At 69.0% G+C, this 57,671-nt stretch carries 48 protein-coding genes and 1 pseudogene (1 of these 49 running past the window's edge); 12 read left to right on the forward strand and 37 right to left on the reverse strand.

What is annotated here, in order from left to right; genetic code table 11:
- Nucleotides 1–246 precede the first annotated feature (246 nt).
- Complete coding sequence (locus tag AC1HFH_RS23165) at nucleotides 247–525, forward strand: type II toxin-antitoxin system VapC family toxin (RefSeq protein WP_480244893.1); 279 nt, start codon at nucleotides 247–249, stop codon at nucleotides 523–525.
- Between the two features lie 23 nt (nucleotides 526–548).
- On the opposite strand, the gene AC1HFH_RS23170 is transcribed toward AC1HFH_RS23165, so the two are convergent.
- Together AC1HFH_RS23170 and eccCa (AC1HFH_RS23175) are read right to left on the reverse strand one after the other, a co-directional pair.
- The gene (locus AC1HFH_RS23170) at nucleotides 549–1,997 is read right to left on the reverse strand and encodes a type VII secretion-associated protein (protein WP_480244894.1); all 1,449 of its coding nucleotides are present in this window, start codon (nucleotides 1,995–1,997) and stop codon (nucleotides 549–551) included.
- A complete protein-coding gene (eccCa, locus tag AC1HFH_RS23175) occupies nucleotides 1,994–6,037 on the reverse strand; it encodes a type VII secretion protein EccCa (protein WP_480244895.1) in 4,044 nt (1,347 codons plus the stop codon). The genes AC1HFH_RS23170 and eccCa (AC1HFH_RS23175) overlap by 4 nt, the downstream gene beginning before the upstream one ends.
- A gap of 177 nt (nucleotides 6,038–6,214) precedes the next feature.
- Here eccCa (AC1HFH_RS23175) and eccD (AC1HFH_RS23180) point away from each other — a divergent pair, with 177 nt between their 5' ends.
- From eccD (AC1HFH_RS23180) to AC1HFH_RS23190, 3 genes are all read left to right on the forward strand, one after another.
- Nucleotides 6,215–7,681 (forward strand): type VII secretion integral membrane protein EccD, encoded by a 1,467-nt coding sequence (eccD, locus tag AC1HFH_RS23180; protein WP_480244896.1) that lies wholly within the window; start codon nucleotides 6,215–6,217, stop codon nucleotides 7,679–7,681.
- The gene (gene mycP, locus AC1HFH_RS23185) at nucleotides 7,678–9,075 is read left to right on the forward strand and encodes a type VII secretion-associated serine protease mycosin (RefSeq protein ID WP_480244897.1); all 1,398 of its coding nucleotides are present in this window, start codon (nucleotides 7,678–7,680) and stop codon (nucleotides 9,073–9,075) included. Before eccD (AC1HFH_RS23180) ends, mycP (AC1HFH_RS23185) begins: the two co-directional genes overlap by 4 nt.
- A gap of 334 nt (nucleotides 9,076–9,409) precedes the next feature.
- Nucleotides 9,410–10,210: a potassium channel family protein gene (locus AC1HFH_RS23190; RefSeq protein WP_480244898.1), complete on the forward strand. Its 801-nt coding sequence runs from the start codon at nucleotides 9,410–9,412 to the stop codon at nucleotides 10,208–10,210.
- Between the two features lie 79 nt (nucleotides 10,211–10,289).
- On the opposite strand, the gene eccB (AC1HFH_RS23195) is transcribed toward AC1HFH_RS23190, so the two are convergent.
- Complete coding sequence (gene eccB / locus AC1HFH_RS23195) at nucleotides 10,290–11,765, reverse strand: type VII secretion protein EccB (protein ID WP_480244899.1); 1,476 nt, start codon at nucleotides 11,763–11,765, stop codon at nucleotides 10,290–10,292.
- 115 nt (nucleotides 11,766–11,880) lie between these two features.
- Between eccB (AC1HFH_RS23195) and eccE (AC1HFH_RS23200) the strand changes: the two genes are divergently transcribed.
- A complete protein-coding gene (eccE, locus tag AC1HFH_RS23200) occupies nucleotides 11,881–13,530 on the forward strand; it encodes a type VII secretion protein EccE (RefSeq protein WP_480244900.1) in 1,650 nt (549 codons plus the stop codon).
- Here the strand turns inward: eccE (AC1HFH_RS23200) and AC1HFH_RS23205 are convergent.
- A complete protein-coding gene (locus AC1HFH_RS23205; RefSeq protein WP_480244901.1) occupies nucleotides 13,518–14,126 on the reverse strand; it encodes an NADPH-dependent FMN reductase in 609 nt (202 codons plus the stop codon). The genes eccE (AC1HFH_RS23200) and AC1HFH_RS23205 overlap by 13 nt on opposite strands.
- Before the next feature lie 74 nt (nucleotides 14,127–14,200).
- On the opposite strand from AC1HFH_RS23205, the gene AC1HFH_RS23210 reads away from it, so the two are divergent.
- A complete protein-coding gene (locus AC1HFH_RS23210; protein WP_480244902.1) occupies nucleotides 14,201–15,226 on the forward strand; it encodes a GAF domain-containing protein in 1,026 nt (341 codons plus the stop codon).
- Between the two features lie 3 nt (nucleotides 15,227–15,229).
- Here the strand turns inward: AC1HFH_RS23210 and AC1HFH_RS23215 are convergent, their stop codons facing one another.
- The gene (locus AC1HFH_RS23215) at nucleotides 15,230–16,039 is read right to left on the reverse strand and encodes an S-methyl-5'-thioadenosine phosphorylase (RefSeq protein WP_480244903.1); all 810 of its coding nucleotides are present in this window, start codon (nucleotides 16,037–16,039) and stop codon (nucleotides 15,230–15,232) included.
- Nucleotides 16,040–16,136: 97 nt separating this feature from the next.
- Here AC1HFH_RS23215 and AC1HFH_RS23220 point away from each other — a divergent pair, with 97 nt between their 5' ends.
- Nucleotides 16,137–16,484, forward strand: a complete 348-nt coding sequence (locus AC1HFH_RS23220; protein ID WP_480244904.1) for a metal-sensitive transcriptional regulator — start codon at nucleotides 16,137–16,139, stop codon at nucleotides 16,482–16,484.
- A gap of 10 nt (nucleotides 16,485–16,494) precedes the next feature.
- On the opposite strand, the gene AC1HFH_RS23225 is transcribed toward AC1HFH_RS23220, so the two are convergent.
- The 11 genes from AC1HFH_RS23225 to infA form a co-directional block, all read right to left on the reverse strand.
- Nucleotides 16,495–17,442 (reverse strand): nitrilase-related carbon-nitrogen hydrolase, encoded by a 948-nt coding sequence (locus tag AC1HFH_RS23225; protein WP_480244905.1) that lies wholly within the window; start codon nucleotides 17,440–17,442, stop codon nucleotides 16,495–16,497.
- Between the two features lie 69 nt (nucleotides 17,443–17,511).
- Nucleotides 17,512–18,504, reverse strand: a complete 993-nt coding sequence (locus tag AC1HFH_RS23230) for an AraC family transcriptional regulator (protein WP_480244906.1) — start codon at nucleotides 18,502–18,504, stop codon at nucleotides 17,512–17,514.
- A gap of 139 nt (nucleotides 18,505–18,643) precedes the next feature.
- Nucleotides 18,644–19,645 carry a helix-turn-helix transcriptional regulator gene (locus AC1HFH_RS23235; protein WP_480244907.1) on the reverse strand — a complete coding sequence of 334 codons (1,002 nt, stop codon included), beginning with the start codon at nucleotides 19,643–19,645 and terminating at the stop codon, nucleotides 18,644–18,646.
- A gap of 152 nt (nucleotides 19,646–19,797) precedes the next feature.
- Nucleotides 19,798–20,661, reverse strand: a complete 864-nt coding sequence (truA, locus tag AC1HFH_RS23240; RefSeq protein ID WP_480244908.1) for a tRNA pseudouridine(38-40) synthase TruA — start codon at nucleotides 20,659–20,661, stop codon at nucleotides 19,798–19,800.
- Between the two features lie 72 nt (nucleotides 20,662–20,733).
- Nucleotides 20,734–21,240, reverse strand: a complete 507-nt coding sequence (rplQ, locus tag AC1HFH_RS23245) for a 50S ribosomal protein L17 (RefSeq protein WP_480244909.1) — start codon at nucleotides 21,238–21,240, stop codon at nucleotides 20,734–20,736.
- A 45-nt stretch (nucleotides 21,241–21,285) separates the two neighbouring features.
- Nucleotides 21,286–22,344 (reverse strand): DNA-directed RNA polymerase subunit alpha, encoded by a 1,059-nt coding sequence (locus tag AC1HFH_RS23250; RefSeq protein WP_480244910.1) that lies wholly within the window; start codon nucleotides 22,342–22,344, stop codon nucleotides 21,286–21,288.
- A 108-nt stretch (nucleotides 22,345–22,452) separates the two neighbouring features.
- Nucleotides 22,453–23,058 carry a 30S ribosomal protein S4 gene (rpsD, locus tag AC1HFH_RS23255; protein ID WP_480244911.1) on the reverse strand — a complete coding sequence of 202 codons (606 nt, stop codon included), beginning with the start codon at nucleotides 23,056–23,058 and terminating at the stop codon, nucleotides 22,453–22,455.
- 22 nt (nucleotides 23,059–23,080) lie between these two features.
- Nucleotides 23,081–23,494, reverse strand: coding sequence for a 30S ribosomal protein S11 (gene rpsK, locus AC1HFH_RS23260; RefSeq protein ID WP_480244912.1), 414 nt, complete (start codon nucleotides 23,492–23,494; stop codon nucleotides 23,081–23,083).
- Nucleotides 23,495–23,503: 9 nt separating this feature from the next.
- Nucleotides 23,504–23,875, reverse strand: coding sequence for a 30S ribosomal protein S13 (gene rpsM, locus AC1HFH_RS23265; protein WP_480244913.1), 372 nt, complete (start codon nucleotides 23,873–23,875; stop codon nucleotides 23,504–23,506).
- A gap of 212 nt (nucleotides 23,876–24,087) precedes the next feature.
- Nucleotides 24,088–24,201, reverse strand: a complete 114-nt coding sequence (rpmJ, locus tag AC1HFH_RS23270) for a 50S ribosomal protein L36 (protein ID WP_025347279.1) — start codon at nucleotides 24,199–24,201, stop codon at nucleotides 24,088–24,090.
- Nucleotides 24,202–24,352: 151 nt separating this feature from the next.
- On the reverse strand, nucleotides 24,353–24,574 hold the full coding sequence (gene infA, locus AC1HFH_RS23275; RefSeq protein WP_003418601.1) for a translation initiation factor IF-1: 222 nt from the start codon (nucleotides 24,572–24,574) through the stop codon (nucleotides 24,353–24,355).
- A gap of 3,218 nt (nucleotides 24,575–27,792) precedes the next feature.
- Between infA and AC1HFH_RS23280 the strand changes: the two are divergent.
- A pseudogene (locus tag AC1HFH_RS23280) lies at nucleotides 27,793–28,884 on the forward strand (nucleotide-binding protein); the annotation flags it as partial.
- Between the two features lie 16 nt (nucleotides 28,885–28,900).
- Here AC1HFH_RS23280 and AC1HFH_RS23285 read toward each other — a convergent pair.
- Nucleotides 28,901–29,401: a DUF4254 domain-containing protein gene (locus tag AC1HFH_RS23285; RefSeq protein WP_480244914.1), complete on the reverse strand. Its 501-nt coding sequence runs from the start codon at nucleotides 29,399–29,401 to the stop codon at nucleotides 28,901–28,903.
- A gap of 173 nt (nucleotides 29,402–29,574) precedes the next feature.
- Here AC1HFH_RS23285 and AC1HFH_RS23290 point away from each other — a divergent pair, with 173 nt between their 5' ends.
- Entirely contained in the window at nucleotides 29,575–30,384 is an 810-nt protein-coding gene (locus AC1HFH_RS23290; protein ID WP_480244915.1) for a GntR family transcriptional regulator, read from the forward strand.
- A complete protein-coding gene (locus tag AC1HFH_RS23295; RefSeq protein WP_480244916.1) occupies nucleotides 30,381–30,950 on the forward strand; it encodes a GNAT family N-acetyltransferase in 570 nt (189 codons plus the stop codon). The genes AC1HFH_RS23290 and AC1HFH_RS23295 overlap by 4 nt, the downstream gene beginning before the upstream one ends.
- Nucleotides 30,951–30,959: 9 nt before the next feature.
- Here AC1HFH_RS23295 and eccCa (AC1HFH_RS23300) read toward each other — a convergent pair whose 3' ends face one another.
- From eccCa (AC1HFH_RS23300) to eccD (AC1HFH_RS23310), 3 genes are read right to left on the reverse strand one after another with little or no spacing between them, the layout of a single operon-like run.
- A complete protein-coding gene (gene eccCa / locus AC1HFH_RS23300; protein WP_480244917.1) occupies nucleotides 30,960–35,030 on the reverse strand; it encodes a type VII secretion protein EccCa in 4,071 nt (1,356 codons plus the stop codon).
- Nucleotides 35,031–35,036: 6 nt separating this feature from the next.
- Nucleotides 35,037–36,449: a type VII secretion-associated serine protease mycosin gene (gene mycP / locus AC1HFH_RS23305; RefSeq protein ID WP_480244918.1), complete on the reverse strand. Its 1,413-nt coding sequence runs from the start codon at nucleotides 36,447–36,449 to the stop codon at nucleotides 35,037–35,039.
- The gene (gene eccD / locus AC1HFH_RS23310; protein ID WP_480244919.1) at nucleotides 36,446–38,071 is read right to left on the reverse strand and encodes a type VII secretion integral membrane protein EccD; all 1,626 of its coding nucleotides are present in this window, start codon (nucleotides 38,069–38,071) and stop codon (nucleotides 36,446–36,448) included. The genes mycP (AC1HFH_RS23305) and eccD (AC1HFH_RS23310) overlap by 4 nt, the downstream gene beginning before the upstream one ends.
- A 27-nt stretch (nucleotides 38,072–38,098) precedes the next feature.
- Between eccD (AC1HFH_RS23310) and eccA the strand changes: the two genes are divergently transcribed.
- Nucleotides 38,099–39,934 carry a type VII secretion AAA-ATPase EccA gene (gene eccA / locus AC1HFH_RS23315; RefSeq protein ID WP_480244920.1) on the forward strand — a complete coding sequence of 612 codons (1,836 nt, stop codon included), beginning with the start codon at nucleotides 38,099–38,101 and terminating at the stop codon, nucleotides 39,932–39,934.
- A 15-nt stretch (nucleotides 39,935–39,949) separates the two neighbouring features.
- Here the strand turns inward: eccA and eccB (AC1HFH_RS23320) are convergent, their stop codons facing one another.
- Complete coding sequence (gene eccB, locus AC1HFH_RS23320; protein WP_480244921.1) at nucleotides 39,950–41,404, reverse strand: type VII secretion protein EccB; 1,455 nt, start codon at nucleotides 41,402–41,404, stop codon at nucleotides 39,950–39,952.
- Nucleotides 41,405–41,572: 168 nt separating this feature from the next.
- Here eccB (AC1HFH_RS23320) and eccE (AC1HFH_RS23325) point away from each other — a divergent pair, with 168 nt between their 5' ends.
- Complete coding sequence (gene eccE, locus AC1HFH_RS23325) at nucleotides 41,573–43,309, forward strand: type VII secretion protein EccE (RefSeq protein WP_480244922.1); 1,737 nt, start codon at nucleotides 41,573–41,575, stop codon at nucleotides 43,307–43,309.
- 74 nt (nucleotides 43,310–43,383) lie between these two features.
- Here the strand turns inward: eccE (AC1HFH_RS23325) and AC1HFH_RS23330 are convergent, their stop codons facing one another.
- The 16 genes from AC1HFH_RS23330 to AC1HFH_RS23405 all read right to left on the reverse strand — a co-directional run.
- Nucleotides 43,384–43,677 carry a WXG100 family type VII secretion target gene (locus AC1HFH_RS23330; RefSeq protein WP_480244923.1) on the reverse strand — a complete coding sequence of 98 codons (294 nt, stop codon included), beginning with the start codon at nucleotides 43,675–43,677 and terminating at the stop codon, nucleotides 43,384–43,386.
- Nucleotides 43,678–43,752: 75 nt separating this feature from the next.
- The gene (locus tag AC1HFH_RS23335; protein ID WP_480244924.1) at nucleotides 43,753–44,085 is read right to left on the reverse strand and encodes a WXG100 family type VII secretion target; all 333 of its coding nucleotides are present in this window, start codon (nucleotides 44,083–44,085) and stop codon (nucleotides 43,753–43,755) included.
- 54 nt (nucleotides 44,086–44,139) lie between these two features.
- Nucleotides 44,140–44,934: an ESX secretion-associated protein EspG gene (locus tag AC1HFH_RS23340; protein ID WP_480244925.1), complete on the reverse strand. Its 795-nt coding sequence runs from the start codon at nucleotides 44,932–44,934 to the stop codon at nucleotides 44,140–44,142.
- Entirely contained in the window at nucleotides 44,931–45,911 is a 981-nt protein-coding gene (locus tag AC1HFH_RS23345) for a PPE domain-containing protein (RefSeq protein ID WP_480244926.1), read from the reverse strand. The genes AC1HFH_RS23340 and AC1HFH_RS23345 overlap by 4 nt, the downstream gene beginning before the upstream one ends.
- Complete coding sequence (locus AC1HFH_RS23350; protein ID WP_480244927.1) at nucleotides 45,908–46,228, reverse strand: PE family protein; 321 nt, start codon at nucleotides 46,226–46,228, stop codon at nucleotides 45,908–45,910. The genes AC1HFH_RS23345 and AC1HFH_RS23350 overlap by 4 nt, the downstream gene beginning before the upstream one ends.
- A gap of 23 nt (nucleotides 46,229–46,251) precedes the next feature.
- Nucleotides 46,252–47,577, reverse strand: a complete 1,326-nt coding sequence (locus tag AC1HFH_RS23355; RefSeq protein ID WP_480244928.1) for a hypothetical protein — start codon at nucleotides 47,575–47,577, stop codon at nucleotides 46,252–46,254.
- A gap of 2 nt (nucleotides 47,578–47,579) precedes the next feature.
- Complete coding sequence (locus tag AC1HFH_RS23360; RefSeq protein ID WP_480244929.1) at nucleotides 47,580–47,891, reverse strand: type VII secretion target; 312 nt, start codon at nucleotides 47,889–47,891, stop codon at nucleotides 47,580–47,582.
- A 94-nt stretch (nucleotides 47,892–47,985) separates the two neighbouring features.
- The gene (locus AC1HFH_RS23365; protein WP_480244930.1) at nucleotides 47,986–48,288 is read right to left on the reverse strand and encodes a YbaB/EbfC family nucleoid-associated protein; all 303 of its coding nucleotides are present in this window, start codon (nucleotides 48,286–48,288) and stop codon (nucleotides 47,986–47,988) included.
- 21 nt (nucleotides 48,289–48,309) lie between these two features.
- Complete coding sequence (locus AC1HFH_RS23370; RefSeq protein ID WP_480244931.1) at nucleotides 48,310–48,642, reverse strand: hypothetical protein; 333 nt, start codon at nucleotides 48,640–48,642, stop codon at nucleotides 48,310–48,312.
- 14 nt (nucleotides 48,643–48,656) lie between these two features.
- Complete coding sequence (locus AC1HFH_RS23375; protein ID WP_480244932.1) at nucleotides 48,657–49,445, reverse strand: ESX secretion-associated protein EspG; 789 nt, start codon at nucleotides 49,443–49,445, stop codon at nucleotides 48,657–48,659.
- Nucleotides 49,442–51,325, reverse strand: a complete 1,884-nt coding sequence (locus tag AC1HFH_RS23380; protein WP_480244933.1) for a hypothetical protein — start codon at nucleotides 51,323–51,325, stop codon at nucleotides 49,442–49,444. Before AC1HFH_RS23380 ends, AC1HFH_RS23375 begins: the two co-directional genes overlap by 4 nt.
- A 159-nt stretch (nucleotides 51,326–51,484) precedes the next feature.
- Nucleotides 51,485–52,711, reverse strand: coding sequence for a hypothetical protein (locus tag AC1HFH_RS23385; RefSeq protein ID WP_480244934.1), 1,227 nt, complete (start codon nucleotides 52,709–52,711; stop codon nucleotides 51,485–51,487).
- Nucleotides 52,712–52,730: 19 nt separating this feature from the next.
- Complete coding sequence (locus tag AC1HFH_RS23390; protein WP_480244935.1) at nucleotides 52,731–53,114, reverse strand: hypothetical protein; 384 nt, start codon at nucleotides 53,112–53,114, stop codon at nucleotides 52,731–52,733.
- A 65-nt stretch (nucleotides 53,115–53,179) separates the two neighbouring features.
- The gene (locus AC1HFH_RS23395; RefSeq protein ID WP_480244936.1) at nucleotides 53,180–53,599 is read right to left on the reverse strand and encodes a toxin-antitoxin system YwqK family antitoxin; all 420 of its coding nucleotides are present in this window, start codon (nucleotides 53,597–53,599) and stop codon (nucleotides 53,180–53,182) included.
- 6 nt (nucleotides 53,600–53,605) lie between these two features.
- On the reverse strand, nucleotides 53,606–53,977 hold the full coding sequence (locus AC1HFH_RS23400) for a toxin-antitoxin system YwqK family antitoxin (protein WP_480244937.1): 372 nt from the start codon (nucleotides 53,975–53,977) through the stop codon (nucleotides 53,606–53,608).
- 73 nt (nucleotides 53,978–54,050) lie between these two features.
- On the reverse strand, nucleotides 54,051–57,671 hold the 3' portion of the coding sequence (locus tag AC1HFH_RS23405; protein WP_480244938.1) for a WXG100-like domain-containing protein. Its footprint extends 6,453 nt past the window's final position; 3,621 of the gene's 10,074 nt are visible here — the last part of the coding sequence; its start codon lies beyond the right edge, outside the window; the stop codon is at nucleotides 54,051–54,053.

Consider the following 57,671-nt stretch of genomic DNA (forward strand, 5'->3'; position numbering starts at 1 on the left):
CCACTCACGTGTCCGCCGATTGCAGTACAGAGCACCGACACCAACATTGGTGTGCTTTGTCTCACAATTGGACTGACAGTGAATGACCCCCTTCCCCCGTGGTGCGGCTACCGACGACCTCGGCCCATGGTAGCAACACGACACGAGAAGCGGAACCGGCTATTCGAGGCCTGGATCCGGCCCGCGCTACTGACCGCGATTCTCTCATCTCCGTCCCCTGGCATGTCGGTCGTCAATCAGCTCGAGGTGACTATCAAGATCGACCTTACGGTGGATCCGGTGCGGGTTCGGCGCGCCGATGATCTCATCGAGAAGCTCGGTATCCGACCGAAACCCGTAACAGTCGAACGGGCCGCCGTGGCCCGGAGTGCATACCGAGACGTCGGGAAGGGCAGCGGACACCCGGCGCAGCTCAACTTCGGGGACTGCTTCGCCTATGCGTTGGCCACCACGCTCGACCAGCCGCTGTTGTACAAGGGAAACGACTTCGTGCACACCGATATACGGGCGGCCGTGCCGCTCTGAGCCAGCGCGCTGCCGATCCCCGATCAGTTCTCGACGCGAGCGCCGGCAGCGACTTCGGCGCAGATAGGCTCCAGTGCAGGCCAGTCGTCGTCGACGAACTGGCACCCGATGCTCACCTGGGTGCCGTCCTCGATGAGGACGTGCCAGCGGACGGTGGAGCCGTCGCCGGGATGTTCGTCGTAGCCGAGACCCGGGCGGCCTGCGAACACCACGTCCTGGTCCACCTCGGCGATGGTGTCGGTGCTCTGTGCGGCAAGATCCGCGGCGAGGTCGGCATAGCCGACGCCTGGCTGCAACGGTTTCTGGCTGACTACGATGCGGCGGCGGGCACCGTCGTCCGGACGCAGCTCGGCACGATCCCCGGAGCCGGTGGCCTCTGTCAGATGCCAGCCGGACGGTACCGTGAACTGGACCGGACCTACCGTTGCGGGCGTCGCCGGCGGGGCGATAGATGAACTCGGGAGCGGAGTGCTCGTGGCCGTGGTGTCGCTCGCTGTCGGGACGCTGGTGGGCGGCGCGGTCGGTTCCGGAGCTGCGGTGGCTTCCTCGGACGATCCGCCCAGGACCACGAAGGCACCGACGACGGCGGCCACCAACACCCCCGCCGCGACCACTGCACCACCCAGTAGCAGCGGCCTGCGGTCCCGGGGCTGGGTGGCGGCGGCCCGCTGACGCAGCGGCTGCATCCATTCCGCTGCCGGGGGGATCTCGGTGCGGACGGGTGCCACGGCCGGTGGTTGCATCGGGGCACGGACCAGCTCCGGGCCGGCCACCGGGCGCAGCTGGGTGTTCGCACCGCAGTTCTGTTCGACCACCGGGGTGATGGCTTCCATCGTCTCCGGAGCGGCACCGAAGACCAGGATCACCTCTACGGAGCGGCTCTCCAGCAGCCGGTCCAGCAGCTCGCCGAGCCGTTGTGCACCGGCGGCATCGAGTTCGGCCGCACACAGATTCGGATCGACCTCCACGGCCTCGACCGCGGCGCCACGATGATCGTGGACCACCGTGGACGCCGTGGTGGCGAGCTGACCGAATTCGAGCACCACCACTCGGTGACTGCGTGCCGCGACCTCGTCGGAATCAGCTGCCCGGATCGCGAATTGCTCGAACACTACGTCGGCCGCGAAACGCCGGGCGGCAGCAGCGAACACTTCCCGTCGCCGAGGCCCCCAGCCGGTCGGGCAGGTTGCCGTGATCCGTTCGCACGGAGCGGGAATGTCGAGCGTGCTCAGCACCGTACCGAGCACTGTCGACAGGGCGTCGACGGGCGCCGGCATCCCCGGCGGCAGCGCGATCCGATCGGCATCAAGGAACTGCACCAACGGAACCACATGCGTGGGCGGTGTCAGTGGCTCACCGACCACCAGCTCACCGGTGCTGCCGGGCACCACCGAGGCCGGTACATCCCAGTGGGTGTGCGGGCCGCGAGCCCAGATCCGGGTGTCGGTGATCAGCAGATCGACGGTGCTCATTCCGGCGGCGCCATCCAGCCGGTCTGCACCAGTCCCTCACTGCTGCGGGTGACCAGAGTGCCACGGCCGGGCGGCTTAGGACCGGGGCGGGTGCTGCCCATCAGCACGCCCTCGTCCTTGTTGCAGCTCATGATCAGGCCCGCCGAACCGAGGTTCTTCATTCCGCCGAGCACCTGGTCGTACATGGCGCGGCTGGCACCGCCCGAACGCCTGGCGATGATCAGGTGGAAGCCCAGATCGCGCGCATGCGGAAGATGCTCGGCCAGGGCAGACACCGGGTTACCGGCCTGAGTCGCGACGATGTCGTAGTCATCGACGATCACGAACAGTTCGGGATGGCCATCCAGCCAGGACCGATCCCGCAACTGCTGCGGAGTAATGTCCGTTCCCGGTCCACGTTGGGCCACGTACCCTGCCAGGTCCTTCATGTTCTGGGTGAACTGAGGCCCCGTCGAACCGTAACCGGCCTGATAGCCTTCCGGCACCGCGCCCAGCAGGGTCCGCCGGTAGTCGCCGACGATGAACCGCGCTTCGCTGGGCGAATTCGCCGCCGCGATCCCCTCCATGATGGACCGCAGCAGCGTCGTCTTCCCCGACTCGATATCGCCGATGACGATGAAGTGCGGGCTCTCGTTGAAGTCGAGATAGACGGGCGCGAGCTCGGATTCGTTGATGGCGATCGGAATGCGCAGGCATTTGCCGGCGCGGTCCTTGTGCTGTGCCCAGTTGCCGGCCAGGTGCAGCAGCTGTTCGCGGGGCAGCTGTTCGGGCAGCATGCGCACCGGTTGTGCGGGGCGGCCCGGGGTGGCGGCGGTTATCGCTTCCACCGCGGCGGCGACGGCCTGGCCGAGGGTCTCCTGGTCGGAGCGGCTGTCGACGCGGGGCAGGCCGGTGAGCATGTGCAGGCAGTCCGGGGTCATACCGCGACCGGGGCGGCCCTGCGGCACCAGCTGGGCGAACTTGCGGCCCAGGTCGGAGTCCATCGGGTCACCGAGGCGCAGCTCGATGCGGGTACCGATCTGGTCCTTGAGGGCGGGGCGGGCCTCGGCCCAGCGGGCCAGGGCGATCACCACGTGCACGCCGTAGGACAGACCCTGCACGGCGAGGTTCATGATCGACTGTTCGAGGGCGTCGAAATCCTGGCGGATCGAACCGAAGCCGTCGATCACCAGGAACACATCGCCGAACGGATCTTCGTGCGCGCCGCCGGCGGCCGGGCTCGACGACGGATCCATCGAACGCAGGCGCCGGAACTCGGCCATCGACTCGATACCCAGCTGCCGGAAACGAGCCTCGCGGGTGCGCACGATCGTGGTCATCTCGGCTATGGTGCGGCGGACCATGTCCTCGTCCAAGCGGCCCGCCACCGAACCGACATGCGGCAGCCCCTGCAGGCTGGCCAGCGTGCCACCACCGAAGTCGAGGCAGTAGAACTGCACCTGTTCGGCGGTGTGCGTCAAAGCCATCGACAGGATCAGGGTGCGCAGCGCGGTCGACTTGCCCGACTGCGGACCGCCGACCACGGCCACGTTGCCGCGCGCACCGGACAGGTCGACCAGGAACGGATCGCGTCGCTGGTCGTAGGGGCGGTCGACGATGCCGACCGGCGCCCGCAGCGTCGCAACGGCCGAATAGTCACCGGTGAGCAGCGAACGCGGAACCAGCTGATCGAGTGTGGGCGCCTCGTCCAGCGGCGGCAGCCAGATCTCGTGCGCGGCACGGCCGTGCCCGCGGATCCGGGCAACCAGCATGTTCAGGTTGGAGACCTGTTCGCCGTCTTCGACGATCGGCTCGGGTGCTTCGGCCGGCTCCGGGGCCAGCGGGATCCGGTCGCTCTCCCGGAAATCGACATGGCTCGCGGTGAACGGCCGGGCGATGACGTCGATCTCGCCGCCGGCAACACCCGCCTGGGTCACTTCGCGCTGCGGACCACCGCCGACGTACGGACCGGACACATACGACGCCTGGAACCGCTTGATCTCGCCGGAGTCGGACTTCAGATAGCCGCCACCCGGCACGTTCGGCAGGTTGTAGGCATCCGGGACGCCGAGCACCTGACGGGACTCGTTGGCGGAGAAGGTCTTCAGACCGATCCGGTAGGAGAGGTGGCTCTCCAGGCCCTTCAGTTTGCCTTCTTCCAGCCGCTGCGAGGCCAGCAGCAGGTGTACGTGCAGCGAACGGCCGAGGCGGCCGATCATCACGAACAGCTCGGCGAAGTCCGGATGCTGGGTGAGCAGTTCGGAGAACTCGTCGAGCACCACGAACAGGGCGGGCAGCGGGTCCAGATCGGCGCCCGCCGCGCGGGCCTTCTCGTATTCGGAGACGTTGGCGAAGTTACCGGCCTGCCGGAGCACTTCCTGCCGGCGGTTCATCTCACCGGCCAGAGCGTCCTTCATTCGGTCGACCAGGTCGGCCTCTTCTTCGAGGTTGGTGATGACCGCGGCGACGTGCGGCACATCGTCCAGGCCGAGGAAGGTCGCGCCGCCCTTGAAGTCGACCAGGACCAGGTTCAGCTGATCCGGGGAGTGGGTGGCCAACAGGCTGAGCACCAGGGTGCGCAGGAATTCCGACTTACCGGAACCGGTGGCGCCGATGCACAGACCGTGCGGGCCCATGCCGTTCTCGGCCGCTTCCTTGATGTCGAGTTCGACCGGCAGGCCGTCGGCGCCGACACCGAACGGCACGCGCAGCCGCTCCCGCCCGTATCGGGGCCGCCAGGCATGCTGCGGGTTGAAGTTGCCGATATCGCCCAGGCTCATCAGCTGGGCCCAGGTCTCGATGACCTCGCCGGTGTCCTCGGCGACCACTTCGGTGCCGCGCTTGATCACCGGCCGATACGGCGAGATCCGGCGGGCCGCCTGCTGCGCCTGCTCCACACTGATCCGGTCGATGGTCGCGAAACGTTCCTGGCCACCGGTGGCGCCCCGGCCCCAGCATTCACCGTTCTCGACCACCAGCTTGATACCGCGGGAAGCGGCCAGGCGCGGCGCATAGCTGCACAGGTCGATCACCGTGACGCCTTCGAACCCGGAATCACGCAGCGGGTCGTCCTCGGCTTCCAGCAGGCCGCCGTCGACCACGATCACCACCTGCACCATGCCCGGGTCCGCGGGGGCGTTGCGGGAGTAGCGCACTCGGTTGCCGAGCAGCGGGTGCAGGCCGGCGAGCGCTTCCCGGATCGACCCGTAGAACATGCGCTGGCTGCCGATACCGTCCTGGCCGTCGGGATGCTGGGTGTGCGGGAGCCACTTCGTCCATTCCCATTCCCGCACCGTGTCGGGGCCGCAGACGACGGCCAGCAGCACCTGGTCCGGCGCCTGGAACATGCACAGCTGCAACAGCATCGCGCGGGTCATATCGCGTGCCTGGATCCGATCGCCGTCCAGGGCCACGGCGCCGAATCCCTTGACGGCGATGGCGGTCGGCAGGTCCGGGACCGTGGAATGGGCGCGGACGAACCGGCGCAGCGATACCGCGGCGATCGGCTCGAGTTCCTCCACCGGGCCGGTTTCGGGCGCCACCAGGCGGGTGGCCAGGCGCTGACCGCCCAGACCGATCCGGGCGTGGCAGAAGTCCTTGTCGCCCACCCGGCGTTCCCACATCCGGCTGGTGCCGGACAGCATCCAGATCAGGCCCGGTTCCGGATGGCTCCATTCGACCGCGGACCGCTGCTGTTCGGCGGTGCTGTCGACGTCCTTGCGCACCTGGTCGAGGTAACGCAGGTAATCCTTGCGGTCCTCGTTGGTTTCGGCTGTCTTGGCCCCTTTACCGCCCTGTCCGGCGAACATGGTCACCATCGAGACCATCATCATCATCGGGAACATCATCGCCATCGGGCTGCGCATCATGTTGCCGCCCATGGTGAACATCAGCGCGATCATCCCGACCATGCCGACGATCATCACCACCGGCATCAGCTTCATCAGCAGGTTGCCGGGTACCGCGCGGGGGATCTCCGGTGGTGGCTGCAGGGTCACTTCGCCGCCAGGGGTACGCGGGATCTCGCGCCGGTCGCGGCGCTGGAACCGGACGGTACTCATTGTGGAGACTTCCCCCTCCTGGCTGGCATGCCGTGCAACGGGCTCAGTGTAGAGGTGGCCCCCGACATGTCGTACAGTTCGTCAGGGCATTCTGCGGTCCGAACGGCGACTTCCGCAAACCGCCGACGCTGACAGCGGTGCTGCCGAAAGACGAGGTAGCTACGAGTTGGGGGAACCTTGACACACGCGCGACTCGACCATCTCGAGGAGGATTCCGCGCGCGGCATCGTCCGTGCACCGGATCTCGCCCGGGTGACCATTGTGGCGAAGCACACACAGGTGGACATGGCGCTCCCGGTGGATGTGCCGGTCGCCCTGATCATCCCGAGCGTGGTCGACATGGTGGCCCAGCACAGCCGCACCAACGACTTCGACAACCAGGGTGAGCGGTTCGAACCGGCGGAGTGGGTGCTCGCCCGGGTCGGCCAGCCGCCGCTGTCCAACTCGCTGAGCATCGGCGAGCTCGGCGTGCGCGACGGCGAACTGCTGATGCTGGAGAGCGCCGCCCATACGGCGCCGGCGCCGCTGTTCGACGACATCATGTACAACGTCGCGATCGCCGACGCCGACCATTACCGGACCTGGTCGCCGCGGACCGCCCGGCTCACCGGTTCCGTGCTGGCCGCGGTGACCATGCTGGTCGGCTGCTTCGGTCTGCTCGCCACTCCCGACGCGATGCCCGGCTGGGTGACCGGCTCGGTCGCCCTGCTGGTGGCGATCCTCTGCGTGATCGCCGCGACCGTGCTGAGCCGCATGTACGGCGACACCTCCGCCGCCCTGGTAGTCGGCGGCTGCGCGCTGCCCGCGGCCTTCGCGGCGGGCATGCTCATCGTCCCCGACCATTACAGCTGGGCACATCTGCTGTTCGGTGCGGTGCTGCTGGGCGCGACCGCGATCCTGGCCTGGCGGGTCACCAGCGTCGGCGCCGCGCTGTTCGTCGGTTCCGCCGCCGTCGCCGTCTTCGCGATTCCGGCCACTCTCGCCGGTCTGCTGACCGACCAGCCGACCCGCGCCATCGGCGCCGTCGCCGCTGCCGTCGGGCTGGTCGGGCTCGGCTTGGCGCCCCGGATCTCGATGCTGCTGGCCAAACTGCCGCTGCCGCCGGTCCCCTCGCCCGGAACGCCGATCGACCCGACCGAGGACGACCCCGACGACCATCGGGCCCTGCCCACCCTGGACGCCCTGCGGGCGAAGTCCGAACAGGCCCGCAAGTACCTCGCCGGGCTGGTCGCGGCGACCTCGCTCGTCGTCGTCACCGGCGCCCTCGCCGCGACCGACCCGATGCGGGAGGGCAGCTACTGGCAGGGCATCGCACTGGCCCTGGTCTGCGCCGCGGTCCTGATGTTCCGCAGCCGCACCTATGCCGGCGCCGAGCAGGCCGTGGTCCTGATCGCCGCCGGTGCGACGATCGTGCTGCTGATGCTGCTCGGCGCGGCCCTCACCATCGAACAGCCCTTGGTGGTCTTCGGAGCCGCTCTCGCAATCCTGATCGCGGCCCTGGTGATCGGCCTGATCGTGCCGAACCAGTCGGCCACGCCACCGATGCGGCGCGCCGCCGAACTCGTGGAATACGCGTTCGTCGCCGCGGTGCTGCCGCTGGTGTTCTGGATCGCCGACCTCTACTCCCTCGTCCGCGGCCTGTGAACCGGCGACTTCGGGTCGCCGCTGCCGCAGTAGCGATCGGACTCAGCGCTTCGTTCGGATCCGGCCAGGGGGTGGCCTGGGCGGATCGGCCGCCGCCCGCGGGAATCGAGGTGCCGCCGGGTGATCCGGCGGCACCGTTGGACGAGACCGAGGTCAAGACCAATACGGTGTGCACCTCGACGGTTTCCGGCGGTGGCGGGGCCGCGATTCCGTCGGCGCAGCGGGCACTCGACCTGCCCAGTGCCTGGCAATTCTCCCGCGGGGCCGGTCAGACCGTCGCGGTGATCGATACCGGAGTCACCCGGCACCCGCGCCTGCCCGATCTGCACGGCCTCGGCGACTATGTCACCGCCGGTGACGGCCTCGACGACTGCGACGCGCACGGCACCATGGTCGCCGGGATCATCGCGGCCCGGCAGGTCGACGGGGAGGGCTTCTCCGGGGTGGCGCCGGATGCGCGGATCCTGTCCATCCGGCAGACCAGCAGGCTGTACCAGAAGAAGGGCCGCGAACAGCAACAGCGACCCGAAGATCCCCCGGACGGCTACGGAAACATCGATGCGCTCGGCCGCGCCGTCGTCCGGGCCGCCGACGCCGGGGCGACCGTAATCAACATCTCACTGGTGGCCTGTGTCCCGATTCATGAGACTCCGACGGATGGCGCTCTCGCCGCCGCGCTGCGTTACGCCGTGGACGTCAAAGACGTCGTCATCGTCGCGGCCGCCGGTAACGAGAGCGAGAAGTGCGTCAAGAACCCTGGATTCGATCCGATCGACCCCGGTGCGGATCTCTGGGATTCGCTCAATACCAACGTGACCCCGGCCCGCTACGACGACTACGTCCTGTCCGTCGGCTCGATCGGCAGCAACGGTCAGCCGTCCGGCTTCACCGTCCCCGGCCCCTGGGTCGGAATCGCCGCGCCCGGTGAGAACATCGTCTCACTCGATCCCCGCAGCGACGGAGTGATCAACGCCACGGTCAACAGCCAGGGTGGACAGGACACCATCCAGGGCACCAGTTTCGCCTCACCGTACGTTGCGGGTGTCGCGGCGCTGGTCCGGGCCCGCTTTCCGCATCTGCGCGCCCGGGAGGTGATCCAGCGGCTGGAAGCGACCGCCCATTCGCCCGCCGAGGGCTGGAATCCGTATGTCGGCTACGGCGCCGTCGACCCGGTGGCCGCGCTGACCGATGAGGTGATCGGCGAACTGCCGCCCAAGGAACCCACACCACCCCGCCAGGTGCAGCTCGCGGTCCCCGCACCCCCGCCCCCGCCGGACAACACGGCGCGCGATGTCGCACTTATCGGCTCATCGGTGGTCGGGACGCTGTTCATCCTGGGCCTGGTGGCATCGTTCCCGATCCGCCGCCGGTTCGGTGCCCGAGGCGGAGACTGACCGGACCACGGCGCCTGCCGCACTCGAACCGTGCGGAGACCCGGCAAGTAGCCGGATACCGGCGACGGTCGATGCCTGAAGGTCGGCAGATTGCCGGTTGGGCCATCGGCAGATTGTCGATCAACAGGCATTGTGGACCGACTTCTCCCGCGCGCCGCCGGTGAGCAGCTTTTCGAGACCGTCGAGGATTTCGGGTGACGATCGTCGGCGGCCGGTGGCCGGACCGGTACGCTCGTCGTGCTCGGCCGGTCGTGCCGTTCCCGTCTCGTCGACGGACGGTGGCCGCCGGACCGGGTGCGGACCGATCCCCGACCCCGGATAGTAGCAATACATGGTGGAGACAACGACGGAACCGGCCACGGCGACGGATCACCCGGGCTCGCGGCGGCAGGCCTGGGAGCGGGCCACCGATCTGCCGATGATGGGGCTGGCGGTGGTGTTCCTGGGGGTCTACGCCTGGCGGGTGCTGGACACTTCGGCGGCGTCCTGGCTGACTGCCCTGCTGAACTGGGTCGATATCGTCATCTGGGCGCTGTTCGCGGTCGATCTGGTGGTGCGGATCTGGTTGTCCACGGACCGGTGGCGGTTTCTGCGCACCCATCCGATCGATGTGCTCGTGGTGGTGGTGCCGCCGTTCCGGCCGCTGCGGCTGCTGCGGGCCGCGCTGGTGCTGCTCGGCTCGCTGAATCGGGCGACGCACACCCGAACCCGGATGGCCACCTTCGTCGGGGCCAGTTCGGCGATGGTGATTCTGCTGTGCAGCCTCGCGTTCTTCGACGCCGAGCGCCGGGCCGAGGGAAGTTCGGTCGAGAATTTCGGGGATGCGCTGTGGTGGTCGCTGGTCTCGGCGACGACGGTCGGGTACGGCGATATCTATCCGGTCACCGTGGAGGGCCGGATCGTGGCCGCGATCCTGATGACCCTGGGCATCGGGTTGATCTCGTTCGCGATCGGCACGGCGACCAGCTGGGTGGTCGAACAGGTCGAGGCCGCCGACACCAAGGCCCAGCGCACCGACGCCCAGCTCGCTACGTTGCTCGACGAGATCCGGGAACTGCGTACCGAACTGGCCGAGCTACGCGGGTCCACCACCCGCCCGCCGGACCGTCCGGACTCGCCCACCGAGGTAAGTTGACCGCAGTCCCGGCGCCCGGGGGGTCGACAGCCTTCCGGCCCGGCCACGCGCGGGACGCGGGTGACCGGCCCGACCGGCGTCAGTTCACCGAGGCCACCGGCTGCGGTGCCGGTGAAGGGTCGGGGGCGACGCCGTCATGGGCGACCATCGCTTCCTCCCGGCCCATGGTCGGTCCGGCGGCCAGCAGCCCGATGATCGGCCACGGGGCCGGCTCGGCGGCGTCCGCCTTCATCCCCAGCGCCTCGGCGGATTCCAGATCCTTGATCCCGTAGCGGACACCGGTGTCGGCTATGTAGAAGAGGCTGTCCTTGCGGCGGCTGTCCGGTTCGATACCGGTCGACTGCACATAGGCGCCGTCGGCAGGCGGGATGTAGGCGCTGTCGACCTCCGGACCGGATCCGTCCGCCTGGGCCAGCGGAACCAGCCGGGCACTCTTCGACATCGGCATCTGCACCGCGGTCACCACGGACAGCTCGGCCCGGTTGGCGCCCTGGGTGTCCTCGGCGCCGGCGATCGGCTCCCAGGACAGGCAGCTCACCGGCCGGTCCTTCGTGGTGACGACGGTGGGCACTCCGGCCGGGTAGTCGTCGACCGGCAGCACCGACGCCAGGTCGGCATTGGTCCGCTCGGTGGTCTGGATGACGGTGTCGGCGGAGGACTGCGGAGTGGTGTTGCGAATGATGTCGGCGGTCAGCGAGGAGATCGGCTGCAGCCCGTCCTGGAGCACCACATAGTCCTGGTCGGGTTCGCCGATCACCTGGACCACGTCACCGATGGTGTGCCCGCTGACGCTGTAGGTCGGTGTGCCGCCGGGGTTGTCGATAATCGGCCGCTGGATGGGCAGCACTTCGGGGATCGCGTTGAGCAGCCCGGCACCCACGGCGCGCGGTTCGGTATCGGTGATGCCGAGTGCGTCGGTTACGGCGCGGTCGGTCAGGTCGACGCGGGCGCGCTTGTTCTCGTAGATCAGGTAGGCGGATTCGGTGCCCTGCACGAGCAGCGCCTGGTTCGCGCCGAGGACACCGGCCCGTTCGCCGAGCTCGAGATCACCCGCGAGCACCGACGTGGTCAGGTCCGAGGTGCCATCTCCCTTGATCTCGTCGCACACCGTCCAGGTGCGGCCCCCGTCCCGGGAGTTGTAGCGCAGTGACCCCGGAGCGCCCGGAATACCGATCAGCTGGCCGCGGGGCTTCTTGCTCAGTTCGGATTCCTTGACCACCGAGGCCTCGGCCGGTTCGCCCGCCGCGAGCCGGGCGGAGGCCACGTTCAGGGCAGGGTGCACCACGCCTTCCAGCACCACATAGACCCCGCCGGACTCCTTGGCGACGAGAATCGTGCTGTCGCCGATCTTGTCCTGCGGTTTGAACAACGCCAGGACACCACAACCGGCCAGCACGAGTACCCCCAGCACCAATCCGACGATGTAGGCCCGGGATTGGGAGCGCATCGGATCGTGCAGCATCCGCACGTCCCGGCGCACCAGGGCGTGCTCCATCCGGCGCACCAGGAAGTTGTAACCGCTGACCTGCCAGCGGGTGGTGGGCTTTGAAGGCATGATTCCTCCCCCGAACAGTGCTCGTGTCCGGCCAACACAGTACAGTTTCCCGCGACGATTGTTCGCACTCGGCCACCACCGCATCGGCCGGGATCGGGTACTTGGGGGACGACACATGGCCGAATCCGCCGGGGCCGGGCCACGCCCGCTGCTGGGTCGCATCTCGATGCGCAACCTGCTCATCGCACAGTTCCTCGGTGTCGCAGCGGGCACCGGGGCGCTGGCGGCCGGGCTCGATCCGCTGCCGGCGGCGGGCATCGCGGCCGCGGCCCTCGTGCTGCCGCTGATCCCGATCGGCAAGCGGCCGCTGCTGGAATGGCTGGCCACGCTGTGGCGATACCTGCAGCGCGCCGGCTACCGGCTCGGCGACACGGTGGACCACCGGGACCCGGACGACCGGTCGCTGGGCCTGTACTGGGACGGCACCCGGGTGGTCACGGTGGTCGAGGTGCTGCCGCCCCGTGGCGGCCTCACCCGGATCGCCCGGAACACCGTGCACGCTTCGCACCTGCTGCCGCTGCCCGAGTTGGCCGACTGCCTGAGCCAGCACGACATCATGCTCAGCGGGATCGACATCATCAGCCACGGTCACCGCAGCCGCTCCGGCACCCCGGCCGGCACGATCTACGAGTCGCTGCTCGGTCCGCTGCCCGCCACCGCACACCGCACGGTGTGGCTGGCGATCGCCTTCGACGCGGTCGCCTGCCCGGAAGCGGTGGCGCGGCGCGGCGGCGGCAACGCCGGTGCGGCGCGCACGGTGACCATCGCCACCCGGCGGATCATGCGCGCACTGGAGGACGCCGACTGCCCGGCGCGTACGCTCACCGCCCCGGAGATCCGCAAGGCGGTACTGCAGATCACCGGCGGCCAGGATCCTCGGACGATCGAGGACCACTGGCGCTACACCGACCTCGGGCACGGCGTGAACATCGGCAGTGCGGTCGACCCGAAACAGCTGGGCTCCGATCTGCTCGCACAGCTCTGGGTGGCCGCGTCCCGGGGCACCACGGTCGCCGTGCGGCTACGGCCGGGCAGCGGCCCCGATTCGGTCCGGGTGGGGGCCGCCTGGCGGCGTACCACCCGGGAGCTGCCGGAACGCGCCAAACTGCCGGGCATGGTGTCGACGGCCGGACGGCAGCGCGACAGCCTGCTGGCACATCTGCCGATCGCGGTACCCGGCGTGGACGACACGGTGCCGCTGGCCGAGTACCCGCACGAGGTGATCGGCGCCCTGCACCTGCCCTCGTCCGGCTGCGGTCAGCTGATCGGCTCGGACCCCGAGGGCAACGGCGTCGCGGCGCGAATCATCGGCGCCGGCATCTCGACCGTGTACGTCGCCGGTGAGCTGTACCTCGCCCAGCAGCTGGTGTTCCGGGCGCTGGCTATCGGCGAGCGGATCCTGGTCCGCACCGATCGGCCGCATGCGTGGGAGCACCTGGTCACCACGGTCGGCAATCCGGAGCGGCTGACGCTGGCGGTGGAAACCCACCAGTCCGATGCGGGTTTCACGGCGACGATCGTCGACGGAGTGCTGGCACCCGCCCCGCACGCCGGTGTCACGACGATCTACGTGGCCGAGCATCCGGGCCGGCTGCCCGGTACCCGCCCGGACCTGTCGATCCAGCAGCCGCAGGCGATGGGTAACCACGTTCGCCTGTACACCGGCACCGCCTGGGTGGACCTGAACCTGGTGTCGATCCCCCGCGAATCCACCTACATCGGCCAGCCCCGCGGGCGGCAGGCAATGGCGGGTCAGCCCGGATAGGGGTCGGCCGCCCGAGCCGCCCGCAGCGTACGCCCCCACCAGGCGAGCTGTCCGAGCATGCGCCCGCTCGCATCCACCGCGGCGGCGTCGTCGGTGTCGCCGGCCGCGTCGAACCGGTGTTTGGCCCGGGCGAAACTCACCGACTCGCGCACCGGGACCATGTGCAGCTCGGTGACCACCTGGCGTAGCTGCTCCACCGCGCGCAACCCGCCGGACAGTCCCCCGTAGGAGACGAAGCCGATCGGCTTGGCCCGCCACTCGAATTTGGCGGTGTCCAGCGCGGTCTTCAGCGAGGCGGGGTAGCCGTGGTTGTATTCCGAGGTCACCACGGCGAAGGCGTCGGCCGCCGCCAGCCGGTCCCGGTAGGCCCCGGTCTCCGCAGACTCGGTGAGATCGACGGGCAGCGGTGTGTCGGCGAGATCGATGACGCCGGTGTCGAACTCGGCACGTTCGGCCACCATCTTCCGGAACCAGCCGGCCACCACCGGCGCGAACCGCTGGGGCCGGGTGCTGGCGACGATCACCTCGAGACGCAACGGAGTATCCACCGGGTGAGCGTAACCGCCGGGCGCGGCCCGGACAGCTCGGCGATACATCGCGGCTATCATCACCGGCAACCGCATCGGATCCACCCGCACGCATTCGACCGACTGCTACCAGGGGGTTGTACTTGATCATCGGGCAATGGCAACTGGTGGAGACCCTGGCCGGACCGGGCTCCTGGTCGATCGTGGCGGCCGGGACGACACCACGCGACTGGGGCTCCTACCATCGGGCGATCCCGCCGCAGTGGCAGCGTGCCGTGGCCACCGCGCACGACTCGGGCAGCACCGTCGACCTCATCCTGCCGCCGTCCCGGCATCCCTGGTCCGAGCGCCGGCTGTGCGCCCGCCCGGTGACCGGACCCGACGATGCCGTGTATGCGGTCCGGGTGTGGGCCGGTACCGGGGAGCCGCCGGAACCGCCGGGGGTGGCGGCCTTCGCGGTGGACGCCCGCACCCGGGTGGTCCGCATCCGGGCCGGCGGCCTGGGCCCACGTTTCGGCGGTGCCGATGTGGAATGGACCGGCCCGGAGCCACTGCAGCGGGTGGAGCGATTCGACGAGGCACTGGACATGGTGGCCACGCTCACCCGCTCCGAGCCGGGCAGTCGCTGGCAGGGCGTCGCCACCATGCCGGCCGAGGACGGGCCGCGCTCGCTGTTGCTGGCCACCCGCAACCCGGCCGATCCGGAGCACCGATCCGCCTGGCGTGGGCTCGCCGTGGATGTGACCGACAGTGTGCCGCCGCAACGGAAGTCGCTGGAGGCGGCGACCCTGGATCTGCTGCATGCCGACCGGCCGGACCGGTACCTGGTGATCATGGACACCGCCCAGGCCCGGATGGTCCGCTGGGTCACGGCACCGCCACCGGCGCTGGCCTGGCGGGGTGCCGACGAGCGGACCCTGCCGCACCCGGACGACCGGGCCCGGATCCTCGACCTGCGTGCCGAAATTCTCGCCGGAGCCGACCGCGCAACCCTGTCCGGCGTCCGACTGGCCGCCGCGGACGGCGGCTGGTTCAGTACCGACCTCGAGGTCACCGCACTGCCCGGACCGGCGGACCGGACCCCGGCCGAGTTCGTGCTGGCGCAGGTGAAGGTCACCGCCGCGCCGGACTGCGTCACCGCCCCGCCGGGCGACAGTGCCGACCGGTGAGGGTCAGGGCAGCGCGAAGGGCAGTGTGGTCCCGTCGTGCACCCGGCACTGTGGGCAGGTGTCCGGCTCGTCGACCGCCGCGACCGCCCGCCGGATCAGTTCCTTGAACGGAACCAGGTTCTTCTCGAACTGGGCGATCACTTCCTGCATATGCACACCGTCCCCGGTGGACATCCCGGCGTCGAGGTCGGTGACCAGCGCGACGGCGGCGTAGCAGAGTTCGAGTTCCCGGGCGAGCGCTGCTTCCGGATGTCCGGTCATGTTCACCAGGTCCCAGCCCTGCGCCGCGTACCAGCGGCTCTCCGCCCGGGTGGAGAATCGGGGGCCCTGGATCACCACCATGGTCCCGTCGGGCTGCACGGGCAGCAGACCGTCGTCGGCCGCCACCGCGGCGGCCCGCAGTCCCGGGCAGTACGGATCAGCGAACGAGACGTGCACGCCGCCTTCGTCGAAATAGGTCTGCACCCGGCCCGAGGTCCGGTCGACCAGCTGATCGGGCACGACGACGGTGCCCGGCGCCCAATCCGGGCGCAGGCTGCCGACCGCACAGGGCGCGAGCACCCGGCGCACGCCGAGCGACCGCAGTGCCCACAGGTTGGCCCGGTAGGGCAGTGTGTGCGGGGAGTATTCGTGCTGCCTGCCGTGCCGCGGCAGGAACGCGACCGCCCGGCCTGCCACCGATCCGACGGCCACCGGGGCGCTCGGCGCGCCGTACGGGGTGTCGAGGTCGAGGTGTTCGGCACCGTCGTCGAAGAAGTCGTAGAACCCACTGCCGCCGATCACGGCGAGGGCCGGGCTGGTGAGCGCACTCATGCCGGCGATTCTCCGCCGCTGGGCGACCTGCTGACAATCCGGTCGGCGCAGTGTACCCTATGGGGGTATATATCCGAATCGTCCGCGAGGAGCCCCGGTGACCACACCCACCCCGGAGACCACCAACCCCGGCGCCGAGGACACCTGCCACGACGAGCAGGCCGACCACGGTTACATCACCGCCAAGGACGACTACCTCAAGCGGCTGCGCCGGATCGAGGGTCAGGCCCGCGGCCTGCAACGGATGGTCGAGGAAGAAAAGTACTGCATCGATATTCTCACCCAGGTTTCGGCGATGACCAAGGCGCTGCAGGCGGTCGCGATGGGCCTGCTGGAGGACCACATCGGGCACTGTGTCGTGAATGCCGCCGTCGCGGGCGGCCCCGAGGCCGAGGAGAAGCTCAAGGAGGCCACCGACGCGATCGCGCGCTTGGTCCGGTCCTGAGTTCCGGCCGTCAGGCCGATTCGGCCGGCACCGCCACCGGCTCGCGCCGCGCCACCCGGCCGCTCGGCACCCGGCAGGTCCGTTCCTCCGGCCGGGCCTGTTCCCGCGACGGCCGCGGCAGCAGCCGATCCACTTCCAGATCCGCGTAGATGAGGCCTTCCGCGCCTTCCACCAGCGGGGTCGCGAGCTCCGTACCGTCCGGGCCGTAGATCCGGGCGACCCCGCTACCGCCCCGGAGCAGCCGCTTGTCCGGAGCATCGGGGGCCCGGACCTCCCATCCCGCGACCTGCACCACGGCCGCCGGGGCCAGCACGTAGGCACCGCTCTCGACCGCGTACATCAGGCTGATCGCGTCGTTGACCTGCGGCCCGAGGCCTTGTCCGGCGCCCTGGAATATGGTGAAGCCCGGCCATGCCGCGATGTGGAACTGCTCGGCTTCCTGATACATGCGCTGGCGTAGCCCGAGGTTCAGATGCTCCCCGCCACCGAGCGCGCCGATCCGACCCAGTGCGGTGTCCTGCACCAGCAGACGGTCCGAGGCTGCCCGGAACACCGACCGTTCCAGCGGAGTGGGATCGGATTTGCGGGACACCGAGACCAAGCCCTCGTCGTCGATCAGGGCCTGGGCCATGAAGACGTCGTCACCGGACCGCTCACCGAAGCCGAGCACCACATGCATCCGGTGCCGCCGCGCCGCGGCCGCGATCGACCGGAGGTACACGCTGTCGCGGGTCATCGAGTTCTGCCGGTACCGGGCGATGAATTCGTCGCCCCAGGACACCGAATCGAGCCACATCCACCACGGGTAGCCGGGGACGAACGCCTCCGGGAAAGCGATCAGCCGGGCGCCGGCCGCGGCGGCCTCGGCGATATAGGCGGCCACCTGCTCCACACCGGCCGAGAGGTGCAGCCATTTCGGCTCCGCTTGCACCGCAGCCACCCGTACCGGTGTCGCCATCGTGTTCTCCCCTCATCCCTGGTGGTGGACCGCCTCCCAGCCTGCCGGGTGACTCGCGGGCCGAGTAGGTCAGTGCGTGCCATCCGTCGGACGAACTGTGCCAACCGACCGGAATTCACCCGGTGACATTCCCGTCTCCTCACGGAAGGCCCGGTACAACCGGCGCTCGTTGCCGAACCCGACCGCCCGGGCAACCCAGCCCGCCGACCGCGCCGGCTCCGCGACCAGTAGTCGCTTCGCCTGCTGCACCCGGATCCGGCGCAGGGCCGCCCCGACTCCCTCGCCGTGTTCGTCGAACAGGCGGTACAGGGTCCGGCGCGACACCAGGCAGGCGGCGGCGACATCGTCGACGGTGAGCGTCGGATCGGAATAGTGCTGAAGCAGGTAGCGGCGTACTTTCTCCCGCGTGAGGGCCTGAGCCGGTTTCTCCGCAGGCTGCTGACCGGACAGCAGCAGCACGGCGCCGGCCAGCAGGCTGCGCGCATGGTCGGCCAGCATCTGTGCTTGGGCCGGGGTCGTCTGCTGTAGCCGGGCGAGGTCGCGTACGAAGCCCGCCGCGGCCCCGCCTGCGGTGCACACGGGCACCGTCACAGCTGTCGGCAGCTCCGCGCGGCCGACCCCGGTTTCCTCGCGCAGCTGCCGATGCGGGATCTGCACCACCACCTGTTCCCAGTCGCCGGCGATCTCCCACTCGTAGCGCTGTGCGGTGTCGTAGAACACCATCTCACCGGGGTTCACCTGCGCCGTTCGGCCGTTCTGGGTCAACCGGCCGCTGCCGGCGGTGTGAATGCTGATCAGCAGATACTCGTCATCACTACGGCCGATCAATGCCGGGGTGCGCCGGACTCGCTGCCGGGTCGAACCGATGGTGGTCAGGTCGATACCGGGCAGATGCCCGTGCACGATCCGGCCGTGGAACCGCTGCTGCGGGTCGGGGGCCACCGCCAGCGGCACGTAGGTGTCCGACATCAGCGCTTCCCACTCCTCGAACGCCGAGCCCGGCCCGCTCCCGGTATCGCGCAGTTCGAGTCCGCGCCCCGGACCGCCGATTCCCATGATCATGCACCTCCCCGACGACCGATCTCGACAAAACGAACATTTCCATCATTCGCCGAACGGAGCACCGTGCCGGCATTTCGGCAGAATTCGCCGCTCCGTACAGCAATCTTCGGGCGATCGGACCTGGTACTTCGGTTCGGCATCAATGTTCCTCCGCCCGGTCACTCGTTTCCCGGAAGGCACCCGGACTCATTCCGACTTCACGACGGAACGCCCGATAGAAGCGGCGTTCCGAGCCGAATCCCGAGGCCGCCGCTATCTCGGCGACCGGCTCACCGGGCCGGGCGCGCAACAGATGGCAGGCGTGTGCGATCCGCATCCGGCGCAGCTCGGCGGCCGGGCCGCCGTCGAGGTCCGCACACACCCGGTACAGCGTGCGGCGCGAGACCCGGCAGGCCCGGGCGATCTCGTCGACCGTCAGCGCCGGGTCGGTGAAATTTCGCCGCAGATGCCCCAGCACCTGTTCCGCGGTGAGCACATCGTCGACCGGCGGTGGCGGTTCCTGCCCGGCGGCGATGACGACGGCGGAGGCCAGCAGGTCCGGGAGGTACCCGGCGAGCGCGGCGACCTCGGTGGGATTCTCGATCAGCTCGGCCAGGCGCTGCAGGAACCGCGCCACCACCCCACCGGCGCCGTCGGCCGGCAGCTGCACGATCCCCGGCAGCGACAGATCCGGCACACCGCTCGACTCCAGCACCCGCTGCTTCGGCACGGTCACGGTCACCGACCGGACATGCGCCGGACCACTGCGCCATTCCAGGGGTGTGGCGGTATCCGACAACACCAGGTTGCCCGGCGCCGCCATCTGGACCCGGCCGCCGTTGCGCAGGAAGGCCGGACCGGTCAGCGGAATACTGGCGATGATCCGGTGTTCGGTGGTGGCGGCGATGTGCTGCTCGGTCCGGCGCACCCGCTGGGCGACGGTCTCCGACTTCACGATCACGACCTCGCCGACCCGCAGTGCGGTCAGTCTCCCGTAGAACCCGGCGATATCGTCGGGCTGCACCGAGCCGTACACCAGAACCGAGCCGAGTGCCTCCGCCCAGTAATCGACCGCAGCAGCCCCCGTCAAACCGTCGGTGGACAGCACGATCGGTGTATTCACCACCTCGTCGATATCCACCACACTCCACGATGAGAACAATCGTCGAAGGCTGAAAACAGCCGGACCGCAACGATTCTAATCGATGACCGGAGCATTCCGGCAACACCGGCCGGGGTGCCGACTTCTACTGTTTATTGTTCAATCCGGCCGCCGGACAGTTATTCCACAATGCCGACATTGCCGAAATGAATTCAGTCGCCGCAACATCCCGGTCCGGTGGCCGGAACGGTGCGCATCTCCCTGGTCAGCGCGTTCCGAGCGGCCAGTTCGGCATCCGGCGGGTAGTCCACCGCCACCAAGCTCAGACCGTGTGCGGGCGCAACCGTCACCGAACTGGACCGGGACCGCTCCTGCAGCAGCCCGGCGACCCATTCCGGGGTGCGCCGCCCCTCCCCCACGGCCAGGACCGCACCCACCAGGCTGCGCACCATCGACCAGCAGAACGCGTCGGCACTGACATGTGCGGTCAGCTCGTGCCCTTCGCGCACCCAGTCGAAGCGCTGCAGCTCCCGCACCGTGGTCGCGCCCTCCCGGCGGCGGCAGAACGCCGCGAAATCGTGCAGGCCCAGCAATTCCCGGGACGCGGCCCGCATCCCGTGTATGTCGACCTCGGAACGGCAGGCCACCACGCTGCGGGCCCGCAGCGGATCGGCGCCGTACGGCGCGGTGGTCAGCCGGTAGACGTAGTGGCGGCGCACCGCCGAGAAGCGGGCATCGAACTCCGGGGGTGCCGGGCGGACCTCGGTGATCCGCACATCACGCGGCAGGAACCGGGCCATCCGGTGGCGCAGCTTCGCCGGATCCACCTCGGCGGTGGTGTCGAAGTGGGCCACTTGGCCCTCGGCGTGCACGCCGGCATCGGTCCGGCCGGCCACCGTCAGCTGAACCGGTTCACGGAACACCTTGGACAGCGATTCCTCGAGCGTGCCCTGCACCGTCCGCAACCCGGGCTGGCGCGCCCAGCCGGTGAAGTCGGTCCCGTCGTAGCTGATGTCCAGCCGCACCCTGGTCGTCGCCCGGCCCGGTGCCTCGTCCTGCTCCTGCACGCCGCTCATTCTCCCGCTCCTCGAAAGAACCGAGCCCGCCACTCCCGGAGTACGGGCGTGGCGGGCTCGGGTGTTCGACGCTCAGGCGTCCTTCTTGTCCTCGGCGGCCTCGTCGGCCTGCGCCTCGGCGGCCGGAGCCTCCTCGGCAGCCTCGGCGGCCGCCGGAGCAGCCTCCTCGGCCTTCTGCGACGCCGCGACCCGGCGAGCGCGATCGGCCTCGTCGGTGACGGTCTTCTCCCGCACCAGCTCGATCACGGCCATCGGGGCGTTGTCGCCCTTGCGCGGCAGCGTCTTGATGATCCGGGTGTAGCCACCATTGCGGCCCTCGAACGAGGGGCCGATCTCGGCGAACAGGGCGTGCACGACGTCCTTGTTGCGGATCACCTTGAGCACCTCACGACGGTCGGCCAGGGTGCCGGCCTTCGCCTTGGTGATGAGCTTCTCGGCGTAGGGGCGCACCGCCTTGGCCTTGGCCTCGGTGGTCGTGATCCGACCGTGCTCGAAGAGCGCCGTCGCCAGATTGGCGAAGATCGCCTTCTGGTGCGACGCCGACCCGCCGAAGCGAGCACCCTTCTTGGGCTTGGGCATTGTTTTCTCCTTGAGGGAAAGCCTGGGGTGCCTACCCCGTCGGCTTTAAAGCTGTTCGGTCTCGGCGTAGTCCTGCTCGCCGCCGTCGTCGTTGTTGAACGAGCCGCTGTCGCTCCACGTACCGGTGCTCGCGTCGTAACCCACGACCGAAGAGGGGTCGAACGACGCCGGGCTGTCCTTCAGGGACAGACCCAGGGCGTGCAGCTTGACCTTGACCTCGTCGATCGACTTCTGGCCGAAGTTGCGGATGTCGAGCAGGTCCGACTCGGTGCGGGCCACCAGCTCGCCCACCGTGTGCACACCCTCGCGCTTGAGGCAGTTGTAGGACCGGACGGTGAGGTCCAGATCCTCGATCGGCAGGCCGAAGGAGGCGATGTGATCCGCTTCCTGCGGCGAGGGGCCGATCTCGATGCCCTCGGCTTCGACGTTCAGCTCACGAGCCAGGCCGAACAGCTCGACCAGGGTCTTGCCCGCCGAGGCGAGCGCGTCCCGTGCGCTGATGGAGTTCTTGGTCTCCACGTCCAGGATGAGCCGGTCGAAGTCGGTCCGCTGCTCGACACGGGTGGCCTCGACCTTGTAGGTCACCTTGAGCACCGGCGAGTAGATCGAATCCACCGGGATCCGGCCGATTTCCGCGCCGGTCGCCTTGTTCTGCACGGCCGGGACGTAACCGCGGCCCCGCTCGACGACGAGCTCGATCTCGAGCTTGCCCTTGTCGTTCAGGGTGGCGATGTGCATATCCGGGTTGTGCACGATGACACCGGCAGGCGGCACGATGTCACCGGCGGTGACGGTGCCCGGACCCTGCTTGCGCACGTACATGGTGACCGGCTCGTCCTCCTCCGAGGACACGACCAGGCCCTTCAGGTTCAGGATGATGTCGGTGACATCCTCCTTCACCCCGGGCACGGTGGTGAACTCGTGCAGCACGCCGTCGATGCGGATGCTCGTCACCGCGGCCCCCGGAATCGAGGACAGCAGCGTACGCCGCAGCGAGTTGCCGAGCGTGTAACCGAAACCGGGCTCGAGCGGTTCGATGGTGAACTTCGAGCGGTTGTCGGCGATGACCTCTTCGGTCAGGGCCGGACGCTGGGAAATCAGCATGAGGATCTTCCTCCTGTCAGGGCGCCCGCTATTTGACGCCTGGTTGAGGGGTGTGCCGGCGGGTGCCGGACCGGTACGGACCGGTCGCCACCCGCCGCCGATCTACCCTTACTTCGAGTAGTACTCGACGATCAGCTGTTCCTGCAGCGGCACATCGATCTGTGCGCGCTCGGGCAGCTGGTGCACCAGAATGCGGAGCCGGCCGGGAACGACCTGCAGCCAGCCCGGGACCTGGCGATCGCCGAAGGTCTCGCGCGCCACCTGGAACGGCAGCATGCCGGCCGACTTCTCCTTGACATCGATGATGTCGTACTGGCTCACCTGGAAGCTGGGCACGTTGACGCTGACGCCGTTGACCACGAAGTGGCCGTGGCTGACCAGCTGCCGCGCCTGCCGGCGGGTACGGGCCAGGCCGGCGCGGTACACGACGTTGTCCAGCCGGGTCTCGAGCAGCCGGAGCAGGTTGTCACCGGTCTTGCCCTTGAGGCGGTTGGCCTCTTCGTAGTACCGGCGGAACTGCTTCTCCATGACGCCGTAGGAGAAGCGGGCCTTCTGCTTCTCCTGCAGCTGGAGCAGGTACTCGCTCTCCTTGATCCGCGCGCGGCCGTGCTGGCCGGGCGGGTACGGGCGACGCTCGAACGCCTGGTCGCCTCCGACGAGGTCGACACGAAGACGACGCGACTTGCGGGTGATGGGGCCGGTGTAACGGGCCATTTCGCTTTACCTTCCTTTCCCGCTAGACGCGACGCCGCTTGGGCGGACGGCAGCCGTTGTGCGGCTGCGGGGTGACATCGGAGATCGAGCCCACCTCGAGGCCGGCGGCCTGCAGCGAGCGGATCGCGGTCTCGCGGCCCGAACCCGGGCCCTTGACGAACACGTCGACCTTCTTCACACCGTGCTCCTGCGCCTTGCGGGCCGCGTTCTCGGCGGCCAGCTGCGCGGCGAACGGGGTCGACTTACGCGAGCCCTTGAAACCGACGTGGCCGGAGGACGCCCAGGAGATGACGTTGCCCTGCGGGTCGGTGATGGAGACGATCGTGTTGTTGAACGTGCTCCTGATGTGCGCGTTGCCGTGCGGGACGTTCTTCTTGTCCCTACGACGCGACTTCTGAGACTTCTTCGGGCCAGATGCCCGGCTCTTCGGAGGCATTCGCTATCCCTACTTCTTCTTACCGGCGACGGTCTTCTTCGGACCCTTGCGCGTACGCGCGTTGGTCTTGGTCCGCTGGCCACGAACGGGCAGACCGCGGCGGTGCCGGATGCCCTGGTAGCACTGGATCTCGATCTTGCGACGGATGTCGGCCTGCACCTCGCGGCGCAGGTCACCCTCGACCTTGAGATCCGAAGCCTCGATGTAGTCGCGAAGCTTGGTCAGGTCGTCGTCGCCGAGATCCTTCGAACGCAGGTCCGGGCTGACGCCGGTAGCCTCCAGGATCTCCTTGGAGCGGGTACGGCCGATGCCGTAGATGTAGGTGAGTGCGATCTCCATGCGCTTCTCGCGCGGGAGGTCGACGCCCATGAGACGTGCCATGTCGGCAGTTCCTTAACTGTTGCGGAGGTCTGCTCCCTGTCCGTCCCCCGTCTTGGGTGGGGCACCGGCCTCCGTGCCGGTGGTGGGCTCGCACACCCCGGACCGCTCCCGGAGGAGAGTCCGAATTTCCACAGCGTGCGGCTGGAGCTGGGAGTTCTTCTCTGTATGGCCAATCCGATCTCTTGCGATCGGTGCCCGGCGGTGAAGCGCGGTCAGCCCTGACGCTGCTTGTGGCGCAGGTTGTCGCAGATCACCATGACCCGGCCGTTACGGCGGATCACCTTGCACTTCTCGCAGATCTTCTTGACGCTCGGCTGAACCTTCACGTCCGTCCAATCTTGTTGTGGTGCCCACGGGTGTGGACACAGTTTTTCCCCAGCCTGTCGACTGGGGAAGTTTCAGTTGGTGCCACCGCCCGCTGCGCGGCGACGCCCGCCGGGGGTCCGGGGGCGGAGCCCGCCGGGCGGGGTGTGGGGGTTACTTGTATCGGTAGACGATCCGACCGCGGGACAGGTCGTACGGCGACAGCTCGACCACGACGCGGTCCTCGGGGAGGATGCGGATGTAGTGCTGCCGCATCTTCCCGCTGATGTGCGCGAGAACCTTGTGCCCGTTCTCGAGCTCGATCCGGAACATCGCATTGGGCAGCGGCTCGACAACTCGACCCTCGACCTCGATGGCCCCGTCTTTCTTCGCCATATCCTCCGCTATCCCGGTTAAGCTCAACCTTGAAGTTGGATGTCTGGTGTACTGGTTCGTGACAGCCATCACAACGGATGAACACACACGAACATCGGCACATAGGCGTACCGCCGCTCCAGCTTACCGACCTGCCGTCGGTAGAGCAAAACGCGCCCGGAGCACCCCGTTGCCGAGCCCTGCCGGGTGCCGGGTGACGGGCGCGGGTTGTCGCGTAAACTGACCGGCGTCCGAGTACGGGTCGAAATGATCGAGGGGGACGCGGTGAACGTGTGCGACCGGCAGGCCACCCGGCCCGCCCCGGCGCCGATCGGAGAGCTGTTGCCGAACGGGGAGACGCGGTGAGTCGCACCAACGACGACCTCCCGATGCTGCCACCGTGGCTGTCGGAGAACGAGGTCACCCAGGTCGGGTACAACGCGCCGGTCGAGAACCTCCCGCACGAGGAGCTGATCGACGACGCACCCAAACGCCGCCGCAAGGCTCGCGACGGCGAACCCCGCAAGGAGAAACGGCGCGGCTGGCGCCGCAACAAGAACACCGCCGCCGAGGACACGAGTGCCGAGACCGGCGATTCGGTCGCGCCGCCGGCACAGCACCCGGCACCCGGGCAGTGGGAACACCCCGACCGGACCCCCGACCCCACCGCCCGCCCGGGCGGTCCCGGACCCGCGCCCGACGGTTATCCGCAGTACGACCCCCGGACCGCCACACCGGCCGCCCCCCAGGAGCAGTCGCAGTCCGCCGAACCGGGGTACGCCACGCCGCCCGGCCGGACCCCGACCGGGCCCGGGCGCCCCCCGATGGGAGCACCCGGCGGAAACCCGGCGGGAGCCGTCGGCGCCTCGGCAGCCGGCAGCCAGGGCCCCGCACCCGAATTCCGCGCGGCGGGCTCGGCCGAGATTTCCGGGTTCCGTGCAGCGGGTTCGGACGACGCTTCTCGGTTGAGTACAGCAGGCCCGGATGACGCTCTCGGATCGGCATCGTCCGACCGACCGGCCGCTTCCGGTGCGGCAGGCTGGGGCCCCACTCAGCCCGGCCCGGGGGTTCCGCCGACGCATGCCCCGGGGGGTCCACCGACACCCGGACCGACGCCGCACTCGGGACCGGCCGGCGGCGATTCACCGGTCGGCAGCAGCCCGGTGCCGCACCCGAGTACCTCCACGGCGCCGCAACCAAATACTTCCGCACCGATGCCCGGGGCCCCCGCAACCGGGTCGCCTGATACCGGCCCCGCGGCAGGCACCGGGCCGGTTCCGCCGGCCGATTCCCCCGCCCCGGCATCGGGCGATGCCGCTGGCCGGCCGGCCGCCGAGCATTCGTCCGCCAAGACCGGGGCAGGCCCCGTTGCTCCGGCTTCCGGCGATCCGAGCACTCGCGAGCCCGCCGGGTCCACTACCCAGCCGACCCCCGCCCACTCGTCCGCCGGACCGGCAGCGGATCCCCGGTCCGCCTCCGGTTCCGGAGCGGACGGTCCGCAGGTACCAGGGCCCAACGCACCGGCTCCGCCGACCGCCACTTCCGGGAACGCGCAGATGCCACGGCAGGCCGCCGGCGGCCTGCCGACGCGCACCCCGGGCGAGCAGGCCGAAGGTTTCGCCCCGCTCGGGGCCCGCAATCTGCCCGATCTGCCGCCACCGCCGGACGCATCCGCGACACCACCCGACCCGACACCGGCCGACGAAGCGCCACCCGCCTGGTTGAACGGCCCGGTCGATTCGTCCCCCACCGCGTCCCCCGGCAACGAAGCGGACGCCCGGCCCACAGCTCCCGCCCGCTTGCCCGCACCTCGGGGCACCGCACGCACCGAACAACCGGACAGCCGCGACGATGCGTCGACCGGCGGACGTCGAGACCCGGCGGCCCCGACATCGGCTGCGCGGGCCGCCGAGGATCAGCCGTCTGCATCCACCGCTGCCGGGCCCGGAGCCGGCAGCCACGGTCCCGCGAGCGCCGAACCGGAGCGTCCGGCCGGGCCGAGCACCGGCCGACAGCAGCCCATCGGGACCGAGTCGGGCGCCTCGGCAGCCGGCGGTTCGGCCGGGTCCTCCCCGTCCGGCACACCCGGCTCGGCGGTATCGCCGTCTCCGGATGCGACCGGCGAGGCACGCCGTCACGAGGGTGCCGCGTCGCACGGATTCGAGGGCTCCGACACTGCCGAAGCCGGCCCGGTACCCGGATCCACCGCCGACCCACGAGGCGAGCACACCCCGGCGACCCCGCCCCGGCCCGCAGCGTCGGCCACACCGGATCCCTCGGCCACCGAGCCGGGCCGTCGGCGCGCCCGGCACCGGCTCGAATCCGACGAGCACGTGGCCGGCACACCGCTGTCGGCGGCCGCTGCGCACACAGCCGCAGCGACGCCCGGCGAACCCCAGCAGTCCACGGCACCGTCATCGGCCTCTCGAGCGCGTTCACCGCAACCGTTCCCGGCCGAGACACCGACCCCGGCACCCTCACCCGGCCCGCCATCGGCTCCCGGTCGACCAGCAGCCGAATCGAGGCCCCCCGCCGAGTCCGCCCCGACGCCCACCGCCGACACAACGGCCCCGCCGACCAGTGGAGCCGGTGCGGCACACGCGGCAACCGGCACGCCTGCTCCGGCCGCCTCCGACGCAACTCCCGCGCCTGCCGGAGGGGCGGACGCGACGCGCACAGCCGCAGCGGCGCACCCACCAGCCGGCCACCCAACCAGCGGACCGAGCGCTCACACACCACCCGCCACCGGCACGGCGCCGGAACCCACCGGAGCAGCTACGGCGACGCCTCCGGTAGGCGCAGCACACCCGCCGCCCGGCTACGCATCCGCCGAACCGGACACTCCTGCGCCGACGGCTGCCGAGGTGCGCCGGACCGACGCAACGTCATCGACCGCGGCACCGACATCGGCGCAGGGCGAGGCGGTCGGCCCGCCGGCCGACACTCCGGCCTGGTCCAGTTCGACGCCTGCGGCCGATGGCCCGCGGTTCGGCGCCGGACAGCCGCCGCAGGGCCCGGCAGCAGGTCCCCCCGGTGACAGCTGGGCCGCTTCGATCAACGGTGGCGCGGCGGTATCCGGTCCCGAGACGCCGCCCGGATATCGGCCGTCCGGCCCCGGATACGGGCCGACCGCCCCGCAGGGCGGCGCCGACCGACCGGGCCCCGGTCCCGGGTACGGGCCCGCGCCGTCGTACCCCGGAACCGGTGACAACCATCCGATCCCGGGCCCCGGATACGGTGCGGCACCGGCGGATCCCCATCGCGCGGCACCGGGCCCCGGATACGGCCCGGCCCAGAATCCGCCGAATACCGGTGAGCACCACCCGATCCCGGGACAGCGCGGCGGGCCGCCGCCCGCCGCGCCCCAGGGTGGTCAGCAGTGGGGTGCGCCGCAGGGACAGTTCCAGCCACCGTCGCTGGAGAACGTGCCGGTCAAGCGGGCCAAGAAGGCGCCGGGCAGCGGCTGGCGCAAGGCCGTGCATCACGTATCCGGCGGTGCCATCAACCCCGGCATGTCGGCGGAAGAACGCCGGTTGCAGGAGCTGGTGGCCCGGATCCGGCAGCCGGTGCGCGGCGACTACCGGATCGCGGTGCTGTCGTTGAAGGGCGGGGTCGGCAAGACGACCACCACCATGGGACTCGGCTCGATCTTCGCGTCGATCCGTGGCGACCGGGTGATCGCGGTGGACGCGAACCCAGACTTCGGCACCCTCTCGCAACGGGTGTCGCTGCAGACCCGGTCCACCGTGCGGGATCTGCTGCTGGACTCGTCGATCGAGCGATACTCGGATGTCCGCCGGCACACCTCACAAGGTTCGAGCCGACTGGAAGTCCTTGCCAGCGAGCGCGATCCGGCGGCGTCCGAGGCGTTCAACGACGAGGAGTACCGGGCCGTCGCCCGCATCCTGCAGCGTTTCTACAACATCATTCTCACCGACTGCGGCACCGGACTGATGCACTCGGCGATGACCGGCGTACTGGATCTGGCGCATTCGCTGGTGCTGATCTCGTCGGCGGCGATTGACGGCGCCCGCAGTGCCGCGGCCACCCTGGACTGGTTGTCCCTGCACGGCCACGACCACCTGGTCCGCAACGCCGTCGTGGTGATCAACCTGCCCCGGGAGGGTTCCCCGAACGTGGGGGTGCAGCAGCTGCGCGAGTACTTCCTGTCCCGGTGCCGGGCAGTGCACATCATCCCCTACGACGCCCATCTTTCCGAGGGCTCCGAGATCGATCTGCACCGCCTGCACAAGACCACCAAGCGTGCCTACGTGGAGCTGGCCGCGACGGTGGCGGACGAGTTCGCCACCGGCCGGCGCAGCTACTACTGACCCGCCGGCCTGCCGATCACCATTCCGGCAGCCGGCGGTGCCCGGCGAGCACATCGCGCACCAGGTCGTCGTAGGCATCGGCGAGTTCGGCGAGGTGGTGCCAGGCGCCGTGCAGTTGTTCGTCGTGGGCGGCCCGGGTCATCAGGGCGTGGTGGGCCTGCACCGACGACTCGGCGAGCCGATCGAGGACCGCGCCGACGGTTTCGGTGTGCAGGGTGGCGCCGAGCCGATGCTGCGGCACGTTGTGCAGCACCCAGTCGTCGATGGCCATCACCAATTCGCCACGGCGCCGGTCGATATCGCGCAGTACGCCGGGGTCGGTCTCGCGCAGCCCGCCGCGCCCGACGCAGCGCCGTTCGTGCAGCACCGCGAGATCACGGGACAGCCAGAGCAGTGGCCCACCGACCACCCGGTGACCGCGACACGCCCGGACGACGAGATCGGAAGGCGGAAGCGGAACCGCCTCCGGATCGGGCGCCACCGGGTCGATACACCGCGGTGTATCGGGGAAAGCCATTACGACTGTGGAACTCTCCGAACCTGCCACGTTGCCTCGCCGTCGTCGCTGCACAACACCGGATCAGAACGTTCATTACAATAAACCTCTGAACCAACCTGTCAAGCGTTACCCGGCCGTAGGAAGTGGCGAAGAGTACACTTCGTTACCTGCACGACTGACCGAGGAGCATGATGGCGGACGGTCCGACCTACCTCCGTATCGCAGACCTCCTCCGCGAGGAGATCCGCGCGGGTACCTGGAAGCCGGGCGACCGGCTACCGAGTCATTCCGAACTCGCGCAGCAGATGCAGGTCTCGATCACGACTGCACGCAACGCGATCCAGATCCTGGTTGCCGAAAACCTGGTCTATACAGCTACTTCCCGCGGGACCATCGTCCGAAACCAGGAAGTTCTGGAATCGGTTGTCACCGATCATATCCGGCGCGATCGACCCCGGTCCGGACACGACATCTTCGAAGAGATCGCCCGTGCCGCCAACCGGGAACCGAGCAAGGAGTTCAGTACCCGGATGGAACCGGCCGACGCCCGGGTCGCCCACTGGCTCGGTGTTCGCGAGGACTCCTGGGTGCTCGCCCGCACCGTGGTCCAGTACCTGGATCACGAGCCCTGGTCCTGGGAGGTCAGCTTCTACCCGCGCGACCTCGCCGAGGCGGCCGGCATCGACTCGCCCCACGACATCCCCGAAGGCACCACCCGCCGGCTCGCCGACCGCGGCTACCGCGAGACCGCGCACCGCGACACCGTGCAGGCGCGGCCCGCCACCGCCGAGGAGGCCGCGGTGCTCGGCGTCGCCACCGGTACCGTGCTGCTGGACCAGCTGCGCATCGGCGCCACCCATCAACGGGTCACCCGCGCGACCCGGCACCGTTCCCAGGCCAACCGGAACCGGCTGGCCTATCAACTCGGCGATGCGGAAGGCGCAGCGGTGATCGCGCGCACCCTCGGCATCGCACCGGGTACCGGCACCAGCGTGCCATGAACGCCACGATCCGCCGGGCCGAGCTCGGCGATCTGCCGCTGATCTGCCGGCTCCGGGTGCAGCGAACCGCCTGGCTCACCGCTCGCGGCTCGGATCAGTGGACGGTCGCCGGCCGCGGGCGGCCGATCGAGATCTTCGCCCGCACCGTCGGCCGCTCACTCGACGCCGGTGAGACCTGGATCGCCGAACTCGACGGCACCCCGGCCGGGACCATCACCGTGAACGGCCGTGCCGACCCCGGCCTGTGGGCGCCCTGGGAGCTGGCCGAATCGGTGATCGTGCATTTCATGATCGTCGACCTGCGCTTCGCCGGGCGCCGGATCGGGCACCGGATGCTCGCGCACGCCGCCGATGTGGCCCGGCACCGGCAACGCGACTGGGTTCGCTTGGATGCCTGGACCACCAACCCGGGGTTGCACGAGTACTACCGGCGGGCCGGGTTCCGGCTGGCCCGGATCGCCGGGCCGGGTGCGAGCGGACCGTCCTGTGCCCTGTTCGAGCGCCGGACCGACAGCTGGCGAGCGGACACCCGGTCACCGGCGCAGCTGGCCGAGCGGACCGGGTGACGCGCGGTCTCACAGCCCCGGCAGGTCGGCGATGTGCACCATCTCCACGCCCCGGCTCCGGGACACCAGGGTGCCGCGGCCCGGCGGCAGCTTCGTCGGGCGTACATCGCCGATGAGTTTGCCCTCGTCCCGTGGACCGCTCATGATCAGCGTTTCCACCGACAGGTTCTTCATCGCGCCGAGGATCGGATCGTAGAGCGCCCGGGAGACGCCGCCGATGCGACGGGTGACGATGAGGTGCATCCCGATGTCCCGGGCCTGCGGCAGGTACTCCAGTAGAGGCGCGAACGGATTGCCTCCACCGGCGACCACCATGTCGTAATCGTCGACGACGATGTAGATCTCCGGACCGCTCCACCAGCTGCGTTCCCGCAACTGCTGGGGCGTGATATCCGACCCTGGGATACGTTTGGCCAGGTAGTTGGCCACCTCGGCGATCATCGGCCCGCAGGTTTGCGACGAGGTCGAATACCCGGCCAGCTGGTCGCCCTCGAGGATCCCCAGCATCGTTCGCCGGTAATCGATGAGAATCACCCGAGCCTCGTCGGCATCCGACTGTTCGGCAATGCCGGTGACAATGTTGCGCAGCAGAGTGGTCTTGCCGCATTCCACGTCGGCGAACGCCATGAAGTGCGGTTCGGCGCCGAAATCGAGTACCAGCGGCTGCAGCTCGGACTCTCCCAACCCGACGACCACCCTCGTCCGGCTGAGCTCGACCCCCCACTCGCGGGCGGTCCGCAGTACCTCGGTGCGCGGGATCTGCAACGGCAGCATCCGGACCTCGGGTGCCCGCCGTTCGCCGTAGAGCGCGGTGAGTTCGGCGGCGGCCCGGGATACGCCGTCGGCCACCGTCGCGGCATCGGAATCCGAATCCAGGCGGGGCAATGCGACCAGCATGTGCAGCTGGTCGGGGGTGAGACCCCGACCCGGCCGACCGACGGGGACCTGGTGCGCGACCCGTCGTCCCATCTCCGAATCCGACGGATCACCGAGGCGCAGTTCCAGCCTGGTGCCGATTTGGTCCTTGATCACCGGGCGGATCTCTGCCCACCGTGAGGCCCCGATCATCAGATGGATGCCATAGGAGAGCCCCTGCGCGGCGATCGCGTTGATCGATCCCTCGAGCAGGTCGAACTCTTCGCGGATGGTGGACCAGCCGTCTACGACGAGGAACACGTCCCCGAATGGGTCGGCGGCCAGCGGATCGGCTCCGTCGTCGGCAGTGCCGTTGACTCGGCGGGCCTCCTGCGCGGCGAACTTCCGCCGCCGGAACTCGGCCATCGACTCGATGCCGAGCTCGGTGAACCGCTCCTCCCGCTGCCGCAACAAGGTGGTCAGTTCGGCGATGGTGCGCCGCACCCGATCGGCATCGAGCCGGCCCGCCACCGACCCGACGTGTGGCACCCCGGCCAATCCGGCCATGCTGCCGCCACCGAAGTCGAGGCAGTAGAACTGCACCTGCTCCGGGGTGTGGGTGGCGGCGGCCGCCATGATGATGGTTCGCAGCGTTGTGGATTTGCCCGACTGTGGACCGCCGACGACCGCGACATTGCCCTGCGCCCCTGCCAGTCCGACGGTGAGCACATCGCGCCGCTGTTCGTAGGGCTTGTCGATGACGCCGATCGGCATCCATAGCTGGCCGTGCCGGTTGACCGGCGAACGCCAATCCGGTTCGGGCAGGAGCATGTCCGCGGTGGGCGATTCGTCCAGCGGCGGCAGCCAGACTTCGTGCGCCGGACGGCCGTGACCGGTCAGCCGGGACACCACGACGTCCAGCAGGGTATCCGGAACACCCTCTTCGGCCGGCACCTCGGGCACGGCGGCGGACGGGGGTGGGGGCAGTTCGAGCGGGTCGAAGACGGGCTCGGGCGGCGTAGCGGCGGTCTCGGGGTCCGGCAACTCCACCGCCGATGCGGAGAACACCACCGGCCGCTGGGTGACCACCGGCTCGCCGTCCTCGCGCACCGTCCCGGAGACCGGCGCCACATACGGCCCGGACACATAGCTGGCGTTGAACCGGAGCGGTTCGGAGGCATCGCTCTTGAGATAGCCGGCACCGGGCACGCTGGGCAGGTGATAGGCATCGGTGATGCCCAGCACGGCCCGGGACTCGTTGGCGGAGAAGGTGCGCAGGCCGATCCGGTAGGACAGATGCGATTCCAATCCGCGCAGCTTGTTCTCCTCGAGTCGCTGCGATGCGAGCAGCAGATGCACGTGCAGCGACCGCCCCAAGCGGCCGATCATCACGAACAGCTCGGCGAAATCGGGTTTCTGCGAGAGCAGTTCGGAGAACTCGTCGACGACGACGAACAATGCCGGCAACGGATCGAGCGGCACCCCCGCCGCCCGCGCCTTCTCGTAGTCGGTGACGTTGGCGTAGTTACCGGCTGAGCGCAACAGTTCCTGTCGCCGATTCATCTCGCCTGCCAGGGCGTCCTTCATCCGGTCGACCAACGAGAGTTCCTCTTCGAGGTTGGTGATGACCGCCGAGACGTGTGGCAGGGAGTCCAGCCCCAGGAAGGTCGCACCACCTTTGAAGTCGACCAGCACCAGGTTCAGCGCGTCCGGCGAGTGAGTGGCGACCAACGACAACACCAGAGTGCGCAGGAACTCCGACTTGCCGGAGCCGGTGGCGCCGATGCACAGGCCGTGTGGGCCCATTCCGTTCTCCGCGGATTCCTTGATGTCGATCTCCACCGGCTGCCCATCCGGTGTGGTTCCGATCGGAACCCGTAGCCGCTCCCGGGCGGTCCGCGGGCGCCACACGCGCGCCGGGTCGATCTGCGCGGCATCCGGAATCCGCAGCAGTGACATCAGGCCGGGGTCTGCGACGACGCCGTCGTCGAGGGTGACCATCTGTGCAGCGGTGGCGAGCCGATAGCGGGCCATGATGCGGGCGAAGGCCGCCGCTTCGGTGACATCGACCCGATCCGCCACGGCGAACCGTTCGGTTCCCGCGGAACTGCGGGCAGCGATCTGCCCGTCTTCGACGACCAACTGGAGGCCACGCCGAGCGGCCAGGCTCGATTCCTGCGGGGACAGGTCCACGACGGTCACAGAGTCGAGACCGGATTCACTGATCAGCCGTTCGTTGCCGCTCACGTAACCGTCGTCGAGCACCACGACGATATGGGCACGACCGGCTGTCGGCTGCGGGTTGCGCATGAACCGGCCGCGGTCGTCCAGCTCGTCCCCCAACGCCGATTCCAGTTCGCTCAGTGAGGTGTACATCATCCGCGCCGTGCCCATGCCGTCGCGGTGAACCGGATGCTGCACATGCGGCAGCCACTTGGCCCAGTCCCAGCTCGCGTCGGGATCGGCGCATACGAAAGCGACGATCAGCTGATCGGGGCCGTGGAAAGTGACCAGTTCCATCACCATCGACCGGACCAGCATCCGGGCCTCAGCCTCGACGCCGGCGATGTCGATCGCCGGAAAGGCGCGCAGTGAGACGGCGGTGGGCAGGTGGTGCACGACCGAATGGGTCCGCACGAACCGACGCAACGCCACGGTGGACACCGGTTCCAGATCTTCGAGCGGTCCGGTCTCGGGCCGGGCCAATTTCGTAGCCAGCCGATGACTGCCGATTCCGACCCGGACGTGGCCGAAGTCCGCATCCGGAGGGCGGCGCTCCCACATCCGCCGGGTGCCGATCAGCGACACCAGGTCGGCCGGCTCCGGGTGGCTCCAGGTCAGTGTGTCCAGCTGTTTGATTCCGGTACGGCGGACATCCTTGCGGACTTGGTCCAGGTACCGGAAGTAGTCCTTGCGTTCCTCGTTGAGCTCTACAGCTCTTTTCGGGCCGCCGCCCCGCATACCCATCATCATGCCGACCATCGACATCAGCATCATCATCGGGAACATCATCATCATGGGGTTCGCGAACAGGTTGCGCCCCATGGTGGCCATCATCGCGATCATGCCGATGACCGCAACCACCATGATGATCGGCATCAGCTTCATCAGCAGCGGAGCCGGGATCGGCCGCTCGATCTCGGGCGGCGCGGTCAGGGCTACCTCGCCACCCGGTGCACGCGGCGGGGCGATCCGGGGACGGCGGACGAAACCTACTGAAGCCATGGCTACCTACTCGAATGCCGAATCGATGTCTTCGGAACGTCGCCGGAACGGATAGGCGATCGCAGTGCCGACGGCCAGCGCGGTGAGGCAGGCGACGGAGGCGACGACAGCGATCCGGCGCGGCCGCGGGTCCGGGCCGGCGGGGGGCACCGGAGCGGCTATGGCCTGCGGTTCGTCGGCACCGGAGCCGATCGGTGCGGCCGGCAGCGGTGCGGTGAGGGCGGCGAGCGGATCGATCAAACCGGCTCCGATGGCGTCGTTTCGGCCGGTTCCGGGTGCGTGCGCGGTGCCGATGATCCGGTCGATCACCTGCTGCGCAGTGAGTGCCGGGAATCGGGAACGCACCAGTGCAGCCAACCCGGCGACGTAGGGCGCCGCGAAGCTGGTGCCATCGATCGGCCGGATGCCGTCCTGGGTCTGGACACCGTCGACCAGGCCGGTGCCACCGGGTCTGCTGTCCAGCGACACGATATTGCGGCCGATCGCGGCGACTCCCACCCACGGACCGTGCAATGACAGTGCCGACGGCTGCCCGTCGGCATCCACCGATGCCACCGACAGGACGTAGGGCGCGAACCAGGCCGGTGACGGTACCGTGGCCACCGAGTCCCATCCGGTGCCCTCGTTCTGTGTCTCGCAGGCTCCGCCGGTCTCGACGTTGCCGGCTGCCGCCACCACCACGACATTGCGTTGGTACGCATATCGCACGGCCGCGCCGAGGGCGGCATCGGCGGTATCGCCCCCAGCGGGGGTGCACGCTACCTCGGAGATGTTGACGACAGTCGCCCCCATGTCCACGGCACGTACCACCGCGGCAGCGAGGGTGAGCACACTGCCGTAGCCCTCACTGCGCAGGTCGCCGGGTGGGTCGCCGGCCGCTCGCCGGTCCGCCCGCTCGTAGGCCAGGCTGAGCTGCCGGATGGTCAGGATCTCCGCTTCCGGCGCGACGCCGGCGAACGCGTCGGCCGGGCCGGGGCGGGCGGCGATGATGCCGGCTACCAAGGTGCCGTGGCCGTCACAGTCCACGGTTCCGTCGGTGTCGGAAACGAAGTCACCACCGGGCAGCAACGCGGGTAGCCGCGGATGCCGGGCAACGCCGGTATCGATGACGGCGACCCGCTGCCCGGCGCCGCGGCTGAATTGCCAGGCGGCGGGCAGATTCAGGACCTGTTGCGCGATCGGTGGCTCACTGGGCGGGCCGCCCCGTAGCACTGGCTCGGCGCACAACTGCCGCTGCTCGGTCGGCTCCAGCGGCCGGGGCGCACCGCTGAGCGCTTGCGCGGCCGCCAGTGCACCCATATCGATCTCGGGCGGTGCGAGGGCCGCAGCGGTGGTTCCGGGCAGCCCGGCCAGCAGCGTAGCCACGGCGACGGGGCAGAGCAGGCGACGCAGCCGCCGGGACACACCGAACCGGCTCATATGTTGCGGGCCATCGAGTACACACCCATTACCCACAGCACCAGCGGGATCAGCGCGATGATCAGCAGGTACTCGAAGATCTCGATCATCCGCCGGACCACCGGGGTGACCTCGACACGCGGCCCGACCACCCCGAAGCAGACCACCCCGAGTGCGAAGGCGAGCAGCACAGCGATCGCCGTGTATTCGGCGGCGGCGTGGCCGTAGGCGTAACCGGTGACCAGAGCCAGGAAGGCCGTTGCCCCGCCGATGATCATCGTTGCGGCCTGGGCGAGGTCGGCGAACGCCCGACCGCGCAGGCAGAGCACGATCGCCGTGATCACGGCCAGGGTGAGCCCTTGCCAACGGGTGGCGCCGAACAGGTCGGCGGCTTCGAAGGCACCGATGCCCGCTGCGGCCGTACATGCAGCCAGCGATCCGGTCTGCACTCGGTTTGCCGTGCGCGCCCGCTCACCCAGGCCCGCGGCCGAGGGCAAGGTGGTGGCACCGATCGCACCGATGCCCTCGATAGCCGGCCGCACTTCGTGATCGGCAGGGTCGATGGCGCCACCCGCGGTCGGCACGGGCGGAATCGGCACCCGCGCCACCACAGCCGCGAACCGGGGCACCGCCGACACCAGAGCGATACCGGCCACCAGCAATCCGGCCCCCAGCTTCGGCAGACCCGGGTGCCAGATCAGGTAGACACCCGCGGTGACGGCACCGATCACCGCGGCCACGATCACCCCGGCGAACAGGCCCGGGGCCACCCCGACGAGCCGGTAGCCCAGCACTGCTGCGACCGCCACCAGCACCGTGCCGAGCAGCAGGTTCGGCGCAGGCTGAGCACCGGGTACGAACAGCAACCCGGGCACGAACAGCACCCCGGCCCCGAATAACAGGAGCAAACCGTCCACGGACAACCAGGTGGCGACCAGCCGATCGGCATACTTGCGCCCGGCGATCCCGGCCGCGACCATCGCACCGCAGCCGAGCCCGAGCAACGCGAACGCAGGCGCCAGTGGGTCGCCGGACTGCCGCGCAGTCGCCAGCAGCACCATGGTCACTCCGATGACCACCGCCGAGAGCACCAGTCCGGTCCAGCGCGCGGCGGTGCCCGACCAACTGCGGAATTCCTTGCTGGTCAGCTGGGCCACCGCATCGATGACATCGTCGAACAGCGCCGGCACCTCGATCGCCTTGGCAGGCCGCAGTACCAGCAATTGGCCGTCGTAGATCTCTGCGTCGGTGAGGGAACGGCTGGGCGCGAGCGGATCTCCGCCGAGCCGCGCCAGCGTCCAGTGCCGCGCCGCCAGCGGCGGATCCTCCTCGTCGGCCGGCGGCTCCGGATTGCGCGATTCGATCAGCGCCACCAACTCGCCGATATAGCTCGCAATCGGCGCCGTTGCGGGCAGCCCGACGTCGAGCTGAGTATTGCCGCCGATGACCGACACCCGACACAGTTCGGGCTCGGCGGCACGGGCGGCACCCGTGGCAAACAACTCTGACACCAGCGATGAACTCTCGGACGTAGCAGACAGGTTCCGTTGCAACCTCGCGGCAGCGTTACCTAATCTAACGGAAGAACGAGCCCGGCCGCGATCCGTGATGCGATCACCGGGTGAACGGAATGCATACAGCACGAGAAGATTTCGGGGCCAGACACGCTAATGACCGGCAACCGCCAAGCCCAGCGCGCCTTCGACGCCGGGATCCTTTCCCTGGGTCTGTCGATCGATGGCCAGGAATCCACCCGCGACATCGAGTACGCCAAGCTCGCGTTCCAACGGGCCACCGAATGGGATCCGAACATGTGCGACGCCTGGCTGGGCCGGGCCGCCGCCGGTGAACTCACCCGCGAAGTACTGTCGAATCTGCAGCGCACCAGCCGTGATTCACTTGCCCGGGAGCAACGTCGGCTCGGCCTGCCGCCACGGTCGCTCGCCGGCCGCTTCCTACCGGGCCTCTACATCGATTACCCACTGGCCGGCCTGACCGAGATCTGGCTGGCGTGGGCCGCCCAGTTGATCGCGGACAAGGACTACGACGAGGCCGAGCGAGTGCTCGACGAACTGGAAACGCTCCGCGGGCAATCGGGCAGCGACCCCGACCGAGAGGTGGACGACAAGATCGCCGCATACGTCCGCGGTGTGCTGCACTACAACACCCAGCGCTGGTCGGACGTGATGACCGTGCTTGCCGGCTCGGCGGAGTGGGAGGATCCGTATCTGGCCGCGGGCGCCCATGTGATGGTCGGCACCTCATGTGCGCAGCTCGGATTGTTCGGTGAGGCGATCCGACGGATGGAGCAGGCCGAAGCCGGGCCGATTCCGGCTGCTCGGACCAACGCGATGTTCTGCCGGGGCCTGTGCCTGCGCGAGGCCGGTGACGAGACACAGGCCCAAGCACTGTTCGAGCAGGTGTATTCACAGTCGCCCGATTTCACGGCGAACGCGGCCGCGATGCGCGACCGTACCTACCGGATCACCGTCACCACCCGGGAGGTGATCGATGCCCGAACCGACCGCTGGGATCCGGCATCGGCACCGTCGCTGGAAGATCAGCAGCGTGAGCAGGCCCAGGACCGAGCTCAGGAGATTCTCGCCCAGGCCCGCGCCGATCTCGACAGCCAGATCGGCCTCGATTCGGTGAAAACCCAGGTGGCCAAACTGCAGTCGTCGGCCCAGCTCGCCAAGATCCGCGCCGAGAAAGGATTGGCCAGCCAGTCCCGCGGCCAGCATCTCGCCTTCACCGGCCCGCCGGGAACAGGGAAGACTACCATCGCTCGGATCGTCGCCAAGATCTACTGCGGGGTCGGGCTGCTGAAGACCGACCGCGTGGTCGAGGCGAAGCGCGTCGACTTCGTCAGTCAGAACCTCGGTGGCACCGCGATCAAAACCGAGAAACTCATCGACAGCGCCATGGACGGTGTGCTGTTCATCGATGAGGCCTACACACTGATCCAGACCGGGCTGTCCGGTGGCGACGCGTTCGGCCGCGAAGCGATCGATACCCTGCTGGCCCGGATGGAGAACGATCGCGACCGTCTCGTGGTGATCATCGCCGGCTACGACGGTGAGATCGACCGGCTGCTCGCCGCCAACGACGGCTTGGCCTCTCGATTCGCCAAACGACTGCAGTTCCCGTCCTACACTGCCGAGGAGCTCGGGCAGATCGGTGAAGTGATCGCCGGAAAACGCGACTCGCAACTGTCCGACAGTGCGCACGCCCTGCTGGTTCGCGCCTGCCGGCATCTCTACGACCAGCAGAGCACCGACCAGAGCGGCCAGGCACGCCGTGGCGTCGACGCGGCCGGCAACGGACGATTCATCCGCAACGTCATCGAAGCAGCGGAGGAGGAACGGGAATTCCGGCTGGCCAACGACGAATCGCTGGACTTGTCCGCGGTCGACGAGTCGGTGCTGATGCGGATCGAGGAAGCAGATATGCGCACCGCCCTTACCGGGCTACTGGCCAACCTCAACGTCGAGATGCCGACCGACTGAGACCTGCGGATCGGGTCAACGCCCGGTCGGCAGCGAGTCGTAGCTGGTCAGCGCCTGGTCGACGGAGAGCGTCGGCCCCGGAACGAGTTGTCCGACGATCGGCCAGGGCGCCAGCCGCGGTGTCGCGCCGAGCCCCAGCATTGCCGCTGTCTCGGCATCCGGAATCCCGTGCCGGACACCGTTGTCGGCGACATAGAACAGGCTGCCGCGTCGCGGGCTGCCCGGATCCACACCGGTGACGCGGATGAACTCGCCCGACCCCGGCGCGATGTAGGCCGCGTCGGCTCGGTCACCGATCCCGTCGGCGGTCGAGAATTCGACCGGCTGCGCCGAATCCGGCAACGGCAGGCGGGTCCCCAGCAGCATCCGGACCCGCGCCCGCTCCTGCGGCCCGTCCACCGCATCCGGATCCCGGGTACCCGCCGCTGTTCCCGGAGTCTTCGACCAGCTCAGGCAGGCCACCGGAGCATCCTCGGGATCGACGATGCGCGGCGAATGCTGCGGGAAGTCATCGGTCGGCAGCACATGCCGCACCGGAACGCTCGCCAGCGTATCGGGCGCTACGGTGGCGATCTCGGTCATTCCGTGCGAATCCGCGGTTCGCAATAGTTCCGCGGTGAAGGCGCTCACCGGCTGCACTCCATCGGCGAGAACGACGAAGGTCTCCGCGACCCCGTCCGGACCCGGCACCGAGATCACGCCACCGACCGGATACCGGGCCAGGGCTCCGGGACCCGGCCGCCCGGCGTCCGGAATCTGCGGCGGCGTGATCGCCGGCACCTCGGTGGTGGCACCGAGGAATCCGGTGCCGATCGGCCGGGCACGATGTCCGGCCAGTCCGACCGTCCGGGCGACCGTAACATCGGTGGGGTCGATGCGCGCCCGGAGCCCGGCATACACCAAGTAGGTCACGTCGTCCCGGCGCACCAGCAGCGCCTCCTGCGCCGTGGCGGCACCGATCGAATCACGCAACTCGGGGCGCGCGGCGATGATTGTCGTCTCGCCACCGGCGGAACCAGCGGCGCTGCCTGTTTCGGACAGCCCGGTCGTTTCACACAGTGTCCACTCCGACCGGTCACCCTGAGCGGAACCCGGCAGCGCGGCAGGCGCACCCGGAATCCCGAGCAGTGGACCGCGCGGCAGATCGCCGAGCTTGTCGTCCTTCACCGAGCTCGGTTCCTCCGCGGCACCTACGATGAGCCGAGCCGAGGCCAGATTCAGCACCGGGTGCAGGGTTTTCGAATCATCTGCACCGTGCACCACCACGTAGAGAGCGCCGCTCTGCTTACCGGTGACGATCAGCGAGTCCCCGACAGCGCCTTGCGGACGAATGAACGCCAGAATCGCGGCACCCGCCACCACGATCAGCCCGAGCACAGCACCGACGAGCAGGGACCGGATCTGGGATCGCATAGGGTCGTGCAGCATCCGGGCATCCCGGCGGACCAGGGCATGATCGAGCCGGCGCAACAGAAAACGATATCCGTTGACCTGAGTACGGGTAGTCAGCTGCGCCGGCACTGCGCCCCCATCGAGCGATCCATCACTGTTCCAGCCGACACGGTACCGTAACGACGAGAACAGCTCGGAGTCGTCACCGGGCGATGATCCACTGGATATCGATCAGGGACAACAATTTTGAACGAATCGATGAACTCCGGGAAAACAGGCAACCACACGGGTGCAGAACTGCGCGATCCGGAATTCTGGTTGTTCCGCATCTTCGGGCTGCGAGTCGTGCTGCCGGTGCTCGCGATGACCGTCGTGGTTTCCTGGATCGTCCTCGCCACTACCGATTCGGTGCCCGGTGCAACCAGCTCGGGCATCGCGCTCGGTGTACTCGCGCTGGCACCGATCCGTGGCCGTACCTCGGCCGCCCGCGCCGCCGACGCTGTTGTCCGGCGCATACGCCGGCAGGCGGGTGCCGAGCGCGTCGACCGGACCGCACCGTTCGACGTCCCGCTGCACGAGGGCGGGGGGTGCGGGGTGCGCTGGGACGGGGAGCTACTGCTCACCATGCTCGCCGTCGACCCGCCGCCGGACCGGCTGGCGATGCTGCGCAGCGGCGCCCTGAGCGCCGATCAGCTACTGCCGTTGACCGACCTCGCCCGCTGCCTCGACCAGTTCGATATCGAACTGACCGGCATAGATGTGATCGCCACCGGCGCCCGTACGGCCGGCACCGGACGAGCCGCGCACCTCTACGACCGCATTCTCGGACCACTCCCCGCGATCGCCCACCGCAGCTGCTGGCTGGTCCTGCGGCTCGACCCGCTGGCGAATGCGGCGGCCGTGGAAAAGCGGGGCGGGGCCGGCCGGGGCGCACTCCGTACTGCGATCATCGCCACCCGACGAGTGGCAAACCGGTTGGCCGCCGCCGATATCGCCGCATCGATGCTGACCGCCACCGAAATGAACCGCGCGCTGCGCGAACTCACCCACGGCTTCGACCTGCACACCCTCACCGAGGACGCGCGCTCCCTGCGCGCCGAAGACCGGTACCTGACGCTCTACCAGTTGGCCGCCGAGCATCTCGAGCCTGCGGGTCTTTCCGCCATCTGGTCCGCCCCGGCCTTGTCGACCACAGTCGTGCTGCGGCTGCGCCCCACCGACCGGCGGGACCCGGAACACTCGGTGGTGCTCAATGCCGTCGTCCGGTACGACACCGCGACGAAACCGGATCAGCCCCCGGTCCCCGGCCTGCGGGAACTACCCGGTCGGCAACTGCCGATCCTGTTGGATACGTTGCCGGTCGGTGCGGCCGGGTCGATCGGCGGCCGAGACGGCTATTCGGGCAGTCCGGAAGCGCTGACGGACCTCGCGGTGCCCACCACCGGTTGCGGGCAGCTGATCGGCGCCGACGGCTCCGGTCTGGGGATCGCAGTGCCGCTGATCGGTGACGGAACCCGCCACGTCGAAGTCATCGGACGCCTGGATCTTGCCCAGCAAGTGGTGCTGCGGGCGACGGCCCTGGGCGCCCGGGTCGTCGTGCACACCGCCCGACCGGCCGCCTGGCATGCGATGGTGGCCGAACTGTCCGCACCGCAGCTGCTCTCGCTGGCCCCGCATGCCGCGGCCGCCACTGCACCGGCGCCGGCTGCGCCACCGCTCCCGCCGACCGCGCCCTACCCGAGTACAACGGTGCTGGTGTTCGACGAGGTTCCGGCCACCGCCCACCTCGGCGGCGCAACTATCGTCACCATCCGGTCCGTCGCGCCAACGGAACCGGCAGGGACGGCCGATGTGACGCTGGTCCAGGATCCGCAGGCACCCAACCGGATAACCGTGCATACTGCCACCGGCAGCGCCACCGTCGACATGGTGACTACACCGGACGAGATGGCCTATATCGGAGAATCGCTCGCAGCTCGCTGATCTGGCTCTTCCGCAGGTGGAAACCGCCGGTGGCCGGCCGCGGGATTCCGCGACCGGCCACCGGCAGGTCCGGATCAGAAGTCGGCGAACCCGTCACCGACCTTGCCGTCGGCGTCGAGCGCCCGGTTGAGCGCATTCTCCACCTGCGCCGCCAGTTCGTCGAGCTTCTGCAGGGTGTCGCCCAGCTCGGTCGTGACGTTCTTGTGCGCCGTGTCGAACGCCGAGATCGCATTGTCACCCTGCAGGCTGTTACGGAACCCGCCGGCGGCGCCGTCGAGCTCGTCGATCTCGCCCTTCATCTTGCCGCCGTAGGTCTGCAGGTCGCTGAACAGCTCGTTCATCGCTGCGGGGTCGTAAAGAATGGTCATGGGAGTCTTCCTTCTCATCGAGTGGCCGAGCCGTACCCGGCCGGGAGTACGGGCCCGGTGGGCCCGCAGCAGCTACTACGCCAGGTTGGTGTACGTGCCGCCGCCGGACCCGCCGCTACCACCGGAGAGCCCCTCACCGTCCATGTTCATGATGACGTTCTTGCCCGAGCCCATCGCCTCGCTGAGCCGGTCGAACTTCTGGTTCAATGCTTCGGACTCTTCGTGCCAGGCGTTGGCGACCTTCACGAACTCGTCGTGCGCGGTGCCCTTCCAACCCCGCACGACCGCCTGCGCCGCATCATCGATCTGCTTGACCGAGTTGCGGAGGTTGCCGATTGCGTCGTCGAGCCGGGAGGTCGCGCTGTCGACGCCACCGGCTTCTACACCTACTGGTCCCTGAGGGGGCATTGCACTTACCTTTCGTTCACACCACTGTCGATTCGGGTAGATCTGGTCGGTCGGCTACTGCGATAGCCACCTCCCCCCGGGCAGCCCTTCCAAGAGCGCACCGACCGCCTGCACCAGGCGGTGGTCGGTACCCGGCGTGATGGTGGACCACAGGGCTCCGTCGGGCGCCGTCGCGGGCGCCACGACCAGCCGGCCACGCTCGGTGTCGTACACCGCGACCGCACCCGCCGCCCGGGTTGCGATTCCCGAACGGTGCGCAACGGCGACGACTTCGGCTCTGGAACGGCAAGACCCGAACGCGGCTCCCAGCGCCACGGCATCGTCGGCCGCGACACCCAGCGCATACAGCGCGTCGGTGTATTGCGCAGCCCCCGAGGCCGCATCGAGCCGGTCCGCGAGTTCGTCGGCGGGCGCTGTCGCCGGTGCGACCTCTGCAGGCGGGCATCGGTCCAGGACATCGGCCAGCGGCCGCACGATCTGTTCGACCGACCCGTCGATGGACAGCGCCGCCACTTCGAAAGCGTCACCGCTGCGCACGGCCGAAGCATGGTGAGTGCCACGCCGGGCGATGCACATCCGGCGCTCACCCTCGGGGCCGAAACTGCGGGCCACCAATTCGACATCCGGCTGGGAGAGTGTGTACAGCGCACCCGCCAACTCGGGCTCGACGTCACCGTAGGCGTCGATCAGCCCTCGCCCGGTCAGATCGGCGCGCGCCGCGGCGCGCGCCGATCGCCATTCGTCGATGTGATCCTGCCGCGGGCCGAGGCCCAGGACGGCGGGCATCGTCTGCACGCCCAGTTGTTCTGCGATGCAGAGCAATCCGTCGTTGGAAAGGGTCGTGGTCATCCGGCCGCCTCCGGCGGAGTGGTCGGCGGAGCGGTAGCCGGTTCGGGGGCGGGCGCAGCAGGACCGCCGAGGACGGCCGGCGCGGCAGTGATCTCACCGTCGAGCAGCTGGTCCGACGGATCACCGGCAGGTATCCCGGCACGGGGAAACCGGGCGGCGTCGCCGCCGGCACCCGCTCCGGCCAGCGGAGCGGCGGCCAGTGGCGCCGCATGCGGGGCCGGAGTGCTCGTCGGCTGAGCCACCGAACCGACCTGCGCCGGTGCGGTGGGTTGCACATAGACCGGCGCCCGATACGCGGTGCGGATCGGCCCGGGCGCGACCGGCAGACCCACAAGACCGACGGGGCCCACCGCGCCCACCGGAGCACCGGCGGCCGCACCGGATCCACCAGCGGTCCCGCGGCCCGGAGCGGGCTCCGGAACCAACACCGGCGGTGGCTGGTGCTGCCAGGACTGCGCCAGCGGGACGCTCGCCGCTTCGTAGCTGCGCATCACCCGCGACGCCACCGCCTTGGCTGCATCGGCGTCGTCGTCGGCTCCTGCCGCGATCGCCCTGATCGGGGCGCCCATCAGCTCACCGATCTGCGCCACCGTGCGCTGCAGTTCGGCGATGGCACGCACCTCGGCCGCATTCGGCATCGCGCGGATGGCCACCTCGTAGGCCACCACCTGAGCCTGCAGCCGGGCCGCGTTCACCGCTGCCGCCTCGGCCGCGTCGATCAGCCAGGCGCGCAGCTCCGAGAGCCGCTGCCACACTTCCTCACTGCGGCCGGACTGCCAGGCCTCACGCAGGGTGCGCAGCACCTGTTCGTAGTCGAGCGCGGCAGCGCCGAGCGCTGTCGCCAACCGGGCCCATGCGCTCGCTGCCTCGGCCATCGGCACCGCACCCGGTCCGGTGGTGAGCTCGGTCGCCAGCCGCTCCGATTCGCGCGCCTCCCACACCACCCCGGTGAAACCCGGCTGGGGCGGTTCGATCATCCGCCGAACCCCGCTCGGTTCTCGGCCTCCATCCGGTCGATATCGGAAACCCGGTCACGCAGCGTGATGGCCAGTTTCCGCACTTCCGCGACACCCGATTCGACGCTGTCCAGGTACGACCCGGCCACCTCGTTCGCGGTCAGCGCGGTGCGGGCGGATACCTCGTCCCGGCCGGCCGGCTCGATGGTCAGCGCGGCGGTGGCTTCCCGCAGGGCATCGTCGAGCCGTCCGGCCAGTGCATCCAGATCGTGCGCGGCACGCTGCGCTGCGGCCGCATCGAATTCGAAAGCCGGTGCGTTCGTTTCGTCGGTGGTCATGTCCCCGCCTGCACTTCCGTGTATCACAGTGTGAGTTCTTTGTCCGGCGGCGGACCGGCGTCGTCGACGCTCGCCCCGAGCACCGGCAGCGCGCCCGATTCGAGCTCGCCCACTACCTCGTCGCCATTGCTGCTGGTCACCATCTGGGTATGGATCGCGTCGTTGGCGGCAGCCTCGCCGCCGCGGGCCGCCGCACCCATACCGCCCATCGGCATGACGCCCGGCCCGCCCCGGCCCGACGCCGCCGACGAACCGGAGCCCGATGCTGTCGCGGCCACCGGCGATCCCGCCGACGACGTGGTGCCGGCCGGGTGCGCCCCTTGCCACGGACTCAGCGGGGTGTACGAGCGGGCGGCTCCGGTCCCACCGCCCGTCCCACCGAGCACACCGCCGGGCATCCCACCGGCCGGGGCGTCCGCCGGGGCTTCGCCCTCCGCATCGGCTCGGTCCTGTTCGGCCCGGTCCTCGGCCTGTCGCTGCGCGGCCAGTGCCGCCTGGGACTGGGCCACCTGCCCGGCCAGTGAGGTCATTGTGCCGATCAGCGGTGTGATCATGCTCATCATCTGCGACATCTGCTGGGCACTGTCGACACCGGTGGGCGCCGCGGTCACCGGCACCTTCTCACCGGCGGCGGTCATCTCGGCGCTGTGGCCGACCATCTGGGCCTTGGTCTCTGCGGTGATGAGCAATGCCTCCGTGATCGCCTCGATCGTGGCCGCGATCAGAACCGATTGGCCGGCCAGTGTCGCCGCATACAGCGGCGCCAACGCCACCGTCGCCGAGTACCGAGCCAGCACCCCGCCCAGCTTCGCCGCACCGATCGCCACACTGCTCGCCGCGTTCAACATCACGGCCTTCTCCTGAGCGTTCTGGGCGCCCAGTTTCGCCGAATCGGATTGCGCCGCGGCGGCCTTCTTCGATGCTTCGGTAGCACCCATGCCCTGCCACAGCGACATCAGGGTCTGCAGTGCAGTGGAGCCGATCGTCATGGCGGTCTGCAGGACCTGGGTGACGTCGGCGAACATCTGCATCGGGTCCTGCGCCGCGGCTGCCGGCATCCCGCCTTCCGGCGGCGCCTGGGTGTCGGTCAGCTTGCCGTGCCCGAAAGCCGATGCGAGGTCGGTCAACGGCTTCATCAGCGCGCTCAGGTCGATCATCGGCAGCGGCGGCAGCTCCGGTGGCTGTACGGTCCCCGGCAGCTCCGGCAGCCGGGGGAACCCGAGTTCGGGCAGTACATCGTTCACCGGCATGTCGAGCATCGGCGCCAGCGAGCTGCCGCGCAGCAGATCCAGAACCGTCGGGTCGAGGGGGTCCGCGCCCGGTGGTGGAGTCGATCCGGGAATGTCCATGGCTACGGGACCACGGTCGAGATGTTCGCACCCGACGCAGCGTCGGCACCCGTATAGGTGGCGGCAGCCTGCTGCGCGGTGAGCGCGGTACCGGCGTGCACTGCCGCCAGCTCGGCCACCGACGAGAGATGATTCGCCTGCGCGAACGCGAACGAGGCCAGGAACTCCTGACCGATCAAACCGAAGACCGGAACCACGGCGGCGACAGTCATCGCCTGGTCGGCCGCACCGGCCGCGGCAACACCGGCGGCCAGGTCCGCCGAGGTACCGGCGTAGGCCAGCAAGGCCTCGGGAGCAACTTCGACGTGGGTCATAGCAGGAATCCAATCATGAAACACTGCAGGGTATTCCGCAGTTCGTGTGTACCCGTCCGACAAGCCGTACGGGTGACCTCCGGGTTAAGTTTCGTCAACCTGCGGCGCTCTCCTCGTTGAACGCGGTGATCAGCTCGGCACGCCGGCTCATCGCCTCGTGCGCTGCAGCGCGCGCCGTCTCGGTGACCAGCCGGCCGAATTCCGCGGGCGTGAGCTTCGAGATCCCCGCCGTGAAGTCGAGCCCGACCAACGCCCCGGCCCCGTCGACCTCGGCCGTCACGGCACCATCCGGGCTGGTCACAACCGCCCGGACCGCCGAGGTCGATTCGTTCAGGTCCTTCAATCGGTACAGCTGGCCCTGAACTCGGGCGATCAGCTCGTCCATCGTGTCGACCATCGTCGATGTCCCCCCTTCCGCTCAGATCGGCCGTAGCCAACTCTGTGGCTGCATGTCGTATTCCTGCTCGTCGGCGAGCTCCTGCGCTGCCACGTCCGCCTCGGTCGGCAGACCCGCCGCGGCGAGCAGGCTCGGATCGAACCCCGATTCGGCGAGCTGGTTCCGCCGCGCCAGCCCGGCTCGCTGCGCCGAACGGCGGCACAGCCGGAGCACCTCCGCGGCCAGCGCGCTCGGATCCCGGCGCAACTGGTCGGCATCGACCCGGACATTTAGGGGCAAGCCTTGTTCGGTGGTGCGCACCGCGATCGACCCGGTCAGCGAGGAGGCATGGAACTCGGTCGGAAATTCTGGCATCTGCTCCTCCACGATCACAACCGATCGTCCTTGATTGCGCGAACCACCTCGGCGATTCCGGAATTGATCAGTGCCGCAAACCTTCTGCCATCGGATGCGGTGACCGTCGGCGGACTTCCGGGTAGTACCACGTAGCGACCATCGGCTTCGATGTCCCGCCACGACAGCTGGGTTCGCGTGATCCCACGAGGACCGAATCGCGACCAGCCCTGGCTGATCTCGACTGTACCCGCCGCCGTTGTCGGCGCCACGGTGAATTCTGCACTCCAGTCGTCGTCCTCGTCGTCATCGTGGACCAGGGACCGGCCGAAGCGGCGGTCCATGGTGGGTTCGGGCTCCGATCGAATCAGTTCGAAATCCCGGCGTCGGCCCCCGGGTGCATCGGGCAGCGCGGCCGCCATCGCATCACCGAGGCTCAGTACATCGTGTTCGGCCACATCGAATCCGCCGGCATCGTCGAGCGTCTCACCAGGACGTTGTGTCACCAGGAAGGCGTCGTCACCGCGACGGACGGCAAGGTGCCGCCGCACCTGGGCCGGATCGAGGTACTCAGCCGTGCTCGAGCCTTCGACCGCGTAGCTGACCAGGCGCAGGTCGGGTCGTTCCAGTGCCGAAATCAGTCGATCGAGTTCCGGGCCGCACTCTCGGCGTAGCGAATACCACGCCTCGCGAACGATTCGTTTGGCTTCCCCTGCGGTCGGCGCCAGACCACGCCGCACGAACGGTTCCGGAAGACCTTCCCTGGAACGGTCGAAGATCGATGCGAACTCCGCCACCGACAGGTGCCAAGAGGTCGTCGTCACTGTTCGACAACCGGCTTGGCCACGACCGGCGCATCGCCCAGAGCCTCCTCGATGTGCTCCACCGAGTCGAGGTACGCGGCGCGCTTGTGCTGTTTCTGCTGACCACCGCCCGCACCGGCCCCGGCACCGCCCATGGGTCCCATCGGACCTGGGGTGCCCGGCATCCCGGCGCCCGCAGCCGCGATACCCGACCGGAACCCTTCGACACCGGTGGTGACCGATGCTCGGGGGAACAGGCGTGCGGAGTTGTCCGCATTCTGTGGGACCGACGGGGCACCCGCACCGGCTCCGCCGGCACCACTCGGTGCACCTGCCCCCTGTGCGGCAGCGCTCACCTTCTTGGCTGCCTCCTCCAGACTGTTCGGCAGCCCCGCCATACCCGGAATCCCACCGAGCGCGTTCTGTCCCTCCGAAAGCGCCTGTTGCGCGGCGGCCTGTGCCTGCTGCAAACCTTGCTGCATCGCCTGCTGGGCCTGCTGCGCGGCCTGTTGCGCCTGCTGGGCAGCTCGTTGTTCCGCCTGCCGCGCCGTTGCAGCCGCACGCTGCTCCTCGGCCTGCCGCGCCAGCCGCTCGGCCTGCTGTTGTGCCCGAGTCAGGGCTCCTGCCTGTTCGAGAGCCTGCCCGGCGAGCAGCGCACCGTTGGCAGCAGCCGATCCGAGACCCGCCATCGCCGCAGCGTCCAGACCGGTGGTTCCGGCGCCGGATCCCGTTCCGGCCCCGGCGCCGGAACCTGTGTAGGTACCGCCGTTACCGCCACCTGCGTTGTTGCCGCTGGTCGGTGGTTTGGGATCGGGAAGTACCGCAATCACATCAGCGGTGTGCTCGACTCCGGGCACGTAGGTGTTGTTCATCACCTCGACGTATCTGCCCTTCCGAACGGTGGCCTGCCGAATGTAGTCAGGACTGTTCGGAGCCAGCACATACTCGCCCGAGAAGGGCACGGTGTCATTCACCGATTGCAGACATGTCCCGGTGGTGTGCACCCAAGCAGACACATATTCGAGTGCGTCACCGAGCAGATTCATGTTGCCGACCAGCTGATCCGCGTCGGTGGTGTAGCCGGTGATCGCGGCCTGTGCCCGAGCAGCGCCGCCTTCGACGTTCGGGCTCGTCCAACTGCTCGCCGAGGCGATCATCTTGTTCTTCAGCGTGCCGAAGGTCTCGTCCAACTCGCCGGCCAACCAGCGCCAGTCCGCGGCAGCCTGCGCGATCCTGGTCGGAATGGGATCGGGCGCGCCCTCGGTGATCGACGCCAGGATCCGCTGGTATTCCTGGTAGGAGAAGTCATTCGGGTCCTCCGGGCTCACCCGCATCGGATCGAAGGTGACACCCGAGGCACTCACCAAGGTATCGGGCAGCCCCCAGTTCGATTCATCGAGCGTTCCGACCTCCAGGTGCTCGGGCACCGGAACCTTGTCGGCCGCATTCGAGTGCGAATAGTCGTTCATCGGATCCAAACCGGCAGGCCCGGGGCGTGGTGACAGGTTCTCGGTGATATCTCGATGGTCGGCGATCCGCTGCTCGAGCATCTGGAAGTCCACACTGCTGCCGTCATCGGTGCCGGAGTAGTGCTTGGCTGCCGACATGAACGTATCGCAGAGGTCATCGAGGATCTTGTCGTGATCATCCAGGATCCCGGACAGGTCGATGCCTTTCGCCGAGAATCTCGACGCCAGAGCTTCGGCAGAGTCGATGATGTCGGCGAACGGTGGAAGGTCGTCCACGCGGGACACTTCCCTCTTCACCGAGGTGATCCGAACACGCATCCCGTTGGCGGCATTCACCAGCCCTTCGAGCGTTCCCGGGTGCAGCTCGAGCGCACCGTTCTGGGCAGCGCTGCGCAGCCCGGCCCATTGTGCTGCGACATCTTCACCCGTCATGCCGGACCGTCTCCCTCACTTCCGATCGAACATCGAGCACTGGTGCGAGTATAGGGCGTCCCATTCGAATCCTGCATGTACAGAAGCCATCCGGACGATGTACGACACCTCTCGGGCAGACGGGGACACCTCGGCGCTGGTCTGCACCGCGATGGTGAGCTACCCCCCGCTGTCCGGCGCCGCCGCGGCGGCCCGCTCGCCGGCCACTCCGGCAAGTACCAGCTGGTACCAGGCGCCGTCCGGGTCCACCGTCGCACCGAAGACCTCGTCGAGCACCGGCCGCGAGACCAGGCCGGAGTCGGCCGCCCGGACCAGTTCGGTCACCGCCGACGATCCGCCCGGAATCTGTTGTCCGTCCAGCAGTCCCGCAACGATCTCGGCGACCGACTCGGGCGTCCAGATCGCGGGCACCGCACCGGCGAGGTCGTCGGCACGCGGGGAATCGCCCCGATACCAGCGACCGTCGCGCCACCAGTAGCAGAAGGACAACATGCCGCTGGTGGCCCGGCGATCCAGCACCTGTTCGGCCACCCATGCCGGCGCGCCCGCATACAGTCGGGGCAGCATCGGGACATCGTCGGCCGAAACTACATCGCGATAGGCAGATACCAGTGCCGGCGCATTCCATATCCCGCCGGAGAGGACTGCGCGGCCGTCGGGCAGCACGCACAGCGTCGAACCGCTGCGACTCGCGCCCTCGAACCGGCACACCGCAGGCGCCACCCGCGGGCCCCAGTCCGAACCGACCGCCACGAACGCCGCGGAGAGCAACGCCCAGCGGCGTACCAGCACCGGCAGCGCCGGAAAGTCGACGTCCGGGTCGGAGAAGGTAGCGACGACGCCGGAGGCGGCATCATTCAGTGCCTGCTCGGCCGCCGCCTTCGGCGAACGGGTCTGCAGATCGCCACCGAAAAGATATGCGGCCAGCCAGACCGGTAGCTGCCGACGTGGATACGCGTCGAGATCGGCGGCATACACCGCCGGGGCGAACAGCTGATCGTCCGGGAACGGGTCGTCACCGTAGTCGTAGTCGACCGCCAGCTCCCCCGACGGTGTGACCGTCATCAGATAGCGCCACCAGGGACCGTCGCCGAACTCGGCGGACAGCTGCCTGTGCGAACGCAGCAGCCCGAGCAGTTCCTCACTCGGGAACATCCGGGCGATCCGATCATGTTCGTCGGTGAACACGATGAGACTCACTTCGGCAGCAGTGGTCATCGAGAAAACGGCCTGCGCCCGCCGCCAGCCCTGCGGGCCGAGCCCGGCCACTGTCCGGGCGATCCGGCGACTCAGCCCCGCCGCCCGTTCGACCGTCTCGTCCTGGGTGACCGTGCTGACCGCGGCGCCGAGGGTGAACCCGACGTCGGGATCCATTTCGTTGTCCATCTCCAGTTACTCCGGCCGGTCACCACCAGCGCAGCAGCGCTGCCTGTAGCTCCTCGTCACCGGGATCTATTGCGGGTGGGCGGTATCCACCGGCGCGTACGTGGTCGACGAACTCGACCGGCAGCTCCGGCGATCGCCTCGACAGGTAGTGCAGCGAATCGGTACGCCAAACCCACACACCGTCGGTGTGCAGTGACGACCCGCCGGGAATCGAACGCCCCGGCTCGAGCAGATCCGGCACGGCTTCCATGACATCGAAACCGGCGGGTGCATTACGCAGGTAGTCGAGAATCCGGTCACGATCCGGTTCCGCGGTCACATCGCCGGCCTCGGCCAGTGCCGGCAACTCCGGATGGCCCCCCTCGTACATCTCCCGGTACATCGCCACCGGCCGCAAGTCCATCGAGTCGATTCCTTCCCATCCGCCCCGTATTTCGCGCTACCCGAATGCTGTCACGTCTCGAACCATCAGGCATCCGGAGAATCGACGATGCCCGGCTGAACCGGCCTGACGCCGTACTCCGAACCGTCGTAGTCGAGCCGATAGATCAGTTCACCGGACTCGGAATAGTCCTCCCGGAGCCGGAGTTCACCCCAATCGTCGAACTCGCACCGACGGCTCGGCGCTCCGTTCGGATACCACCGCAGCCAGTCGCCGACCGCGCGATCTCGCACCACACGACCGGCCGACTTCGGCGCCCCGTCCGGGTACCACGTCCGGAACGGACCGTCCTCGATGCCGTTCACAAAGGTCAGCTGCGCCACCACGGTGCCGTCCGATCGTTCCACCGCGGTGCCGGTGTAGGGCTCGCCCCGCAGGTACATCCGCCGGCCGGGGGACCAGTCGCCCACGTCGGGGTCGTCGATGTCGATAGGTTCGTCGCTCATCGATCCTCACTCCCGCAGATCGATCCGGTCCAGCAGTTCGCCGGACTCATCGAACTCCTCCTCCAACAGCCACGCCCCCTCCGGGCTGTACAGGGTCCGCCTGGCCAGCCTACCGTTCGGATGCCAGCGCCGGTTCTCGCCGATCATCTGCCCGTCCGACCCGACGAAGTACTCTTCCCGCAAAGCTTCGTCCGGATACCAACGCCGGCACAGACCGCTGCCCACCCCCTCGACGCAGGTCCAGAGCTCGACCACGGAGCCGTCGTACCTCTCTTGCACGATCTGCCCGGTGAACGGCTCGCCACGGTATCGCCAGACAACCGGGTCGGAGTCGGTCGTCAGCTCAGGATCGGACAACCTGATCAGTTCCCCGTGCACGTCGTACTCCTCGATGTCTCTGCAGGTATCACCGGGTCCTCCGAATTGTGGCACCGCACGCCCAGATGGCAACTCAGGTGAAGATGGACTCCCAGAGGGCTCGATCGGTGCACACGTCCCGCACCAGCTTTCCCAGATCCATCTCCGGCGGCAGCGTCGGATAGATCACCTCGCACAGGCGGCGGCCCGCGACCTCGATCGCGAAGCCGGTCCGCCGCTGTGGCAACTGCCCCCAGCGAATCACGACCGGGCCGGTCAACTCGACGACGGTCGTATCCACCCGCACAGCCAGCCGGCCACCGAATCGATACAGGACCACACGGTGCGCGCCGAGATCGGCGTAGCAGCCGGAAGGCGCCCCGGGCGCCGATGTCGCCAGCAGCGCGCCGGTCCACGGGTCGAACTGTGCCGGGACCCCGAACCCGGAATACGGGCGCACGGTGAGCGCTACCGGTCCGGCCGCACCCCCCGGCCGCATCCCCGCCGGCGAACCTCCGGTCGCCCGACCCGGGATGTCTGCCGGCATGGCCTGGGCCGGATATCCGGGTCGTCCGGGTTCCGCCACACCCCGCCCTGCCACCGGCTGGTCCCGGCCGACATGCTGCTGCCCGGTATCCGTGCCGTCGACGCCCGGAGCCCAGGCCGCCGGTGCCAGGTTCGGTCCCCGATCCGGCATCGCTCCGACCGCTGCCGTCGAACCGGCGGGCTCACCGAGACCCGGACGACCTGGTGAATCCGGCCGAGCCTGATCCTGATCGGTTGTCGACCGATCCGAGACCGGCGCGGATTCCGGGAGCTTCAGCAACCGGTCCGTTCCGGCCTCAGATGCGCCGGGCGCTACCGCAGCATCCACCGGGGACCGAGGTTGTCCGAGCACATCGGAGGATCCGGCCGACCCCGACGGCGGCCAGCTCGGCGGCTCCGTGACGCCCGGATCACCCGGATCATCCGGATAGCCCGGATCACCTGGCTCACCCGGATCGCCTGGCTCACCTGGCTCATCCGGATAGCCCGGATCACCTGGCTCATCCGGATCACTCGGATCACCCGGGTCACCTGGCTCATCCGGCTCACCCGGATCACCCGGATCACCCGGATCACCCGGATCACCCGGATCACCCGGATCACCGGGGTCACCCGGATCACCCGGATCACCCGGATCACCCGGATCACCCGGATCACCGGGGTCACCCGGCTCACCCGGCTCACCCGGATCACCCGGATCACCCGGATCACCCGGATCACCCGGCTCACCCGGCTCACCCGGATCACCCGGATCACCCGGCTCACCCGGATCACCCGGCTCACCCGGATCACCCGGATCACCCGGATCACTCGGATCACCCGGATCACCCGGATCACCCGGATCACCCGGATCACCTGGATCACCGGGATCGCCGGGATCGCCGGGATCGCCGGGGTCACCAGACCTATCCGGACCGGTCGGCGGCTCGGGCGCGGGGGGCGGGCCGGTAGGCGGATCGCCGGGCGGGGGACTGGGTTGTTCGGGAGGCTCCGGCTGTTCGGAAGGTACCTCGCCGGGGTCGGGTTCCGGTGTGGGGACCGGTATCTGCTGGTACGGGAAGGGCGGCAGGTCCGGGCCGAACTCCTCCTCGTGCGGGGGATGCGGGATGTGGGAGCGCATCGCGTGCCCGGGCAAGTCGGCGGGGTCCCGGCGCATGTCCGGACCGGAGCCGGTCGGTGGGTCGGCACCATCGTCGGACGAACCATCATCGCCGCCACCGGAGGACTCATCCGGATCAACGGATCCATCGCCCTCGGAACCCTCCGAACCGCCGGAGCTGTCACCGTCCGGTTCGGGTTCGGCCGGCCCGTCACCGGCGGGCGCCGGATCGGCACCGGCTGCGCGGTCGCCCGCTGCCGGCAGCTGGGATGGGACAGGCAGGCCACTCGGATCCCCCGGTTGCGGGGTGTCGGGGTCACCGGGTGTCATCGGATCGCCGCCGGGTGTCAGCACGGGGTTCGATCGGTAGAACTCGTCCAGAAGCTGGGCCAGCGCGTCGATCCGGCCCACCCGGTCTCGGATCTCGTCGCGGATCCGCTGGAGTTCGGTGGCCAACTGTTCCGGCCCCAACCTGGCATGGTCCTCGATCTTGCCCGCCCGGTACGCCTGGTAGGCGTCGATCAGTTCGGCATCGTTCAGCGAACCGATGTCGATTCCGGCCAGGCGTTTCCAGTCCGTGCCTGCTTCCGGCCGGAATGGCACCGGCTCCGGCCGCGTACCGGTGTCGGCGTTCCGGTCGGCGTGCTCGCCCAACGCAGCACCGAAGTCCAAGGGCCGCCGAGAAGGCAGGGCATCGGAGACGATCGCGCGCAACACATCGCGGGAGCCCGGGTCCACGTTCGGGATGTCGCCGACTGTGCGCGGATCCGCTGCACGGTCACCGTTGGGCACTTCGGCGAACCTATCGATGTCGAGCAGCGCCCCGAGATATTCGGCCAACGCGTCCCGTACCTGCTGGTCCTGCCCGTTGCGCTGCAGATCTGCGACGGCGCGATACAGCGCATCGGCGTCCAGCTTCTTCGCATCGGGCACCGATTCGAACCGGCCGGTGCCGACGCTCCCGGATTCGATCTGCCGCAGCTTGTTCGGCTGCAGCTGCGCCGGGTCGTCCAGTCCGAGCCGGTGCGCGAGCTGGTCGCGTGCCGCCCGTTCGGCGGCTGCGTCCAGACCGGCGAGTTGCCTGGCGTAGTCGGCGAGGATCCCGAACTGCTGCCGGCGAGTCGACTTGCGCTGATCGTCGTCGGCCAGCACGTCGGCGATCCGGTCCGCGCTCGCTTCGCCCGAGTCCAGCTGCAACATCTGTTGTAGCCGGCTGCGGGCATCGCTCACTGTGTGGAAAGTATCGACCTCGGCGGTGTTTCGGACGAGATCGGCCAGTGCCTCGGCCTGCCCCGCCCGGACCGCGTTGTCCAGGCGCAGATCGGCGAGCGTCCGGCTCAGCACGTCCGGGCGCAGCTGCTCCGGGGAGAGGCCGAGCTCGCGGGCCAGATCGACGATCTCGTCGACCATCTCCTCTCGCGTCCGAGGCGCCGGTGCAGCCGGTTCGGGCACCGGCCGCCAGGTTCCGTCGGTTTCCCCGACCAGCGTGACCACCAGATCCCGGCCGTCCACCGGCTGACGGATATGCCGCATCGGCGGAGTGTCCACCGCATCCAGCCGGACCCGGCCGTCGGCATCGATGCTCGCGGTCCGGAAATCCACCGCCAGCGTGCCGTCCTCGAGCGCACCGACCAACTCCGGGTTGTCGCGGAGCACCTGAGCCAGGGCCTGGGTGCGGTCCATCGGTCCGTCGATGACCAGCAGTCGATCCGGCCCGTCGCCCATGGGAACCCGGGCGACCTGGTCGCTGAATCGGGTTCCGGCCGGATCTCCGTCCGGAATCGAGCCGTCGGGATACAGGTGGGCGTCCGCGGCGGCGACGAAATCGGCTAGCTGATCGGCGCGCTGCTGGGCGGCCGCACGTAGCCCATCGATGACGGGTCCGGGATCGTCGCCGATCAACGTGCCCGGGTCCAGGCCGAGCACGGCAGCCCAGGAGGCCAGTTCACCGCGCAGCTGGTCGCGGCGCAGCGCATGCTCGAAGTAGCGGAACTCGCGTTGTTCCCGGCCGCGGGTGGGGTCCAGTTCGTCCCAGACCCGCAGCGGGTCGGCACCGTTGTTGACACCGTC

Source organism: Nocardia sp. KT25-26, from assembly GCF_056627695.1.

What these genes read in the sequence shown, in the direction of transcription:
- eccB (WP_480244899.1), bottom strand. Translation starts at nt 11,765, where the DNA reads ATGCCTTCAAAGCCCACCACCCGCTGGCAGGTCAGCGGTTACAACTTC.
- AC1HFH_RS23225 (WP_480244905.1), bottom strand. Translation starts at nt 17,442, where the DNA reads ATGGCGACACCGGTACGGGTGGCTGCGGTGCAAGCGGAGCCGAAATGG.
- AC1HFH_RS23390 (WP_480244935.1), bottom strand. Translation starts at nt 53,114, where the DNA reads ATGGACTTGCGGCCGGTGGCGATGTACCGGGAGATGTACGAGGGGGGC.
- AC1HFH_RS23230 (WP_480244906.1), bottom strand. Translation starts at nt 18,504, where the DNA reads ATGATCATGGGAATCGGCGGTCCGGGGCGCGGACTCGAACTGCGCGAT.
- eccE (WP_480244900.1), top strand. Translation starts at nt 11,881, where the DNA reads ATGGCCGAATCCGCCGGGGCCGGGCCACGCCCGCTGCTGGGTCGCATC.
- AC1HFH_RS23340 (WP_480244925.1), bottom strand. Translation starts at nt 44,934, where the DNA reads ATGACCACGACCCTTTCCAACGACGGATTGCTCTGCATCGCAGAACAA.
- AC1HFH_RS23380 (WP_480244933.1), bottom strand. Translation starts at nt 51,325, where the DNA reads ATGACGGGTGAAGATGTCGCAGCACAATGGGCCGGGCTGCGCAGCGCT.
- rpsK (WP_480244912.1), bottom strand. Translation starts at nt 23,494, where the DNA reads ATGCCTCCGAAGAGCCGGGCATCTGGCCCGAAGAAGTCTCAGAAGTCG.
- AC1HFH_RS23290 (WP_480244915.1), top strand. Translation starts at nt 29,575, where the DNA reads ATGGCGGACGGTCCGACCTACCTCCGTATCGCAGACCTCCTCCGCGAG.
- AC1HFH_RS23335 (WP_480244924.1), bottom strand. Translation starts at nt 44,085, where the DNA reads ATGCCCCCTCAGGGACCAGTAGGTGTAGAAGCCGGTGGCGTCGACAGC.
- truA (WP_480244908.1), bottom strand. Translation starts at nt 20,661, where the DNA reads ATGAGCGGCGTGCAGGAGCAGGACGAGGCACCGGGCCGGGCGACGACC.
- mycP (WP_480244918.1), bottom strand. Translation starts at nt 36,449, where the DNA reads ATGAGCCGGTTCGGTGTGTCCCGGCGGCTGCGTCGCCTGCTCTGCCCC.
- AC1HFH_RS23215 (WP_480244903.1), bottom strand. Translation starts at nt 16,039, where the DNA reads ATGAGTGCGCTCACCAGCCCGGCCCTCGCCGTGATCGGCGGCAGTGGG.
- AC1HFH_RS23360 (WP_480244929.1), bottom strand. Translation starts at nt 47,891, where the DNA reads ATGACCCACGTCGAAGTTGCTCCCGAGGCCTTGCTGGCCTACGCCGGT.
- rplQ (WP_480244909.1), bottom strand. Translation starts at nt 21,240, where the DNA reads ATGCCCAAGCCCAAGAAGGGTGCTCGCTTCGGCGGGTCGGCGTCGCAC.
- eccA (WP_480244920.1), top strand. Translation starts at nt 38,099, where the DNA reads ATGACCGGCAACCGCCAAGCCCAGCGCGCCTTCGACGCCGGGATCCTT.
- AC1HFH_RS23365 (WP_480244930.1), bottom strand. Translation starts at nt 48,288, where the DNA reads ATGGTCGACACGATGGACGAGCTGATCGCCCGAGTTCAGGGCCAGCTG.
- AC1HFH_RS23370 (WP_480244931.1), bottom strand. Translation starts at nt 48,642, where the DNA reads ATGCCAGAATTTCCGACCGAGTTCCATGCCTCCTCGCTGACCGGGTCG.
- AC1HFH_RS23350 (WP_480244927.1), bottom strand. Translation starts at nt 46,228, where the DNA reads ATGACCACCGACGAAACGAACGCACCGGCTTTCGAATTCGATGCGGCC.
- AC1HFH_RS23385 (WP_480244934.1), bottom strand. Translation starts at nt 52,711, where the DNA reads ATGGACAACGAAATGGATCCCGACGTCGGGTTCACCCTCGGCGCCGCG.
- eccCa (WP_480244895.1), bottom strand. Translation starts at nt 6,037, where the DNA reads ATGAGTACCGTCCGGTTCCAGCGCCGCGACCGGCGCGAGATCCCGCGT.
- AC1HFH_RS23355 (WP_480244928.1), bottom strand. Translation starts at nt 47,577, where the DNA reads ATGGACATTCCCGGATCGACTCCACCACCGGGCGCGGACCCCCTCGAC.
- rpsD (WP_480244911.1), bottom strand. Translation starts at nt 23,058, where the DNA reads ATGGCCCGTTACACCGGCCCCATCACCCGCAAGTCGCGTCGTCTTCGT.
- rpsM (WP_480244913.1), bottom strand. Translation starts at nt 23,875, where the DNA reads ATGGCACGTCTCATGGGCGTCGACCTCCCGCGCGAGAAGCGCATGGAG.
- AC1HFH_RS23285 (WP_480244914.1), bottom strand. Translation starts at nt 29,401, where the DNA reads ATGGCTTTCCCCGATACACCGCGGTGTATCGACCCGGTGGCGCCCGAT.
- AC1HFH_RS23345 (WP_480244926.1), bottom strand. Translation starts at nt 45,911, where the DNA reads ATGATCGAACCGCCCCAGCCGGGTTTCACCGGGGTGGTGTGGGAGGCG.
- AC1HFH_RS23330 (WP_480244923.1), bottom strand. Translation starts at nt 43,677, where the DNA reads ATGACCATTCTTTACGACCCCGCAGCGATGAACGAGCTGTTCAGCGAC.
- AC1HFH_RS23295 (WP_480244916.1), top strand. Translation starts at nt 30,381, where the DNA reads ATGAACGCCACGATCCGCCGGGCCGAGCTCGGCGATCTGCCGCTGATC.
- AC1HFH_RS23395 (WP_480244936.1), bottom strand. Translation starts at nt 53,599, where the DNA reads ATGAGCGACGAACCTATCGACATCGACGACCCCGACGTGGGCGACTGG.
- AC1HFH_RS23205 (WP_480244901.1), bottom strand. Translation starts at nt 14,126, where the DNA reads ATGTATCGCCGAGCTGTCCGGGCCGCGCCCGGCGGTTACGCTCACCCG.
- eccCa (WP_480244917.1), bottom strand. Translation starts at nt 35,030, where the DNA reads ATGGCTTCAGTAGGTTTCGTCCGCCGTCCCCGGATCGCCCCGCCGCGT.
- infA (WP_003418601.1), bottom strand. Translation starts at nt 24,574, where the DNA reads ATGGCGAAGAAAGACGGGGCCATCGAGGTCGAGGGTCGAGTTGTCGAG.
- AC1HFH_RS23250 (WP_480244910.1), bottom strand. Translation starts at nt 22,344, where the DNA reads ATGCTGATTTCCCAGCGTCCGGCCCTGACCGAAGAGGTCATCGCCGAC.
- AC1HFH_RS23170 (WP_480244894.1), bottom strand. Translation starts at nt 1,997, where the DNA reads ATGAGCACCGTCGATCTGCTGATCACCGACACCCGGATCTGGGCTCGC.